This window comes from Arthrobacter sp., assembly GCF_031988865.1.
In the GTDB taxonomy this organism is placed as follows: Bacteria; Actinomycetota; Actinomycetes; order Actinomycetales; family Micrococcaceae; genus Arthrobacter_B.
The window spans coordinates 1-51,639 of the sequence record NZ_DALZXY010000010.1; the positions used below are offsets into that span (position 1 = coordinate 1).

The 51,639-nt window shown below is 66.0% G+C and carries 48 protein-coding genes and 1 tRNA gene; 27 read left to right on the forward strand and 22 right to left on the reverse strand.

The genetic code is table 11. From position 1 onward, the window contains the following. The 6 genes from RTN46_RS03270 to argS form a co-directional block, all read right to left on the reverse strand. Nucleotides 1–267 (reverse strand): Rho termination factor N-terminal domain-containing protein (locus RTN46_RS03270; RefSeq protein ID WP_312178992.1); only part of this gene is annotated, 267 nt, incomplete at its 3' end. Between the two features lie 440 nt (nucleotides 268–707). Further along, entirely contained in the window at nucleotides 708–1,685 is a 978-nt protein-coding gene (thrB, locus tag RTN46_RS03275; RefSeq protein WP_312178993.1) for a homoserine kinase, read from the reverse strand. Nucleotides 1,686–1,700: 15 nt separating this feature from the next. Further along, nucleotides 1,701–2,825 carry a threonine synthase gene (gene thrC, locus RTN46_RS03280; protein ID WP_312178994.1) on the reverse strand — a complete coding sequence of 375 codons (1,125 nt, stop codon included), beginning with the start codon at nucleotides 2,823–2,825 and terminating at the stop codon, nucleotides 1,701–1,703. Between the two features lie 4 nt (nucleotides 2,826–2,829). Next, nucleotides 2,830–4,128 carry a homoserine dehydrogenase gene (locus RTN46_RS03285; RefSeq protein ID WP_312178995.1) on the reverse strand — a complete coding sequence of 433 codons (1,299 nt, stop codon included), beginning with the start codon at nucleotides 4,126–4,128 and terminating at the stop codon, nucleotides 2,830–2,832. Between the two features lie 14 nt (nucleotides 4,129–4,142). After that, entirely contained in the window at nucleotides 4,143–5,573 is a 1,431-nt protein-coding gene (gene lysA / locus RTN46_RS03290) for a diaminopimelate decarboxylase (RefSeq protein WP_312178996.1), read from the reverse strand. A 6-nt stretch (nucleotides 5,574–5,579) separates the two neighbouring features. Further along, nucleotides 5,580–7,229: an arginine--tRNA ligase gene (gene argS, locus RTN46_RS03295; protein ID WP_312178997.1), complete on the reverse strand. Its 1,650-nt coding sequence runs from the start codon at nucleotides 7,227–7,229 to the stop codon at nucleotides 5,580–5,582. A gap of 219 nt (nucleotides 7,230–7,448) precedes the next feature. Here argS and RTN46_RS03300 point away from each other — a divergent pair, with 219 nt between their 5' ends. The 5 genes from RTN46_RS03300 (at nucleotide 7,449) to RTN46_RS03320 (ending at nucleotide 11,181) form a co-directional block, all read left to right on the forward strand. Beyond that, nucleotides 7,449–7,925, forward strand: a complete 477-nt coding sequence (locus RTN46_RS03300) for a hypothetical protein (RefSeq protein WP_312178998.1) — start codon at nucleotides 7,449–7,451, stop codon at nucleotides 7,923–7,925. A 10-nt stretch (nucleotides 7,926–7,935) separates the two neighbouring features. Then, complete coding sequence (locus RTN46_RS03305; protein ID WP_312178999.1) at nucleotides 7,936–8,811, forward strand: FAD:protein FMN transferase; 876 nt, start codon at nucleotides 7,936–7,938, stop codon at nucleotides 8,809–8,811. Beyond that, complete coding sequence (locus RTN46_RS03310; protein ID WP_312179000.1) at nucleotides 8,808–10,343, forward strand: oxidoreductase; 1,536 nt, start codon at nucleotides 8,808–8,810, stop codon at nucleotides 10,341–10,343. The genes RTN46_RS03305 and RTN46_RS03310 overlap by 4 nt, the downstream gene beginning before the upstream one ends. Before the next feature lie 121 nt (nucleotides 10,344–10,464). Next, nucleotides 10,465–10,537: transfer RNA gene (locus tag RTN46_RS03315), tRNA-Arg, on the forward strand. 227 nt (nucleotides 10,538–10,764) lie between these two features. Beyond that, entirely contained in the window at nucleotides 10,765–11,181 is a 417-nt protein-coding gene (locus RTN46_RS03320) for a hypothetical protein (RefSeq protein WP_312179001.1), read from the forward strand. A gap of 22 nt (nucleotides 11,182–11,203) precedes the next feature. On the opposite strand, the gene RTN46_RS03325 is transcribed toward RTN46_RS03320, so the two are convergent. The 3 genes from RTN46_RS03325 to RTN46_RS03335 are packed head-to-tail and all read right to left on the reverse strand — an operon-like array spanning nucleotide 11,204 to nucleotide 14,171. Continuing rightward, nucleotides 11,204–12,409 carry an FtsX-like permease family protein gene (locus RTN46_RS03325; RefSeq protein WP_312179002.1) on the reverse strand — a complete coding sequence of 402 codons (1,206 nt, stop codon included), beginning with the start codon at nucleotides 12,407–12,409 and terminating at the stop codon, nucleotides 11,204–11,206. Continuing rightward, entirely contained in the window at nucleotides 12,406–13,128 is a 723-nt protein-coding gene (locus RTN46_RS03330) for an ABC transporter ATP-binding protein (protein ID WP_312179003.1), read from the reverse strand. Before RTN46_RS03330 ends, RTN46_RS03325 begins: the two co-directional genes overlap by 4 nt. Beyond that, a complete protein-coding gene (locus RTN46_RS03335; protein ID WP_312179004.1) occupies nucleotides 13,125–14,171 on the reverse strand; it encodes a secretion protein HlyD in 1,047 nt (348 codons plus the stop codon). Before RTN46_RS03335 ends, RTN46_RS03330 begins: the two co-directional genes overlap by 4 nt. 431 nt (nucleotides 14,172–14,602) lie before the next feature. On the opposite strand from RTN46_RS03335, the gene RTN46_RS03340 reads away from it, so the two are divergent. After that, nucleotides 14,603–16,351: a pyruvate dehydrogenase gene (locus RTN46_RS03340; protein ID WP_312179005.1), complete on the forward strand. Its 1,749-nt coding sequence runs from the start codon at nucleotides 14,603–14,605 to the stop codon at nucleotides 16,349–16,351. 26 nt (nucleotides 16,352–16,377) lie between these two features. Here RTN46_RS03340 and RTN46_RS03345 read toward each other — a convergent pair whose 3' ends face one another. Beyond that, nucleotides 16,378–17,370 (reverse strand): helix-turn-helix domain-containing protein, encoded by a 993-nt coding sequence (locus RTN46_RS03345; protein ID WP_312179007.1) that lies wholly within the window; start codon nucleotides 17,368–17,370, stop codon nucleotides 16,378–16,380. Between the two features lie 81 nt (nucleotides 17,371–17,451). Here RTN46_RS03345 and RTN46_RS03350 point away from each other — a divergent pair, with 81 nt between their 5' ends. The 3 genes from RTN46_RS03350 (at nucleotide 17,452) to hrpA (ending at nucleotide 22,696) form a co-directional block, all read left to right on the forward strand. Next, nucleotides 17,452–17,652, forward strand: a complete 201-nt coding sequence (locus RTN46_RS03350; RefSeq protein ID WP_312179008.1) for a hypothetical protein — start codon at nucleotides 17,452–17,454, stop codon at nucleotides 17,650–17,652. A gap of 141 nt (nucleotides 17,653–17,793) precedes the next feature. Continuing rightward, nucleotides 17,794–18,774 carry a YafY family protein gene (locus RTN46_RS03355; RefSeq protein ID WP_312179009.1) on the forward strand — a complete coding sequence of 327 codons (981 nt, stop codon included), beginning with the start codon at nucleotides 17,794–17,796 and terminating at the stop codon, nucleotides 18,772–18,774. Between the two features lie 13 nt (nucleotides 18,775–18,787). Then, nucleotides 18,788–22,696, forward strand: coding sequence for an ATP-dependent RNA helicase HrpA (gene hrpA / locus RTN46_RS03360; protein ID WP_312179010.1), 3,909 nt, complete (start codon nucleotides 18,788–18,790; stop codon nucleotides 22,694–22,696). 21 nt (nucleotides 22,697–22,717) lie between these two features. Here hrpA and RTN46_RS03365 read toward each other — a convergent pair whose 3' ends face one another. The 3 genes from RTN46_RS03365 to RTN46_RS03375 all read right to left on the reverse strand — a co-directional run bounded on the left by RTN46_RS03365 (nucleotide 22,718) and on the right by RTN46_RS03375 (nucleotide 24,772). Next, nucleotides 22,718–23,146: an HIT family protein gene (locus RTN46_RS03365; RefSeq protein WP_312179012.1), complete on the reverse strand. Its 429-nt coding sequence runs from the start codon at nucleotides 23,144–23,146 to the stop codon at nucleotides 22,718–22,720. A 94-nt stretch (nucleotides 23,147–23,240) separates the two neighbouring features. Next, entirely contained in the window at nucleotides 23,241–24,098 is an 858-nt protein-coding gene (locus RTN46_RS03370) for a sulfurtransferase (RefSeq protein WP_312179014.1), read from the reverse strand. Between the two features lie 14 nt (nucleotides 24,099–24,112). Then, nucleotides 24,113–24,772, reverse strand: a complete 660-nt coding sequence (locus RTN46_RS03375) for an MBL fold metallo-hydrolase (RefSeq protein ID WP_312179015.1) — start codon at nucleotides 24,770–24,772, stop codon at nucleotides 24,113–24,115. 105 nt (nucleotides 24,773–24,877) lie between these two features. Here RTN46_RS03375 and RTN46_RS03380 point away from each other — a divergent pair, with 105 nt between their 5' ends. Beyond that, nucleotides 24,878–25,297: a Fur family transcriptional regulator gene (locus RTN46_RS03380; protein WP_312179016.1), complete on the forward strand. Its 420-nt coding sequence runs from the start codon at nucleotides 24,878–24,880 to the stop codon at nucleotides 25,295–25,297. Between the two features lie 18 nt (nucleotides 25,298–25,315). Here RTN46_RS03380 and RTN46_RS03385 read toward each other — a convergent pair whose 3' ends face one another. The 5 genes from RTN46_RS03385 to RTN46_RS03405 all read right to left on the reverse strand — a co-directional run bounded on the left by RTN46_RS03385 (nucleotide 25,316) and on the right by RTN46_RS03405 (nucleotide 30,616). Next, the gene (locus RTN46_RS03385; protein WP_312179057.1) at nucleotides 25,316–26,209 is read right to left on the reverse strand and encodes a metal ABC transporter permease; all 894 of its coding nucleotides are present in this window, start codon (nucleotides 26,207–26,209) and stop codon (nucleotides 25,316–25,318) included. Then, a complete protein-coding gene (locus RTN46_RS03390; protein ID WP_312179059.1) occupies nucleotides 26,196–26,975 on the reverse strand; it encodes a metal ABC transporter ATP-binding protein in 780 nt (259 codons plus the stop codon). Before RTN46_RS03390 ends, RTN46_RS03385 begins: the two co-directional genes overlap by 14 nt. A gap of 32 nt (nucleotides 26,976–27,007) precedes the next feature. Next, a complete protein-coding gene (locus RTN46_RS03395; protein ID WP_312179018.1) occupies nucleotides 27,008–27,961 on the reverse strand; it encodes a metal ABC transporter solute-binding protein, Zn/Mn family in 954 nt (317 codons plus the stop codon). A gap of 139 nt (nucleotides 27,962–28,100) precedes the next feature. Continuing rightward, nucleotides 28,101–29,171, reverse strand: coding sequence for a hemolysin family protein (locus RTN46_RS03400; RefSeq protein WP_312179019.1), 1,071 nt, complete (start codon nucleotides 29,169–29,171; stop codon nucleotides 28,101–28,103). Then, entirely contained in the window at nucleotides 29,168–30,616 is a 1,449-nt protein-coding gene (locus tag RTN46_RS03405; RefSeq protein ID WP_312179020.1) for a hemolysin family protein, read from the reverse strand. Before RTN46_RS03405 ends, RTN46_RS03400 begins: the two co-directional genes overlap by 4 nt. A 509-nt stretch (nucleotides 30,617–31,125) precedes the next feature. Here RTN46_RS03405 and RTN46_RS03410 point away from each other — a divergent pair. Then, the gene (locus RTN46_RS03410; RefSeq protein ID WP_312179021.1) at nucleotides 31,126–34,956 is read left to right on the forward strand and encodes a multifunctional oxoglutarate decarboxylase/oxoglutarate dehydrogenase thiamine pyrophosphate-binding subunit/dihydrolipoyllysine-residue succinyltransferase subunit; all 3,831 of its coding nucleotides are present in this window, start codon (nucleotides 31,126–31,128) and stop codon (nucleotides 34,954–34,956) included. A gap of 92 nt (nucleotides 34,957–35,048) precedes the next feature. After that, nucleotides 35,049–35,648 carry a GDSL-type esterase/lipase family protein gene (locus RTN46_RS03415; protein WP_312179022.1) on the forward strand — a complete coding sequence of 200 codons (600 nt, stop codon included), beginning with the start codon at nucleotides 35,049–35,051 and terminating at the stop codon, nucleotides 35,646–35,648. Nucleotides 35,649–35,736: 88 nt separating this feature from the next. Here the strand turns inward: RTN46_RS03415 and RTN46_RS03420 are convergent, their stop codons facing one another. Continuing rightward, on the reverse strand, nucleotides 35,737–36,702 hold the full coding sequence (locus tag RTN46_RS03420) for a zinc-binding dehydrogenase (protein ID WP_312179023.1): 966 nt from the start codon (nucleotides 36,700–36,702) through the stop codon (nucleotides 35,737–35,739). 153 nt (nucleotides 36,703–36,855) lie between these two features. Here RTN46_RS03420 and RTN46_RS17015 point away from each other — a divergent pair, with 153 nt between their 5' ends. Next, on the forward strand, nucleotides 36,856–36,930 hold the full coding sequence (locus RTN46_RS17015) for a 50S ribosomal protein bL37 (protein ID WP_370664980.1): 75 nt from the start codon (nucleotides 36,856–36,858) through the stop codon (nucleotides 36,928–36,930). Between the two features lie 83 nt (nucleotides 36,931–37,013). On the opposite strand, the gene rsrA is transcribed toward RTN46_RS17015, so the two are convergent. Then, entirely contained in the window at nucleotides 37,014–37,274 is a 261-nt protein-coding gene (gene rsrA, locus RTN46_RS03425; RefSeq protein ID WP_312179024.1) for a mycothiol system anti-sigma-R factor, read from the reverse strand. Beyond that, the gene (locus tag RTN46_RS03430; protein WP_312179025.1) at nucleotides 37,271–37,954 is read right to left on the reverse strand and encodes a sigma-70 family RNA polymerase sigma factor; all 684 of its coding nucleotides are present in this window, start codon (nucleotides 37,952–37,954) and stop codon (nucleotides 37,271–37,273) included. The genes rsrA and RTN46_RS03430 overlap by 4 nt, the downstream gene beginning before the upstream one ends. 363 nt (nucleotides 37,955–38,317) lie before the next feature. On the opposite strand from RTN46_RS03430, the gene RTN46_RS03435 reads away from it, so the two are divergent. From RTN46_RS03435 to RTN46_RS03485, 11 genes are all read left to right on the forward strand, one after another. Next, nucleotides 38,318–38,899: a DoxX family membrane protein gene (locus RTN46_RS03435; protein ID WP_312179026.1), complete on the forward strand. Its 582-nt coding sequence runs from the start codon at nucleotides 38,318–38,320 to the stop codon at nucleotides 38,897–38,899. Between the two features lie 5 nt (nucleotides 38,900–38,904). Then, the gene (gene aroA, locus RTN46_RS03440) at nucleotides 38,905–40,251 is read left to right on the forward strand and encodes a 3-phosphoshikimate 1-carboxyvinyltransferase (RefSeq protein WP_312179027.1); all 1,347 of its coding nucleotides are present in this window, start codon (nucleotides 38,905–38,907) and stop codon (nucleotides 40,249–40,251) included. Between the two features lie 2 nt (nucleotides 40,252–40,253). Then, nucleotides 40,254–41,369 carry a ribosome small subunit-dependent GTPase A gene (gene rsgA, locus RTN46_RS03445; protein ID WP_312179029.1) on the forward strand — a complete coding sequence of 372 codons (1,116 nt, stop codon included), beginning with the start codon at nucleotides 40,254–40,256 and terminating at the stop codon, nucleotides 41,367–41,369. Nucleotides 41,370–41,458: 89 nt separating this feature from the next. Next, nucleotides 41,459–42,268 carry a histidinol-phosphatase gene (gene hisN / locus RTN46_RS03450; protein WP_312179031.1) on the forward strand — a complete coding sequence of 270 codons (810 nt, stop codon included), beginning with the start codon at nucleotides 41,459–41,461 and terminating at the stop codon, nucleotides 42,266–42,268. A gap of 16 nt (nucleotides 42,269–42,284) precedes the next feature. Beyond that, nucleotides 42,285–43,067: a class I SAM-dependent methyltransferase gene (locus RTN46_RS03455; protein ID WP_312179033.1), complete on the forward strand. Its 783-nt coding sequence runs from the start codon at nucleotides 42,285–42,287 to the stop codon at nucleotides 43,065–43,067. Continuing rightward, nucleotides 43,064–43,519 (forward strand): CrcB family protein, encoded by a 456-nt coding sequence (locus RTN46_RS03460; RefSeq protein ID WP_312179035.1) that lies wholly within the window; start codon nucleotides 43,064–43,066, stop codon nucleotides 43,517–43,519. Before RTN46_RS03455 ends, RTN46_RS03460 begins: the two co-directional genes overlap by 4 nt. Then, the gene (locus tag RTN46_RS03465; RefSeq protein ID WP_312179036.1) at nucleotides 43,516–43,890 is read left to right on the forward strand and encodes a CrcB family protein; all 375 of its coding nucleotides are present in this window, start codon (nucleotides 43,516–43,518) and stop codon (nucleotides 43,888–43,890) included. Before RTN46_RS03460 ends, RTN46_RS03465 begins: the two co-directional genes overlap by 4 nt. A gap of 117 nt (nucleotides 43,891–44,007) precedes the next feature. Then, nucleotides 44,008–45,021, forward strand: coding sequence for a YbdK family carboxylate-amine ligase (locus RTN46_RS03470; RefSeq protein ID WP_312179037.1), 1,014 nt, complete (start codon nucleotides 44,008–44,010; stop codon nucleotides 45,019–45,021). Nucleotides 45,022–45,166: 145 nt separating this feature from the next. Beyond that, complete coding sequence (locus RTN46_RS03475) at nucleotides 45,167–46,267, forward strand: glutamate--cysteine ligase (protein ID WP_312179038.1); 1,101 nt, start codon at nucleotides 45,167–45,169, stop codon at nucleotides 46,265–46,267. 223 nt (nucleotides 46,268–46,490) lie between these two features. Then, the gene (locus tag RTN46_RS03480; RefSeq protein ID WP_312179039.1) at nucleotides 46,491–46,988 is read left to right on the forward strand and encodes a DUF1269 domain-containing protein; all 498 of its coding nucleotides are present in this window, start codon (nucleotides 46,491–46,493) and stop codon (nucleotides 46,986–46,988) included. 65 nt (nucleotides 46,989–47,053) lie between these two features. Beyond that, complete coding sequence (locus RTN46_RS03485; RefSeq protein WP_312179040.1) at nucleotides 47,054–47,425, forward strand: hypothetical protein; 372 nt, start codon at nucleotides 47,054–47,056, stop codon at nucleotides 47,423–47,425. A 59-nt stretch (nucleotides 47,426–47,484) separates the two neighbouring features. Here the strand turns inward: RTN46_RS03485 and RTN46_RS03490 are convergent, their stop codons facing one another. After that, a complete protein-coding gene (locus RTN46_RS03490; protein WP_312179042.1) occupies nucleotides 47,485–48,120 on the reverse strand; it encodes a uracil-DNA glycosylase in 636 nt (211 codons plus the stop codon). Between the two features lie 392 nt (nucleotides 48,121–48,512). Here RTN46_RS03490 and RTN46_RS03495 point away from each other — a divergent pair, with 392 nt between their 5' ends. Genes RTN46_RS03495 through RTN46_RS03505 form a run of 3 tightly spaced genes read left to right on the forward strand, consistent with a single transcriptional unit; the run spans nucleotide 48,513 to nucleotide 51,360 of the window. Continuing rightward, entirely contained in the window at nucleotides 48,513–48,881 is a 369-nt protein-coding gene (locus RTN46_RS03495) for a DUF6507 family protein (protein ID WP_312179043.1), read from the forward strand. After that, entirely contained in the window at nucleotides 48,881–50,782 is a 1,902-nt protein-coding gene (locus RTN46_RS03500; RefSeq protein ID WP_312179044.1) for a hypothetical protein, read from the forward strand. Before RTN46_RS03495 ends, RTN46_RS03500 begins: the two co-directional genes overlap by 1 nt. Then, nucleotides 50,779–51,360, forward strand: coding sequence for a hypothetical protein (locus tag RTN46_RS03505; protein ID WP_312179046.1), 582 nt, complete (start codon nucleotides 50,779–50,781; stop codon nucleotides 51,358–51,360). Before RTN46_RS03500 ends, RTN46_RS03505 begins: the two co-directional genes overlap by 4 nt. Nucleotides 51,361–51,639: the final 279 nt, after the last annotated feature.

A 51,639-nucleotide genomic window follows, 5' to 3' on the forward strand; every position in this document is an offset into this window, starting at 1 on the left:
GGCCTTCTCGCCCTGCGGGGCCTCGGACTTGGAGCCGCGGACCGGACGGTCAGCGACTGCGCCACCACGCTGGTGGTTGGAGATGGCCGTAACCAGGTCTCCCTTGCGCATCCGCGAGCCTCCGGTGATGCCCAGCTGGCCGGCCAGTGCCTGCAGCTGTGCAAGCTTCAGGCCGGCGAGCCCGGAGCTCTTGGAAGTCGCCTCACCGTTGGAACCGGCGGATGCTGATGAGTCCACACCTGCAGTCAGGTCGGTGGTATCTGTCACGAAGGATCCTTCCCCCTCGTCGGGCGGTCCGGCGCATTGCCGGCCGCGTTGAATGGCCCTGGAACCGTTGATTCGACATACGGTTCAGGGTTCACCGGTTGCAGGTAGAAATTCCGCAACGGTGAATCTGCTGGTGCCTTGTTTGGAGAGTCCATGGGAGTTTCGGCAGCTTCGCTGCCGGAAAACATCACGATCACTGCTCATGCGACTGACCGTTTCTTGGCAGTCTCCGGAAGGCTACACCGATGCTTGCGTTTCCACGGACTGACTTCACCCTGCCGTCCGAATCGTTATGAACGATGCACGGCTATCAGCTTCTGGGCTGATACCTATGCAAAACGCTCCACAATCCGGGTTAGGGAGGAGCCTCGGTGGTCCACAGAAACGGACGACCATGCCGGTGGAAGCACAAATACGGTCATACATCGAAGTACGGGTATTTACCGCTGGTGCATTACCACTCTAGCACCATCTTGGTCTACGCCAAGCCGCAGCACGCACCAATTCTCCAGGGCCTCCGCGGCAAGGTGCGCGGCAATGAAGGCTTCCGCGGCAGCAGCCTCTTCAGCGCCGGACGCAAGCGTCATAACTGTCGGCCCGGCGCCGGATATCACGGCCGCGAATCCCGCCGCGCGCAGGGCACGAACCAGCGCGGCACTGGGCTGCATTGCCGGTGCCCGGTAGGCCTGATGCAGGAAATCCTCGGTCGCGGCCAGCAGCAGCGCCGGGTCGGTGGTCAGCGCGTGCATCAGCAGGGCAGCCCGGCCGGAGTTCGCGGCTGCGTCCCGGTGCGGCACGCTCTGTGGCAGCAGTCCGCGTGCACTCTCCGTGGAAAGTTCAGTTGCCGGGATGGCCACCACGGGCACAACCTCGGGATGCACCTGTGCCTTGGCGGAGCGGAAACGGCCCGCTTCTTCCCATGAGACGGCAAGGCCGCCACCCAGGGCAGGAGCCACGTTGTCCGGATGGCCCTCCAGCGCCGAGCAGGCGTGCAGCAGGCCGGCGGCGTCGAGCTGTGCTTCCGCAGGGAGCAGGGCGTTGCCTGCCAGCACGCCGGAGACGATGGCCGACGCCGAGGAACCCAGCCCCCGCCCGTGCGGTATGACGTTCTCGCATTCGAGTTCAAAACCGTCGACGCCGTAGCCCGCACTGCGGATCGTATCCGCGATGGTCCGTGCGACGAGGTGCGTTCCATCGCTGGGAAGCGTGGCTGCACCCTCGCCGCGGACCCGGACGCTGATGCGACCGGTGTCGTTCGTCCGGACCCGCACGGTGTCGAACAGGCTCACGGCCATGCCCAGGCTGTCAAAGCCGGGACCGAGGTTCGCACTCGTGGCCGGCACGCTGACGGTGATGTCCTGGCCGGAAGCAACCTGCACGGGTGCGGCCTCGCCGGTGTCCTGGTTTACCTGTTTCACCTGCATCGGCTTCGCTTAGCGGGCGGCCGCGGGGGCGGCCTCTTCGAGGCCCAGCGCTGCAGCAACGCTAACGACGTCGAACTCCACCTTGGTCGGCTCGACGTCCGAACCGTCGGCGGTCCGAAGTGCCCACTGCGGGTCCTTCAGGCCATGGCCGGTGACGGTGATGACGATCTTCTTGCCGGTGGGCACTTCCCCCGCGGCGTGCTTTTTGAGCAGGCCTGCGACGCCGGCAGCGGAAGCCGGCTCCACGAAGACGCCTTCACGGGAGGACAGCCAGCGGTGGGCTTCAAGGATTTCGGTGTCGCTGACCGCTTCGATCAGGCCGCCGGATTCGTCGCGGGCGGCGATGGCCTGATCCCAGGACGCCGGGTTGCCGATCCGGATGGCGGTGGCGATGGTGTCTGGTTCCGTTACCGGGTGGCCCTTGACCAGCGGGGACGCGCCCTCGGCCTGGAAACCCCACATGACCGGTGTCTTGGTGGCCACGGGGGCCAGTTCAACGCCGGCGTTGTTCGTCCAGGGCTGGGCGTATTCCTGGTAGCCGCGCCAGTAGGCCGTGATATTGCCGGCGTTGCCGACGGGCAGCAGGTGGTAGTCAGGAGCGTCGCCCAGGAAGTCCACGACCTCGAAGGACGCAGTCTTCTGTCCTTCGATGCGGGCCGGGTTCACCGAGTTGACCAGGAAGACAGGGTAGGCCTCGGCGAGCTTGCGGGCGACGTCGAGGCAGTTGTCGAAGTTACCGTTGACCTGCAGCAGCTGTGCGCCGTGGGCGATTGCCTGGCTGAGCTTGCCCATGGAGATCTTGCCGTCCGGAACCAGCACGGCGCACGTGATCCCGGCCTGGGTGGCGTAGGCAGCCGCTGACGCGCTGGTGTTGCCGGTGGAGGCGCAGACAACGGCCTTCGCTCCGGCTTCCACGGCGGCGGTCATGGCCATGGTCATGCCGCGGTCCTTGAAGGACCCGGTGGGGTTCATGCCTTCGACCTTGAGGTAGACCTCGTTGCCGGTCAGCTCCGAGAGGGCCTTTGCGTAAACCAGCGGTGTGCCGCCCTCACCGAGGGTGATGACCTCGGTGTTTTCGGTTACCGGCAGACGGTCGGCGTATTCGCGGATAACGCCGCGCCATTGATGAGCCACGGTTCTAGACCCCTTCTACCCGCAGGACGGATGTGACGGAATTGATGACGTCCAGGCCCTTGATGGCCTCAACGGTGGCCGCAAGAGCGGCCTCGGGTGCCCGGTGCGTGACGAAGCGCAGTTCGGCGGACGCTCCGGCTGCATCGGTATGGCTTTTCTGCCGCATGGTTTCGATGGAGACGCCGTGCTCGGCGAAGACCCGTGCGACGGCGGCAAGGACGCCGGTGGCGTCAGCGACGTCGAGTCCGATGCTGTAGCTGGTGGTGACCGTCTCCAGCGGCAGGGCCGGAACGTGCCCGGAAGCGGCCTCAACGCCCATGTGGCCGCCGAGCACCAGGCGGCGGGCGACAGTGACGACGTCGCCCATCACGGCGGAGGAGGTGGGGGTGCCGCCGGCGCCCTGGCCGTAGAACATCAGCTCGCCGGCGTTCTCGGCCTCGACGAACACGGCGTTGAAGGCCCCGCGGACAGCGGCCAGCGGGTGCGTGCGCGGCAGCAGGGTGGGGTGCACGCGGACACTGACACCCTCGGTGCCGTCCGACTCAAACTTCTCGGCAATCGCGAGCAGCTTGATGACAAACCCGGCGTCCTTTGCCGCGGCGATGTCCTGGGCCGTGATGGCGGTGATGCCCTCGCAGGAGACGTTCTTCATCTCGAACGTGGTGTGGAACGCCAGGGACGCCAGGATGGCGCCCTTCGCGGCGGCGTCGTGGCCTCCGACGTCGGCGGTGGGATCCGCTTCGGCGTAGCCCAGGCGCTGGGCCTCGGCCAGTGCGTCAGCGAACTGCGCACCGGTTGAGTCCATCTGGTCCAGGATGTAGTTGGTGGTGCCGTTGACGATACCGAGCACACGGGTGATCCGGTCGCCGGAAAGGCTGTCACGGATCGGGCCCAGGATCGGGATGGCGCCGGCGACGGCGGCTTCGTAGGCCAGGCGGACGCCGGCGGCGTCGGCCTTCTCGTATAGGGCCGCGCCGTCGGCGGCCAGCAGTGCCTTGTTGCCGGTGACCACGGAAGCGCCGTGGCCGATGGCGTGCAGGATCAGGGTGCGGGCCGGTTCAATTCCGCCCATGAGTTCAATAACGATGTCCGCGGATTCGACGAGCGCTTCCGCGTCGGTGGTGAACAGGTCCCGGGGCAGGTCCGCGTCGCGGGGAGCATCCGGGTTACGCACCGCAATGCCGGTCAGTTCCAGGCGGGCACCTGTGCGGGCAGTGAGGTCAGCGGCATCATCAAGGAGGATTCGTGCCACCTGGGATCCCACGTTGCCGCATCCCAACAGGGCTACTTTGAGGGTCTTCATTTCTGTGCCTTCTCCTATGCCGGTTCTGAGACGTCCCGCGCCAGCAGGTCGTCTTCGGTTTCGCCGCGGATGATCAGCCGCGCAGCACCATCACGGACAGCGACGACGGGCGGGCGGGCGATGTAGTTGTAGTTGCTGGAGAGCGCCCAGCAGTAGGCGCCGGTGCCGGGAACGGCCAGCAGGTCCCCGTGGTCTACATCCGAGGGCAGGTAAACATCCCTGACTACTATGTCCCCGCTCTCGCAGTGTTTGCCAACCACGCGCGACATAACCGCGTCATGATTCGAGGTGCGGGAGGCCAGCACGGCGGTGTAATCGGCGTCGTAGAGGACCGGCCGGGCGTTGTCGCTCATTCCGCCGTCGACTGAGACGTACCGGCGGGGAGCACTCCCGCCGCCGGGGGTGTCAACGCGGACCGTCTTGATCGTCCCGGTGCGGTAGAGCGTGAAGGTGGTCGGACCCACGATCGCGCGTCCGGGTTCAATCGAAATACGTGGAACGGCCAGTTCCAGTTCGGTGCAGGTGGCTCCGACGACGGCGGCCATGGCCTTGGCGATTTCCGCCGCGGGGCGCGGGGTGTCGGCTTCCGTGTAGGCGATGCCGTAGCCGCCGCCCAGGTCAAGTTCGGGTAGTTCGACGCCGTGGACCTGCTTGATTTCCGCCATAAACGCCAGCAGGCGGCGGGCAGCAAGCTCAAAGCCGGCCGGATCGAAGATCTGCGAACCGATGTGGCTGTGCAGTCCCAGCAGACGGATCCCGGGATTCCCCAGCGCTGCCGTGACGGCCGCCGCGGCAGGTGAGGCACCCGTTTCCGGATCCGGCGCCATGGACAGGCCGAACTTCTGGTCCTCATGCGCAGTGGCGATGAACTCGTGGGTGTGTGCGTGGACACCGGGGGTCAGGCGCAGCATCACGTTGGCGCGGACACCGCGGCCCTGGGCGATGGCGCCCAGCCGGTCCAGCTCCGGCAGCGAGTCGACGACGATCCGGCCCAGGTCCATCTCCAGGGCGCGGTTCAGCTCGGCGTCGGACTTGTTGTTGCCGTGCAGTCCCAGGTTGGCGCCCGGAATACCGGCACGCTTGGCGACGGCAAGTTCGCCGCCGGAGCAGGTGTCCAGCCGGAGCCCTTCGTCAGCCACCCAGCGGGCAATTTCGGTGCAGAGGAAAGACTTGCCTGCGTAGTAGACGTCCACTCCCCCGCACAATTCGGCGAACGCCGCATCAAAGGAGTCCTTGAAGTCCCTGGCGCGGGCGCGGAAGTCCGCTTCGGAGACCACGAACAGCGGTGTGCCGAACTCGTCGGCCAGGGCCGAGACCGGGATGCCGGAAATCTCCAGTTCCCCGTTGCCGCCGCGGCTCACGTCGCACGCCCAGATGTCTTCGGAGAGTGCGTTGGCGTCTACGGGGTAGCTCAGCCAGTCAGGTGCCAGCTCGGATGCGGTCATGGCTGCCTACATCCGTTCCGGAGCGGAGACACCGAGCAGGTCCAGACCGTTGGCCAGGACCTGGCGGGCCGCGGTGTTCAGCCACAGCCGGGTGCGGTTGACGTCGGTGATTTCCTCACCGTTCTGCGGGGCGATCCGGCAGGCGTCGTACCAGCGGTGGTACGTGCCGGCGATGACTTCCAGGTGGCGGGCCACGCGGTGCGGTTCGCGGAAGGCGCTGGCCTGGGCCACGACGCCGGGGAACTGGCCGAGGGCGGCCAGCAGGGCGCTTTCGGTGGGGTGCGTGAGCAGCGCGGCATCGAAGGCGGAATCGTCCACGCCGGCGGCTTCCGCATTGCGGGCCAGGGCGTAGGTCCGGGCATGGGCGTACTGGACATAGAACACCGGGTTCTCGTTGCTGCGCTTGGTCAGCAGGTCCAGGTCGACGTCGATGTTGGAGTCAGCGGAGAAACGGGCCAGGGTGTAGCGGGCAGCGTCAACACCAACAGCGTCGACCAGGTCCTCGAGCGTGACGACGGTTCCGGCGCGCTTGGACATACGGACCGGCTTGCCATCCTTGACCAGGTTCACCATCTGGCCGATCAGCACCTCGACGCACGCCGGGTCGTGCCCCAGGGCCGCGGCGGCGGCCTTCAGGCGCGCAACGTAACCGTGGTGGTCGGCCCCCAGCATGTAGATGTTGAGGTCGAAGCCACGCTCACGCTTGTTCTGGATGTAGGCGATGTCTCCGGCGATGTAGGCAGCGTTGCCGTCCGACTTGATGACCACGCGGTCCTTGTCGTCACCGAAGTCCGTGGAGTTCAGCCACCAGGCACCGTCCTTCTCGAACAGGTTCCCGGAGCCCTTCAGCTGGTCCAGGAGCTTTTCCACGTGACCGTCCGCATGGAGCGAGTCCTCATGGAAGTAGACATCGAAGTCGACGCCGAAGTTGTGCAGCGATTCCTTGATATCGCCGAACATCAGGTCCACGCCGATGGCCCGGAAACGCTCCTGGGCCTCCGCTTCCGGCAGTTCCATGATGTCCGGTTCAACGGCGAGGACGCGTGCGGCGATGTCCTCGATGTAAGCACCGGCGTAGCCGTCTTCCGGGGCAGGCTCGCCCTTGGCCGAGGCCAGGAGGGACCGGGCAAAACGGTCGATCTGCGCACCGTGGTCGTTGAAATAGTACTCGCGGGTGACTTCGGCGCCCTGGGATTCAAAGACCCGGGCGAGGGCATCTCCGACGGCGGCCCAGCGGGTTCCGCCCAGGTGGATCGGTCCGGTGGGGTTCGCGGAGACGAACTCGAGGTTGATGCGGGTGCCGGACAGGGCATCGGAGCGGCCGTAGGCAGGGCCCGCTTCAACGATGGCCTTGGCCAGTTCACCGGCGGCACCGGCGTCGAGGGTGATGTTCAGGAAACCGGGACCGGCAATGTCCACCTTCGCGACGCCGTCGATCTTCGCCAGCCGGGAGGAGAGGATTTCCGCGAACTGGCGGGGGTTCATACCGGCCTGCTTCGAGAGCTGGAGAGCGATATTCGTGGCCCAGTCGCCATGCTCCCGGTTCTTGGGACGCTCCACACGAACCTCGGAGGGAAGCTCGATGCTGAATTCACCCGCATCGATGGCGTCTTTGAGGCAGGCAGTTACGGCGGAGGAAAGTTCTTCAGGAGTCACCGGTTAAGCATAGCGGGGACACGCACCCCACCCTTATTCCTGCCGTTTGCCGTGCTGCACCCGGGCTGCCGTGCCGGTGCTCCCAGCGCCCGGCAGGAAACCGGCAAGGTTCATGCGCTGTAATAAAGGAGGACGCATCTCCGCGTTGCGCAGCTGACCGGGCTGCGGCGCGCGGTCCGATGCCCCGAGAAGTCCAGCCAGAGACCAAGAGGAGACCCCGTGAACCCCCAGGCCAAGAAGCCCATCCTGACCGTTGTTGCAGGGCTAACCCTCCTGGGGACGGCGGGCTGCGGCTCCAACGGCGCGGCCACTGAGGAGACCAACCCAACAAACAATCCGGAGACCTCCCCTGCGTCGACGTCACCCGCCGGCAGCACGGCAGGCTCCGGGACCGTGGAATACGCGGACGGCGAATACACCGGGACCGGTACGTACATTCCGCCGTCAAACCAGCAGGAGGAAGTCACCGTCAAGATGACGCTCTCCGGCGGCACGGTGACGGCGCTGGAGGTCACTCCGTCGGGCAACAATCCGACGTCGAAGCGCTACCAGGCTGAATTCACCGGCGGGATTCAGGAACAGGTTGTGGGCAAGCCCCTCGACAGCCTGGATGTCGGCAAGGTGGCGGGTTCATCCCTCACCAGCCAGGGCTTCAACAAGGCCCTGGACATGATCAAGGGCGAAGCGGCCGGCTAGGGGCTAGGCAATGGAGTCCTACGGCTTCGAAGCGATCGGCACGCAGTGGCAAGTCAGCACTGATGTGCCGGTGGATACCGCTGCCCGGGAGGCGGTGGCCGGGCTGGTGGCCCAGTATGACGCCGCGTTCTCCCGCTTCCGGCCGGATTCCGCCCTGGCTCCTCTGGCCCGCAGCGGCGGGACCGCCGTCCTGCCCGGCTATTCCGCTGCCCTGCTGCAGCTCTTCGACCGGCTGGAAACCCTGACGCAGGGGAAGCTGAACCCGCTGGTCGGCGGGTCGCTGGAGCAGCTCGGCTACGGACCCGGGTACCGGCTGCGTCCACAGGGCTCCCCGTCCGCGGCGCCCTCCTGGGGGTCCGCTGCTTCCTGGCGGGCGGCGGGGCCTCCGGACACCGTCGCGCTTACCCTGGACCAGCCGGGCACTGTGGATGTGGGCGCCGCCGGCAAAGGACAGCTGGTGGACCTCGTCTGGCAGCTGCTCACCACCCGCGGATATGCTGCCGTAGTGGTTGACGCCGGTTCCGATATGCGCCATTCCGGGCAGATGGGCCTCCGGGTCGCACTGGAGCACCCCTACGACGCCGGAGCGGCCATCGGCGTCGTAGAGCTGAAGGATCGCGCCCTCTGCGCCTCGGCGGCCAACCGGCGGAGCTGGGGCAACGGCCTTCACCACGTCCTCGATGCGTCCACCGGCCAGCCTGTGGACGCCGTGGCTGCGACCTGGGTCCTGGCCGGCGATGCCATGACCGCCGATGGCCTGGCCACCGCACTTTTTTTGACCGATCCCGCCCTGCTTGCAGCCGAGTTCAGCTTCGACTACGTCCGGATGTTCTCCGACGGCAGGGCACAGTTTTCCGATGCTATGGCTGGAGTCCTCTTTTCATGACCGTATCCCTGAGTCCCCCCACCGCACGGCTGCAGCGCCTGCTCGGGAAAATGAGCATGTACCGGATGCTCGTGCTGGCGCTGACTGCGTTGGCCGCCTGGTCATTTGTGCTCTCGCTGACCGGGGCACTTTTCTACACGCCGGCGGAACTGGGGGCGACGCTGGCCACCGCCGTTGTTTCCACACTGGTTGCCAGCCGCGTGATGGGGCTGCTGTTCCGGACTTACCCGCAGACTGACTCGGCGCTGATCACCGGGCTCCTGCTGTTCTTCCTCTTCTGGCCCACTACCAGCGGACCCGAGCTGGGAACCGTGGTGCTGGCTGCCTTCGCGGCTACCGCGTCGAAGTACATCCTCGTCTGGCGCCGCCGGCACATCTTTAATCCGGCGGCTGTGGGCGCCGTCGTAATTGGCCTGACCGGGCTGAACACACCGGTCTGGTGGGTCGCCGCTCCCCTCATGCTGGTCGTTGTCCTGCCCGCGGCCCTGCTGGTGCTTTACCGGAGCCGGCTCCTGCCGATGGCGGGGGTTTTCGTCCTGGTCACCGTGGGAATCGTGAGCGTCCGCTTCGCTGCCTCCGGCGAGTCCGTCCTGGACGGGCTGACTACCGCGTTTACCTCCTACCCCATCCTGTTCTTCGCCGGATTTATGCTTTCGGAACCGCTGACCCTGCCACCGCTGCGCTGGCAGCGGCTGGCAGAGGCTGCCGTCGTTGGTGTCCTGTTCGCCACCCCGCTCTCCTTCGGGCCGGTGTTTATGTCCCCGGAGTTGGCCCTGCTGATCGGCAACCTGCTGGCCTTCGCTGTCGGCCAGCGCGGCGGTATCAGCCTGCGCCTGCGCGAGACGCGGGAGCTGACACCGACATCGCGGGAACTGGTGTTTGAACCGGAGCGTCCGCTGCGCTTCCGGGCGGGCCAGTACGTGGAGCTGAGCCTTCCGCATCCAAATCCGGATGGGCGGGGGCTCCGGCGGGTCTTCAGCATCACCTCGGACCCCGCCGATCCGGGCACGGTCTCCGTTGCCCTGCGGGTTTCCTCCCCCGGAAGTTCCTTCAAAACAAAGCTGCTGCGCGTAAAACCAGGCTCCCGGGTCTCCGCCACCACCGTGGGCGGGGATTTCCAGCTCCCCCGTGATCCGTCGCGGAAGGTCCTGATGGTGGCCTCTGGCATCGGAATCACTCCCTTCATCAGCCAGCTGCGCTCCCTGAGCAACGGACTTTCCGGCGGGGCCAGCGGACGGGACATTGTGCTGGTCTACGCTGCTTCATCCGTGCAGGAACTGGCCTACGCCGCGGAGCTGGCAGGCCTGGGCGTCCGGATCCTTGCGTGCACGCCCCAGGATCCGCAGCGCCCTGGCTGGACCTGGCTTGGTCCCGGCCTGCCGGATGCGCAGCGGCTGCTTGTTGCCGTGCCGGATGCCGCTGAACGCTCCGCGTTCCTGGCCGGATCGCCGTCGGCCGTTGCGTTTGCCCGGAGCGAAGTCCGCCGGGCCGGCGTGCGCCGGATCCACACGGACCCGTTCCTGGGCTATTAGCCCGGGGTTAACCCCGGGTCGGGTTTCCGGGCACCCGCCCGGACCTGCTAAGCTTCTTTAGTCCCTGCAGGACATACCGGTTCAACCACTGATTGCTGGTGGTGATGGTAACCGGTGTCCCGCCCTCGTAGCTCAGGGGATAGAGCGGTTGCCTCCGGAGCAACAGGCCGTAGGTTCGAATCCTATCGAGGGCACGCATGTGAGACGGTCAGGCCGTAACTCCACCCCAGCGGGGGAAGTTACGGCCTGACTTTTTTTGTGGAGTTTTTCCTCCTGCCTAAAAGTTTCCTCGGGCCCCGGCGGCAGGGCTGCCCCTGCCTTCCGGTTCCCACCCCCGGGGCGGAGAATGTCAGCCATAGTGGTGCAGCATTCCCGCCGCACCACGGCAGGCAGAATTCCAGAGTTGAACCAGGAGGCGCCCATGTCCCGGACCCGGCCGGCCCTTGCCGTTATGTTCGGCGCAGCGCTCGCACTGTCCGCCGCGGCCTGCGGAAGCACCACACCCGAGGAGAACACTGCCTCGGCCTGCGCTGCCTACAGCGAGTTCACCGAATCCGTCAGTCAGGCCCGCGAGTCGCTGGATTCCTCCTCCACCATTGAGGAGATCCGGGCCGAACGGGACAACATGGCCAACAAGTTCAATGACCTCGACGCGGCGCTGGAGGATGTCAACGCAGACCGCCGGGCGGCGCTCGAAGACGCCTGGAACACCTTCGACGAGAATGTTACGAACCTCGACGAGTCAATGACCATACCGGAAGCGGTCGATTCCCTGTCCGGGGAACTGGACCAGGTCCGTGATGCCCGCGCCGACCTGCAGTCCGAGCTCGGCTGCTGACGGCTTTTGGTGCGGACCCGGCCTAGTACCGGATCGCGTCGATGACCTTGACGCGTACGGCCACCAGCGCCGGGATCAGTCCAGCGAGCGTGCCGACGGCGGTGGCCGCTCCGAGGCCCAACAGGGCAGCTTCGATCGGGAACGGCGGGAGCTCGGCCACGCCGGAGGCGATCTGCTGCTGGACAATCGGCAGTTTCACGACGGCGATGGCGGCCATGACTCCCACCACTCCCGCGGCAAACGTGGCAACCACGGACTCAAGCATCACACCGAAGAAGATCCTGCCGGACGTCGCCCCGAAACTGCGTCGGATCCCGATCTCCCGGACCCGGTACTTGACCGTCACCATTGAGATGTTCAGCAGGCCAACAGCACCCAGGAGCATCACCATGGCCGCGACCCCGCCGACAACAAGCTGGATAACCGCGTAGGGGTCTCCCCAGGCGGCGTAGTCGTTCCGGTAAACGTTCGCCTGCATGTTGGGGAACTGCGCCACGAGGTCAGCGGTAATGGCCTCCTGCAGCGGTACGGCCAGTTCTTCCGGCACCCACAGCTCCATCATCGGTGTCGCTCCCATGGCGCCGCCTGCCAGTCCCAGCCGGTCAAAGGCTGGGGTCAGCATGTAGACGGCAGGGAATTCCTGCGGGTGGGAGTTTGCCCGTACCCCGGTAATAACCGCGTCCACCGGGGCACCGTTCCAGATCTGCACCACGGGTTCTGTGGACAGGTCCGGGTAGCCCATCCGGGCGTGGAAGGCTTCGTTGACGATCACTGCCGGTGCCAGACGCTGGGAATCCGCCTCGGTGAACCAGGAACCGGACTGCAGGTTTACGCGCCGCATGGTGCCGAAGTCCGCGTCCACAACATGGGTGTCGGTCGGTGCCACACCGTCGGGGAACTGGAAAGGCACCTGGGTGGGGAAATACAGCGAGCCGTATTCGACCGCGTAACGCTCCGCAGCGCCCTCATAGGCCCCGCGCAGTGCTGCGGCATCCGGCGCGGACCCGTCCATGGCGTACACGGACACGCTGAGGGTCGCCGGACGCCCGCTCTGCGACTCGGCGCCCTGGGCCATAGCCGCCCGTGCCATGTCCGCCAGCGCCACCACCGCGGTGAGAGCCGCCACGGAAAGCGCGACGCCGATCAGCGCCAGCAGGATCCTGGCCTTATGGATTCGGAGCTCTGTCCAGGCCTCCACAAGCGAGGCGGTAATTCCCGAGAGGCTCATGCTGCCACCTCCGCTCCCGCGCGCAGATGCCCGCTGTCCAGGAGGTAGTGCCGGTCGGCGAGCGCCGCCACATTGGGGTCGTGGGTGATCGTCACCAGGGCGGCACCGGACTCGGCCACCACCTCGTCCAGGAGTTCCATCACTGCCTGGCCCGTCGCGATGTCCAGCGCACCGGTGGGTTCATCGGCGAGGATCAGCTGCGGACCGCGGACCAGGGCGCGCGCAATCGCCACCCGCTGCTGCTCGCCGCCGGAGAGTTTCTGCGGTTTATCCTGCAGCCTGCCGCCCAGTCCCACCCGGTCCAGCATCTGGGCGGCGATCCGCTCACGCTGCCAGAAGGAACGCCCCCGCGCATAGAGCAGCGGGGTCATGACGTTTTCCAGGGCGGTGCGTTCGGCGAGCAGGTTGAACTGCTGGAAGATAAATCCCACCGAGCTTCCGCGCTTCACGGCCCGGGCATTGCCGCTCATCGACTCCACCGGGACACCGTCAAACTCCATGCGTCCGGTGGTGGGAACGTCCAGCATGCCGAGGATGTTCAGCAGCGTTGACTTGCCGGAACCGGAGCGGCCCACAACAGAGAGGTGGTCACCGCCGTGGATCAGGAGGTCGACGCCGTCGAGGATCCCCAGGACTGCGCCGTCGGGCAGCACCACGCTGCGCGTGACGCCTTCCAGGGATACCAGCGGGGTGCTCCGCGGGGTCAGTTCCAGGCTCATCCGCCCATCACTCCGGGCCCGTACATCATCTGCTGGTCGTCCTGGGGCGATTCGGCGCCGGGGACGAACTGCAGGATCTCCTCACCCTCACTGAGGCCTTCGGTGACTTCCACCAGCTGTCCATCCGTGAGGCCCAGGCTGACCGTCCGCTCCTCGGAGGCGCCCGGAGCCGTGACCACCCAGACGACGCCGTTCTGCACCACGCCCTGCACCGCCGTCGTTGGTACCGTCACGGCGTCAAGGGCCTGGCCGGCCGTGATGGTGATGGAAGCTCCGAGACCGGCGAAGACCGAGACGCCCTCCGGAACGGAGCAGGTCACGGTGCCGGAACCCTGCCCGCCGGGATCCCCCTGCGGCCCGGCCGGGGCCTGGGCCTGGGCCTGGGTGGTGATGCCTTCCGCTGCGGGAGCCGTCTTGCCCATGGTGACGTCGCTGCACGCAAAGGGAGCGGGCCCGCCCTTGATCGTTACTTCGGCGGTGTTCGGCCGGTCCAGGATGCGGAACTGCTGATCGGTGGTCAATCCGCCCTGGACGGAAAACGTGCCGGGGTCGATTGAGGCAATTTCTGTTCCCACGCTGACCTGCTGGTTCAGCAGCACCGGGAAGCTGCTCAGGGTTCCTGACTCCGTGGCAGTGACGTCAATGAAGGTGTAGAGCGGGGCAGCGGGTGCCGGGGCGGACTCGCCGTCGGGGACAGGCTGCGGCGCCGGCTGGTCCTCCACGAGCTTGCGGACCTGGAAGAGCCGGTCGCCCTTCTCGATCTGTTCCCCTGCCGCCGTATCAATGTAGACAACCGATCCGTCGGTGGTGCTGCGCACCGGAACGGCCGGATCCGAAACCACGGATCCCTGGACGTCGACTGTGTTGGTGATGGTCCCCCGGGCGGCCTGCACCGTAGCCGTCTGAAGCTGCGCTGACGGGGCCTCGGTTCCGGCCTGGGCGCTGAGCCCATCGAGGAAGGCCAGCTTGAACAGGGCCGCGGCTATAACCGCGAACACCACCAGCCAAAGGACGGGAAAAACGATGCGCCTGGCAACACCCATGGGGCTCTCCAATTGAGGATAGAGACCGCTGCCGGGTGGGGCCAGCCGCGTACTTTTTTACCCGGGAACCGGCACCCTGCCTGTGCAGAAACGCCTTATGTCCCGGTTTGACTGGGATGGACGCTATCACCAGATCCGGGCTGCTCCGGGGATGAAACGGTGCTTCCGGAGAATTTCCATCCTCCAGGTGGAGACATTCCATCCTCCAGGCTGAATCGGTGTGTCTGCGGCCGGGCGCACCTGCCGTCCTGGGCCCTGCGGCCCGCCGGGCAGACTTGGTGGGCGCAACAGCGGTGCGTAGCATTGGAAGTCCGGTCGGCAGCATGCTTCCCTTCGGAACGGTTGTGGCTGGCCGGAGTACGTCTTCATTCCGCCAAACCACCCACCGGGTGCCAGCCGGACGACTGGCGCCCAGTAGCCGGGAGCACCTCATGTCCAAGCAGCTCGCCACCCAACTGATCGAACAGCTTCGCTCCGCAGGAGTCGAGCGCATCTACGGAATCGTCGGGGACAGCCTGAATCCGATTGTGGACGCTGTGCGCCGCACCGGCGGATCGAAGCAGGGCGGGATCGACTGGATCCATGTCCGGCATGAGGAAGCCGCCGCGCTGGCTGCCTCCGCGGAGGCCCAGTTGACGGGAAAGCTGGCGGTCTGCGCAGGGTCCTGCGGGCCGGGGAATCTCCACCTGATCAACGGCCTCTATGACGCCAACCGCAGCGGCGCGCCGGTGCTGGCCATTGCCTCGCACATCCCCAGCGCCCAGATCGGCAGCGGATTTTTCCAGGAGACACACCCGGACCGGCTCTTCACCGAGTGTTCGGTGTATTCGGCCCTGGTCAGCACCACCGACCAGGCCCCGCGCGTTATGCACAGCGCGATCCAGCACGCCGTTGCCCTGAAGGGGGTCTCGGTGGTCACCATCCCGGGCGACATCGCCGGGATGGAAGCGACGGCTCCCACTCCAGCCGCAGCCCACTTCCAGCCGGCCGCGGTGGTTCCGGCAGCCGAGAGCGTCACCGAGCTCGCTGCGGCCGTGAATGAGGCCACCAAGGTTGCGCTCTTCGTCGGGATCGGTGCGGAGGGAGCCCACGACGCCGTGGTGGAGCTTGCAGCGAAGATCAACGCGCCGGTGGGCCATTCGCTCCGGGGCAAGGACTTCATCCAGTACGACAATCCCAACGATGTAGGCATGACCGGGCTGCTGGGCTACGGAGCGGCGGCCGAGGGAATCAAGGAAGCGGACCTGCTGATCCTGCTGGGCACCGATTTTCCGTACAACCAGTTCCTTCCAGACACCAAGACCGCCCAGGTGGACCGTGCCGCCGAGCGGCTGGGCCGGCGCACCGACGTCGATATTGCAGTCCATGGCGATGTCCTGGCCACACTGGAGGCACTGCTGCCCCTGGTGGAGAAGAAGAAGGAGCACCGGTTCCTGGATGACATGCTGAAAAAGCACGACCGGCTCATGAACAAAGCCGTGGGCGCGTATACGCAGAAGGCGGAAAAGCTGCGGCCCATCCACCCCGAATACGCTGCCTCCCTCCTGGACGAGGCAGCGGCGCGGGACGCCGTTTTCACCGCTGACACCGGTATGTGCAACGTCTGGACTGCCAGGTACATCAATCCCCTCGGGACCCGCCGCCTCCTGGGCTCCTACCTGCACGGCACCATGGCCAACGCGCTCCCCCATGCCATGGGCGCCCAGGTCTCACATCCCGACCGCCAGGTGGTGGCGGTCTGCGGCGACGGCGGACTGTCAATGCTGCTCGGCGAACTGCTCACCGTCCGGATGTACAACCTGCCCCTGAACGTGGTGCTGTTCAACAACTCCACCCTGGGCATGGTCAAGCTGGAAATGCTGGTGGACGGGCTGCCCGACTACGCAGTGGACGTCCCGGATACCAACTACGCGGCCATTGCCTCCGCCATGGGTTTCCACTCCGTGCGGGTAACCGACCCCGCGGAGATCATGAACGCCTACCGCGCGGCGTTCGCGCACCCGGGACCGTCCTTCGTGGAGCTGATCACCGACCCCAACGCCCTGTCCATCCCGCCGAAGATCACCACCGAGCAGGTGCGCGGGTTCGCCACCGCCATGTCCAAGGTGGTGCTGAACAAGGGTGCCGGCCAGGCCGTCAGCATGGCGCGCAGCAACCTGCGCAACATTCCGCGGGGGTAGGCAGGTTTCCGGGGGCTAAAGGAGCTTCAGCTGGCGGACCTGGACCGGATGCTGACCGGAGCTCCGCCCCGGAACGCCCGGCGGTACGCAGCCGGGCTGATGCCGACGTCGCGGTTAAAGTGGTGCCGCAGCAGCACGGCCTGCCCGAATCCGACGGCGCGGGCCACTTCCTCAATGGTCAGCTCGGATTCCTCCAGGAGTTCCTGTGCCTGGAGGACCCGCTGCGCGTTGATCCAGGCGGACGGGGTGGTGCCGGTTTCCGCCTTGAACCGCCGCGCGAAAGTCCGTTCGGACATATGCGCCCGTTCTGCGAGCGCAGCCACGGAATGCTCTTCCTCCAGATTGGTGTTGATCCAGACCAGCACGTCTTCCAGGGTGTCGCAGCCGGTGATCGAGAGGGGACGGTCCACATACTGCGCCTGCCCGCCGTCCCGGTGGGGTGGCACCACCATGTCCCGGGCGATCGCGGCTGCCGGCTTGGCGCCCACTTCCTGGCGCACCAGATGCAGGGCTGCATCGATTCCCGCCGCTGTTCCGGCGCTGGTAATGACGGTGCCGTCCTGCACGTAGAGGACGTTCTCGTCAACCAGCACGCGCGGATAGGCGGCAGCCAGTTCATCCGAGTACCGCCAATGGGTGGTGGCCTTGCGGCCGTCCAGAATGCCGGCTTCAGCCAGGGCGAAGGATCCCGTGCAGACAGACATCACCCAGGCACCGCGCTCCTGGGATTCGCGAAGCAAGTCCAGCACTGCTTCCGGCATACCGGCGGCGTCCACCCTGCCAAACGGTGCCATGACCACCAGGTCAGCGCTCCGGGCGGCGTCCAGGCCCTTGGGGACGTCGATGCTGAACCCTGCCCCGGTCCGCACGGTGCCCGGCTCAGCGGTCACGATGGTGAAGTCGAAGCGGGGAATTCCGGATCCGCGGGCAGACCGGTCGATTCCGAAGATCTCCCCGAGCAGGCCCAGCTCGAAGATTCCCACGTTGTCCAGGGCAATAACGGCTACGGATTTGAGCATGTCCAAAGTATGGCAGTTTATTATTGGTCATGGTCATTTCTGCCACTTATTTTTTTCGACAGACAGGACGAGCCTTAAGTCATGGACCTCTTTCTGATCACCCTCCTAGCCGTTCTCCTCATCAGCAGCATCGTCTCCGTAGCCATCAGCATCCGCCGAGACGGCCGCGGCCACCTTCCACCGGTCCCGTCCGGGCGCCCGTGGAACGGCAGCGAGCTCGCGGATGTCAGTGCCCTGCGCGAGATGTACAACGACCAGCAGTACCAGCCCCGGTTCCGTTAGGCCTCTTCACTGCAGGCCTGCCGTACCTGTCCCCCGGGCGCCGCTTCTTCCAGGCGCCCGGGGGCTCTTCTCTCTAACGGCCCGGGTTCACTGATTTAGATCAGGACAGCTTCTGTCCGCATACCGGAGTAGCTTGGTCCCATGCTCGAGACATCCGCCAGGCTGCTGCACCTGCTCTCCCTGCTTCAGCTGCGCAGGGAATGGACCGGAGCGGCGCTCGCGGACCGCATGGCGGTCACCGAACGGACGGTGCGGCGGGACATCGGCAAGCTCCGGACCCTTGGGTACCCCATTTCCGCGTCCCCCGGCATCGCGGGCGGCTACCAGCTGGGCGCCGGCGCGCAGCTGCCGCCTCTGCTGCTCGACGACGAGGAAGCCCTCGCCGTTGCCCTGGGCCTGACCGCCGTCGCCTCCGGGCCGGTGTCCGGCATTGGCGAGGCCTCGATCCGGGCGCTGGCAAAGCTGGAGCAGGTTCTGCCCGCGCGCCTGCGGCCAAAATTCTCCTCCCTGCGCCAGTCCGTCAGCGTGCTCGCCGGCCCGGCGGCCACCGCCTCGGCAGTGAATCCGGATATCCTCACCGCGTTCTCCACCGCTATTTCGGAACGGCGGGTCACCGCATTCCGGTACCAGGGCCTTGAGGCAGCCGAAGGGCGGCGGATGGTGGAGCCCTACAAGCTGGTCAGCACGGGCCGGCGGTGGTATTTGGTTGCCTGGGATGCGGACCGCCAGGATTGGCGCACATTCCGGGTCGACCGCTGCCAGTCCATTCCCGTCCCCCGAGAACGGTTCGTGCCGCGGCCGCTGCCGGCCCGGGACCTGGCCGCCTACGTCCAGGCTGCCATCACGCGCAGCCCCTACCGGTACGACGTCGTCCTCCGGATCGCGGCACCGCTGGGCGCCGTTGCCGAACAGGTTCCTGCCGAGGTGGCCGTCCTGGAAGCCGATGGCCCCGGCCACACTCTGCTGCGGAGCGGCTGGGATTCCCTGGAGCTGCCGCTGATCCGGATTGCCGGGCTGGGCATTGAGTTCGAGATCCTGGCACCCGAGGAGATGCGAGTGCAGGCCCGGGAGGTAGCCGGGCGGCTGGCCAGGGCAGCCGGGCCGGCACCGCGCACGCACTAGACTGGTGCCAACTATGGCACTGACAATTTCCTACCCCGAACAGCTTCCCGTCTCGGAACGCCGCGAAGACATCATGGCGGCCATCGCGGCCAACCAGGTGACCGTGATCGCCGGTGCCACCGGCTCCGGCAAGACCACCCAGATCCCCAAGATGTGCCTGGAACTGGGGCTCGCGGAGAACGGGCTGATCGGACATACGCAGCCGCGCCGGCTCGCGGCGCGCACCGTTGCCGAGCGCATCGCCGAGGAACTCGACGTCGAAATCGGCGCCGAGGTCGGTTTCCAGGTCCGGTTCACCGGTGAAGTCAGCCGTGATACCAAGGTCAAGCTCATGACCGACGGCATCCTGCTCGCGGAAATCCAGCACGACCGCAAGCTGAAGAAGTACAGCACCATCATCATTGACGAGGCCCATGAGCGCAGCCTCAATATCGACTTCATCATGGGCTACCTCAAGCGGCTGCTGCCCGAGCGACCCGACCTGAAAATTATCATCACCTCGGCGACCATCGACCCGGAGCGCTTTGCCCGGCATTTTGCCGGACCGGACGGCGCCCCGGCGCCTGTTATCGAAGTTTCCGGGCGCACGTTCCCGGTGGAAATCCGTTACCGTCCCCTGAACCAGCCCGCCCTCGGGGCGCTGGAGGAGAACGAAGATGAACTCGAGGAGGACCGCGATCCGCTCGACGCCGTCTGCGACGCGGTTGACGAGCTGTCCCGGGAGTCTCCCGGCGACATCCTGATCTTCTTCTCCGGTGAACGGGAGATCCGCGACGCCGCCGATGCCCTGCGGGGAACCCTGGCGCGCAATCCGCGGCTGGCCAATGCCGAAATCCTGCCCCTGTATGCCCGGCTGTCCCTGAGCGAGCAGCACCGGGTGTTCACCCCCGGCAAGCAGCGCCGGATCGTGCTGGCCACCAACGTCGCCGAAACCTCCCTCACGGTGCCCGGGATCAAGTACGTGATCGACACCGGCACCGCGCGCATCTCACGGTACTCACACCGCACCAAGGTCCAGCGCCTGCCCATCGAGAGGATCTCCCAGGCCTCAGCCAGCCAGCGCTCCGGACGCTGCGGCCGCGTCTCGGACGGCATCGCCATCCGCCTGTATTCCGAGGAGGATTTCGAGGCACGCCCGGAGTTCACCGATCCGGAAATCCTGCGGACAAACCTTGCGGCCGTGATCCTGCAGATGGCATCGATGGGCGTGGCCCAGGGGCCCAAGGACGTGGCGGATTTCCCGTTCGTCCAGCCTCCGGACTCCAAGGCAGTGAACGACGGCGCGCTGCTGCTGCGCGAGCTCGGCGCCCTGGCGCCCAAGGGCGGGATCACCGCCGTCGGCCGCAAACTGGCCCAGCTGCCGGTTGATCCGCGGCTCGGCCGGATGATCGTGGAGGCCGGCGCCCGGAACTGCACCCGCGAAGTCATGGTCCTGGCCGCCGCGCTGAGCATCCAGGATCCGCGCGAACGGCCGTCGAAGGACGATCCGGCGCGGGCCCAGAAGGCCGCCGAACTGCACAAGCGTTTTGTGGATGAGAACTCGGACTTCACCGGCTTCCTCAACCTCTGGCGCTACGTCCAGGAAAAGCAGAAGGAACTCTCCTCCTCCCAGTTCCGCAAACTGTGCAAAAACGAGTTCCTGAACTTTATGCGCATCCGCGAATGGCAGGACCTCTTCGCCCAGCTCCGCCAGCTGGCGAAACCGCTGGGCATCACGCTCTCCCCCGGCGAGGTGGACCCGGTGGGACGCGAGAAGGACGTGCACATTTCCCTGCTCTCCGGGCTGCTGAGCCACATCGGCCTGTATGACCAGCGCAAGCGCGAATACGCCGGCGCCCGCGGCACGCGGTTCGCGGTGTTCCCGGGCTCTGCCCTGTTCAAGAAGTCGCCGGACTGGGTCATGGCCGCCGAACTCGTAGAGACTTCACGGCTTTGGGCGCGGATTGCCGCCCGCTTCGATCCGCTCTGGGTCGAGGAAGTCGCGCCGGACCTGATCAAGCGCACGTACAGCGAGCCGCACTGGTCCAAGAAAAACGGCTCGGTCATGGCGTACGAAAAGGTCACGCTCTACGGCGTTCCCGTTATTCCGCGCCGCAGCGTGAACTACGGCCGGATCGATCCGGTGCTCTCCCGCGAGATGTTTATCCGGCATGCCCTGGTGGAGGGCGACTGGCGCACGCACCACAAGTTCTTCCACCGCAACCGGGCCCTGCTGGCCGAAGTGGAGGAACTGGAAACCCGGGTCCGCCGCCGCGGCCTGCGGGTCGACGACGAGACCCTCTTCGAGTTCTACGACGAACGCGTGGGCCAGGACGTGGTCTCCGAACGGCACTTCGACAAGTGGTGGAAGCATGCCCGCCAGGAAAATCCGGGGCTGCTGGACTTCGACCCGGATGCCCTGCGGACGGACGACGCCGCAGGCCTGGACGAGAACGACTTCCCGAAGGTCTTTAGGTACGGCAGTTTCGTGCTGCCGCTCTCCTACGAATTCACCCCCGGGGTCCCGGGGGCGCACGACGGCGTGAGCGTCGAGGTTCCGGTCCTGTTCCTGAACCAGCTGGACGCCGAACCGTTCCGCTGGCAGATTCCGGGCCTGCGGGCCGAACTCATCACCGCGCTGATCAAGTCCCTGCCCAAGGCGGTGCGGAAGAACTTCATTCCGGCGCCGGACGTGGCGCGGGCGGCGGCCTCCGCCCTCGCGGCGGACTTCGATCCGGCGTCGGATCCATTGGAACCATCCCTGGAACTGGCACTTCGCCGGCTCAAGGGGCACATTATTCCGCCCGGTTCCTGGAACTGGGATGCCGTGCCCGAACACCTGCGGATGAGCTTTACGGTGGTGGACTCCGCCGGCCGTGTCCTGGATGAGGGCAAGGACCTTGCCGCCCTGCAGGAGTCCCTGGCACCTGCCAACCGGCGGGCGATCGCGGAGTCCCTTGGCGCCACGCCGGGAACCGTCAAACCCGCGGACAAACCTGCGCGGGGGAAACCCGGCCGGCCCCTCCGGGCCACCGCCGCCCCTGCGGCCAACGGCCAGGGCGCGCCGTCGTTCCGGGAACAGACCGGCCTGACCGAGTGGAGCGTCGGCACCATTGAGCGGCAGGTCGCCCGCGAGGTGGCAGGCCACACGGTCACGGGTTATCCCGCCCTGGTTGATGAAGGCAGCACCGTTGGCCTGCGCGTGTTCCAGAACGTCCCCGAGCAGGAAGCAGCCATGCGGGCCGGCGTTATCCGCCTGCTGGCACTGCGGGTCCCCAGCCCGGCGAAGTACGTCCTGGAACACCTGAGCAACGCGGAGAAGCTGACCTTCAGCCAGAACCCGCACGGCAGCGTGGCAGCACTGATCCAGGACTGCACGCTGGCGGCCATCGATAAGCTCACTCCGGAGAAACTGCCCTTCTCACGCGTTGAGTTCGATGCCCTGTACGAGAAAGTGCGGGCAGAGCTGATTGACACCGTGTTCACGGTGACGGCGATCGTGGAGAAGGTGCTCTCCAGCACGCGGCGCATCCAGAAGCAGCTCAAGGGCACCACGTCCCTGGCGTTGATCTCCGCCCTGAATGACGTCCGGGCCCAGCTCGAGCGGCTGGTTTACCCGGGCTTTGTGGCGCGCACGGGCTACGCCCAGCTGGCCCAGCTGCCGCGCTACCTGGCCGGGATTGAGCGGCGGCTGGAAAAGCTGCCGACGAACGTCCAGCGGGATTCGCTGAACATGGCGGTGGTGCAGGGGCTTGAGGACGATTATGACGACGCCGTGGCGGCCCTGCTGCCCGGTGCCGGCATGCCGCCGGCCCTGACCGAAGTGCGCTGGATGATCGAAGAGCTGCGGATTAGTTTCTTTGCCCAGGAACTGGGAACGGCCCGGTCCGTTTCAGAGAAACGGATCCGGACCGCAATGAACCAGGCGCTGGCTCCCGCTTAGGCGGGTCCTGCGGGGAACCGGTTACGCGTCGGGTACGTTGGCGCCGTGCCCGGCGGCGCGCAGGCCGTCGCGCAGCTTCTGGGCGCTTTCTTCCATCCGCTCCTGGTCGGGATTGGTGTCGGCGCGGCTGAAATCGAAGTCCTGGAGCGAGTTCGCCGGCCAGACGTGCATGTGCAGGTGATCGATTTCAAAACCGGCAATGGTCAGCCCGGCACGCTCCGCACCGAAGACCTCCACCTGGACCTTGCCGATCGCCTGCGCGACCGCGGTCATCTTTTCCAGCAGATCTGCGGGAGCGTCCGTCCACTTATCCACCTCCTGGCGCGGAACCACCAGGGTGTGCCCGTCGGCGAGGGGCCCGATGCTGAGAAAGGCAACGACGTCGTCGTCCTTCCAAACAAAGCGGCCCGGGATCTCACCCTCGATGATCTTGGTGAATAGTGTGCTCATGCGCTCTCCTTGACTCAAGCTGGGGGCGGCCCCGCCGGGAAGCTGCGCACGCAGCGGGGGCGGAACGGGACGGCCGGTAAACATGGCTTTGACGCTACCCGTCCGCGGCGCCGGTTGCCACCGGCCGGCCGGGGGTGGATGACCATTCGGACCACGAGCCCGGGTACAGTGCGGCGTCGAACCCGGCGATCTGCAGGGCTGCCACTTCGGCGGCGGCGAACACCCCCGATCCGCAGTAGGCAGCAGTTTCCCTGATGCCGTCCACACCGGCTGCCTCGAAACGGGAGCGGAGCACCGCCGGATCGGCGAAGCGTCCGCGCTCGTCCAGGTTTCCCGCTGCCGGGACGTTCACGGCTCCGGGAATGTGCCCGGCCCGGGGATCGATGGGTTCAGTCTCCCCGCGGAAACGCTCCGGTGCGCGGGCGTCGAGCAGTACGCCCTCCGCAGCCAGTTTCCCGGCACTGTCCATGTCGGCCACCGGCATGTGCCCCCATGCGAGGTCAGCGTTGCCCGGGGCCGGAGTCTCTTCGCCGGCCGCGAGCTCTCCGCCGGCCTCCTGCCAGGCGCGCAGTCCGCCGTCGAGCAGGCGGACGTTCGGAAAACCGGCATGCCGCAGCAGCCACCAGGCACGGGCGGCGGCGCTGGATCCGGCGGCATCGTACGCCACCACCAAGTCTCCGTCGTTGATTCCCCAGCGCCGGGCCGCGGCACTCAAATCCTCCGGTGCCGGCAGCGGATGCCGTCCTCCGGTGCCGGGCGGGGCAGAGAGTTCGGCGTCCAAATCCACGAAAACCGCGCCAGGCAGGTGGCCCTCCAGGTATTGCCGGTGTCCGTCCGTTCGGCCCAGTTCCCACCGCACGTCCAGCAGGCGCACTGAGGGATCCTTAGCCAGGGCCGTCTGCAGCTCCGCTGCGCTGATCAGTACTTCGTTTGCCGTTCCGCTCCCGCTCATGGTTCCAGCCCCGTTCACAGTTCCACCGTGTCTCCGGGAGCCAGGTGCACATACCGGGTGCCGTACATTCCGCCGAAGCGTTCCAAGTGTTTTTCCACGAGCCCGCGGCCGTTGCCGTTCAGCAGTGCGTCGTGGATCGGGTAGGCCGTCCGGGCACCGCACGCGATCAGGAAGTCGATCACTTCGCCGATCTTCGACCAGGGCGCGTGGATCGGCAGCAGCAGGGTGGTGGCGGTTAAACCGTTCGGAACGATGAAGGAATCCCCTGGATGGTAGATGCTCTCCTCAATCAGGTACGCCAGGTTTCCGACCACGGGGATCAGGGGATGAATCAGGGCGTGCTGCCCGCCGAAGGACCGGATGGCGAAGCCGGCAATCTCGACGGTGCGCTCCGGTGCGACCTCGTGGATGCGTGCGCGGACGTCCTCCCCCACTGCTTCCCGCAGGGACCCGGCCAGGGGCTCCGGGGCGTACAGGTGCAGGCCGGCCCGTGCGGCCAGGATCGGGAGCACCCGCTCCCGGTCAATGTGGTCCGCGTGTTCATGCGTCACCAGGATGGCATCCGCGCCGTCGAGTGCCTCCTCCACTTCCGAGAAGTTGCCCGGGTCGAGAACCAGGACGGACCCGCCCTTTTCGAAACGGACACAGGAGTGGCTGTATTTGGTCATTTTCATAGGCCCACGATACTCCGGCAGCGCACCGGGCAGGCGGGCCCGGCGGCGGTATCGCTGGTAATCTGGGGGCAGCCCAATCCCCACCCCAGCCGCAGGAGGCTCACCATGTCAGCGCAGCCATCGCCGTCGAGGCGAACGGTCGAGCCGCGGGTCACCCGCCAGCGCGTAGCTGTGGGCCGCACCCTGGATTCGCTGGATGACTTCGTGAGCACCCAGGACCTCCACCGGCTGCTCCAGGACCGCGGCGAGCAGGTTTCCCTGGCCACGACCTACCGGATCCTGCAGTCCATGGCGGACGAGGAAGAGGTGGACGTGCTGCGCGGCGCCGACGGCGAGATCCTCTACCGCCGCTGCGAGGCGGCCCACCACCACCATCATCTGGTCTGCCGGGAGTGCGGCAAAGCCGTGGAGGTCGAAGCTCCGGCTGTCGAAAGCTGGGCGGCACGGCTCGGCAAGGAACACGGTTTCAGCGACGTTGGGCACACCGTCGAGGTCTTCGGGCTCTGCCCGGACTGCTCCCGCTAATCCGCCCCGGGCTGCTGCCTAGGCCGGTGTCCGGGCGGAAGCCGTGGGAGTGTTGGCGCTGAACCGCCTGCTGCGCCCGCGCACCCTCATGATGATGCGGCAGACCACGTAGATCCCGAACGAAATGGTCGTCACGTACGGACTGATCGGAATCCGCCCGCCCAAGGCCAGCAGGATCCCGCCCACGGCCGAGACCAGGGCAAAGACCACGCTCAGCGCCACCACCAGCCGCGGCGACGAGGTAACCAGCAGGGCCGCAGCCGCTGGAGTGATGAGCAGCGAGAGCACCAGCAGGGCACCGACAACCTGGATGGACAAGGCCACGGAAAGTCCCAGCAGGAACATAAAGATGATCGACAGAGCCCCCACGGGCACGCCGCGGGCCTCAGCCAGGTCAGGATCCGCGCTGGCAAAGGTCAGGGGCCGCCACACCACGACCAGGCCGATGACCACCACCGCCGCGCAGATGGCCAGCAGGTTCAGCTGCACGCTGTCCACGGCGACGATCTGACCGGTCAGGAGGCCGAACTTATTGGCTGAGCGGCCTTCGTAGAGGGCCAGGAAAAGGATGCCCAGGCCGAGCCCGAACGGCATGATCACGCCGGTGATCGAGTTCCGGTCCCTGGCGCGCAGTCCCAGGACAGCGAGGAGCAGCGCCGCGATGATGGACCCGACCAGCGACCCGACGACGACGTTGGCGCCAATGAGCAGGGCCAGGGCCGCACCGGCAAAGGACAGTTCGGCAATACCGTGCACGGCGAAGGCAAGGTCCCGCATCATCACGAAGATGCCGATCAGCCCGCCGACCAGACCGAGGATGGCCGCTGCCCACAGCGAATTGGTCACCAGGGGAAGCAGTTCGCCGTAGTCGCTGAAGTCGAAGACGGCGGAAAAGAAATCAGAGAGGTCCATGCTCGCCTTCGCTTTCACCATGATGGTGTGTTGTGGCATCAGGGACGCCTAGCACTACGATCCGGCCGTGGCTGCGCAGTACTTCCACATGGGAACCGTACATGTCCGAGAGCACCTCGGAGCGCAGGACTTCGGCGGGCGTCCCGGTCCGGAACTGCCCGCCCGCGAGGTAGAGGACGCGGTCCACATAGTCGATGACCGGGTTGATCTCATGCGTCACGAACACCACTGCGGTGTCCTGCACATGGCAGCGGGCATCAATGAGCGCACTGATGGCTTTTTGATGATGCAGGTCCAGGGACAGGAGCGGTTCGTCACAGAGCAGCAGATCGGGATCCGTTGCCAGCGCCTGTGCGGCCCTCAGCCGCTGCAGTTCACCGCCGGAGAGCTTGCCGACCGGCTGGTCCGCGTAGCTGGTGGCGCCCACCATGGCGAGCAGTTCATCCACCCGCCTCCGGACCGGAGCCTGGCGCAGGAGCAGCCCCCACTTGTCGCCGTCGACTCCCATGCCCACCAGGTCGCGGGCCCGCAGCGGAGTCCCTGGGCTGAAGGATTTCTGCTGGGGAATGTAGCCGATGTCGCTGCTGCCGCGCTCGACTTTGCGTCCGTTGACAATCACGGAGCCGGAGCTGAGCGGCTGCAGGCCCAGGAGCACCTTGAGCAGGGTGGTTTTGCCGGTGCCGTTAGGCCCCAGCACAGCCAGGAACTCCCCGGCATTGATGTCGAGGTCGAGCCCCTGCCAGAGGGTGCGGTCGCCGAAAGCCATCGAGGCCCCGCGCAGCTGGACGACGGCGCGGCTCACTGCAGGACGCTTTCCACGGCGCTGACATTGCGGTCCATCCAGCTGAGATAGTCCTCGCCTTCGGGGAGGGTTTCGGAGAAATCAACCACCGGGATGTCCGCTGCTTCGGCGGCTTTTCGGATTGCCTCGGTCTGGGGTGTGGAGGTCTGCTCGTTATAGGCCAGGAACGCGATATCTGCGGAGGTCATCAGGCCCTGCATTTCCTTCAGGACGGCAGGCGGAACATCCGCACCCTCTTCCACTGCCTCGGTGAAGTCGCCGGGGGTGACGTTGCGCAGCCCCGCGTCTTCCAGGAGGTAAGCCGGAACGGGCTCGGTCATCGCGACTGCCCGGTCTTCGGCTGCGGGGCGGAGGCTTTCCAGCCGGGATTCCAGTTCTGCGATTCCGGCGCTGAACTCCGCGGCGTTGTTCCGGAAGAGTTCCTCGCTGGCCGGCTCGATTTCGGCCAGCCGCTGTGCGGCTGTTTCGGCCAGCCGGGCCATGGCTGCAGGGTCATACCAGACGTGCTCGTTGAATTCCCCGTGCTGGTGTCCCGCATGGTTATGGCCGTCGCCGGCAGGTGCCTCTTCTGCACCGTGCGTGTCCCCGGCTGCCTCTTCGAGGCCGGAGGTCTCCACCGCGTTTAGTACATCCTGGGACGGAATATCTTCGGAGTGCACCAGGTTCTCCATAAAGCTGTCATATCCGCCGCCGTTGAGAACCACCAGGCTTGCCTTGGATACTGCGAGCTTGTCCCGGGCCGTGGCCTCATAGGAGTGCGGGTCCTGGGAGGGCCGGTTGATAATCGACTCGACGCTGATCCGCTCCCCGCCCACGGCCTCAAGGATGCTGCCATAAACGTTGGTCGAGGCAACGACGTGGATCGTGCCGTCGCCGGCATCCCCGCCATCGCCGCTGCCTGCAGAGCAGGCAGTCAGCGCCAGGCCCGCCGCGATGAGGGTTCCAGCCACTCGAAATGGCACTCCGCGCATAGAATCAGTATCCCCGTTTCAGGTTTCGGTGCTGTTCCGGGAAAACCGGCGAACCCCAGCATAACGCAAACGCGAATCATTCGCATCTGCACCTGTCCGGGGCCGCCGGGACCAGGCGTTAACCGGTGAAGCTCTCTCCTGAGCGGCGGAATCCCTGGGCCTGGGTCGCATCGCGGATCTCGCCGATGAGCTGCTCGATGATGTCTTCCAGGAAGAGCACCCCGCGGGTCTGCGAATCCGGGCCGAGGACCCGGGCAACGTGGGAGCCCGTGCGCTGCATGACCGCCAGGGCGTCCTCAATCCCGTCGTCCAGGCGCAGGTTCGCCAGCGTGCGCACCTTGTTCTCCGTGATCGGCCGCTCGAAGGCTTCCTGCGGAATGGCCATAACGTCCTTCAGGTGCATGTAGCCGGTGAAGTTGCCGGCGTCGTCCATCAGCACGAACCGGGAAAAGCCTGTCCGGCCAACGGCCTTCTCGAATTCCGCCGGGGTGCAGTCGGTGCGAAGCGTGACCAGCTCGTCCAGCGGAATCATCACCTCGCCCGCGGTCTGGCCGGAGAACTCCAGCGCACCGGAGATGACACCGGAGTCGTCTGCCACCAGTCCGTGGCGGGTGGACTCCTGCACGATCGACTGCACTTCCTGCAGCGTGAAGGAGGAAGTGACCTCATCCTTGGGCGTAATCCCCACCAGCCGCAGGGCATGGTTGGCGATCCAGTTCAGGCTGGCCGTGATTGGACGCACGACCCGGGAGATCATCACCAGCGGCGGCGCCAGCACCAGCGCCGCCCGGTCTGCGACCGACACCGAGATGTTCTTGGGCACCATTTCCCCGATAGTCACATGCAGGAAGGTCACGAAGAGCAGCGCCACCAGGAAACCGACCAGGTCTGCCACTTCCATTGGCACACCAACGGCTGCCAGCGGCGTGGCCAGGAGATGGTGGATGGCCGGTTCCGCGACGTACAGGATCAGCAGCGAGCACACAGTGATCCCCAGCTGCGCGCAGGCCAGCATGAGGGACACATGCTCCATGGCCCAAAGCGTCGTCTTGGCCCGCTTGGAGCCGGCTTCGGCCAGCGGTTCGATCTGACTGCGGCGGGCGGACATCACGGCGAACTCGGCGCCGACGAAGAACGCGTTGCCCAGCAGCAGTACGACCAGCCAGAAAATACCTGCCAGGTCACTCATCGGGCACCTTCCTTCCGCAGCGGCGCCGCCGTCGAACCGTGGGCCGGTTGTGCTGGCTGGGCAGACTGCGGCTGTTTCCGGACCGGAGCCGCTGTCCCGGCCGCGGGCTCTCCGGCGCGGCCGGACTCCCCATCCGGGCCAGGTTCGTCATCTTCGGCGGGAATGAAACAGACCCGGTCGATCCGGCGCCCATCCATCCGTTCCACTTCCAGCGTGCCGCCGGGCACCGGCACGGTATCGCCCACTTCGGCTATCCGCCCCAGGCCGTCCATGATGTAACCGCCAACCGTTTCGTAGCTGGAATCGTCCGGGACGTGGAGCGACGGGATCAATTCGCTGACCTCGTCGGGACGCATTATGCCCGGGAAATACCAGTAGCCCGATGCGCTTTGCAGGACCCCCGGCTTCAACTTGTCGTGTTCATCGGAAACCTCGCCGACGATTTCCTCGACCAGGTCCTCCAGCGTCGCGACACCCGCGGTGCCGCCGTATTCATCCAGTACAACCGCGAGCTGCAGGTTCGCGCCCCGCAGTTCCGAGAGCAGCGAGTCCAGATGCACTGTTTCGGGCACGCGGAGGATGTCGCTCATGATGGCGGCTACCTGCAGACCGTCGCGCTTGCGCCGCGGAACGGCCACCGCCTTCTTCACATGGACCACGCCACGGATGTCATCGGGTGAATCGCCCAGCACGGGAAACCGGGAATATCCGGTGCGGCGGGCTGCTTCGATCACGTCGGAGACCGGCTGCTCAGAGTCGATGGTCTCCAGACGGATCCGGGGAGTCATGACGTCTGCCGCAGTGCGTTCGGAGAAAGAGAGGGTGCGGGCCAGGAAGGTTGCAGTGCCCCGGTCAAGGGTGCCCATCTCAGCCGAGCGGCGGACCATCGACGAGAGCTCTGCCGGGGTCCGCGCCCCGGAGACCTCTTCCTTAGCCTCGAGGCCGAACAGGTGAAGGACTTTGTTGGAGAATCCGTTGAGCAACAGGATCGCCGGCTTGAAGACAAAGGTGAACGCAAGCTGGGGGCGGGCCAGCGCCCTGCCGATCTTAAAGGGCAGGGCGATGGACATGTTCTTGGGAATCAGTTCGCCCAGCAGCATGGAGAGCAGGGTGGCCAGCACCATCGCGGCGACCACCGAAACGGACAGCGCCGCTGCCGGCGAGAAGCCCAGGGCTGCCAGCGGCCCCTGCAGCAGCCGTCCGACTGACGGTTCCATGACAAACCCGGTGAGGAGCGTTGTCATGGTGATGCCGAGCTGGCAGCTGGAGAGCTGGGTGGACAAGGTGGTCAGGCAGCGCAGCAGCGGCACGGCCTTCTGGTCGCCGTCGTCGACTGCGCGGCGGACCGTGGGCTGGTCCAGTGCCACAAGGGCAAACTCAACGGCGACGAAGAATCCGGTGCCGCAGATAAGCAGCATGCCGGCAAGGAGGAATAACCACTCCATATCAGGAAGCCACCCCCGCGCTGAGGCAGGGCGTTACGGTTGCCCGGAAGCGGGAGGGCGCTTTACCGCCCGGTGGAGGATGGTCGGCGGAAGCCGGACTGGAAGGCTCCGATGACTCTGCCGGAGAATGCGGGGAACGGGTGCGGGCGTTGCCGGCTCTGTGCGTCTTCGCCGCGGTGACCGCGGACGTGGAGGCAGGCCGGCGCCTAGAATTGCTGTCCATAGAAGTTTCAGTTTACAGCTTTCGATTCGCCGCACCATAGGCAGATGACCCGGCTTCCCCGCGGTTCCCGGGCCCGGCCCCGGCGAGGACACCACCTCCGCCAATAAGTGGCGCATCCCACAACCGCACGCCAACGAGATTGGCCACTTCCATCGATCTGTTACTAGACTTGCAACCAAGTCTCGGTCACTGCGCACCGGGCCGCACCAGCCAGTCTTGAGGCGGAAGCGCCCAGAACATGGTGCCATCAGGGCAAACGGCAACTCATGGAAGAGGCGTATATCTAGTGCCAGACCAACCCAACCACCGCCTGCCGGAGGAATTCGGCGGGAACGAATGGCTTGTCGACGAATTGTACGAGCAGTTCCTGAAGGACAAGGACTCTGTCGACAAGAAATGGTGGAGCATTTTCGACTCCTTTAAAGCGGAGGACGCCAAGCAGGCTTCCGGCAGCCCGGTGTCGGGCAACGGTTCGACTCCTCCAAGCGAACTCGGCGCCAATCCGGCAACCCGGCAGCTGCCCGTTGTGAATACCGAAACGCCTGCACCGAAGGCGTCCGGGGAATCCCCCGCGGCTACCCAGCAGTCCGGCAAGCCTCCCGTGGCCAAGGAAGCCGCTTCGGCCAAGGACGAGCCGAAGTCCGCTGCTGACTCTGTTAAATCCGAAAACAAGCCGGAAACAAAGTCTGCCCCCATTCCCGCACAGCTGCCCAAGACGAAGCCCAGTGTCGACACCGAAGATGACACCGTCACCGTCCTTCGCGGCCCCGCCAAGGCCATCGCCACGAACATGGACCTCAGCCTGAGCGTCCCGACCGCGACCACCGTCCGGGCAGTCCCGGCGAAGCTGCTGATCGACAACCGCATCGTCATCAACAGCCACTTGGAACGTGCCCGCGGCGGCAAGATCTCCTTCACGCACCTGCTCGGCTACGCAATTATCCGCGCGGCCGCCCAGTTCCCGTCCCAGAACGTGTACTACGACGAGGTGGATGGCAAGCCCGTTGCTGTCCAGCCCGCGCATGTGAACTTCGGCCTGGCCATCGACATGCCCAAGCCGGATGGAACGCGCCTGCTGGTGGTCCCGAACATCAAGAAGGCGGAAACGCTTAACTTCTCCGAGTTCTGGCACGCCTATGAAGACCTGGTCAAGCGCACCCGTAACGGCAAGCTGACGGCGGATGACCACAAGGGCACCACGATCTCCCTGACAAACCCCGGCGGCATCGGCACGGTCCACTCCGTTCCGCGCCTGTCCAAGGGCCAGGCCTGCATCATCGGCGCCGGCGCGCTCGAGTACCCGGCCGAGTTCCAGGGCGCGAACGAGAAGATCCTCGCCCGCAACGCGATCTCCAAGGTCATTACGCTGACCTCCACCTATGACCACCGAGTCATCCAGGGCGCCGGCAGCGGCGAGTTCCTGCGCATCATCCACCAGTTGCTGCTGGGTGAGCAGAACTTCTACGATGACGTCTTCGAATCCCTGCGCATCCCCTATGAGCCCGTGCGCTGGAGCCCTGACATCCAGGTCAACCCGGATGAACAGATCAACAAGGTCGCCCGCATCCAGCAGCTGATCCACGCTTACCGTGTCCGCGGCCACCTGATGGCGGACACCAACCCCCTGGAATACGTCCAGCGCCGCCATGCGGACCTGGATGTGCTGACCCACGGCCTGACCCTCTGGGACCTGGACCGTGAGTGGCCCACCGGAGGCTTCGGCGGCAAGCCGATGCTGAAGCTGCGGAAGATCCTCGGCGTGCTTCGCGACGCATACTGCCGCACGGCAGGCATCGAGTACATGCACATCCAGGATCCTGAAGAGCGTGTCTGGTTCCAGGACCGCCTCGAGGCTCCGTACAGCAAGCCTTCCCGCGAGGAGCAGCTGCGCATCCTCAGCAAGCTCAACGCGGCTGAGGCATTCGAAACGTTCCTGCAGACCAAGTTCGTTGGCCAGAAGCGCTTCTCCCTTGAAGGCGGCGAATCCCTGATTCCGCTGCTCGACACCATCATTTCGGGTGCCGCCGACGAAGGCATGGAAGAAGTCGGCATTGGCATGGCCCACCGCGGCCGCCTGAACGTCCTGACGAACATCGCCGGCAAGACCTATGCCCAGGTCTTCCGCGAATTCGAGGGCACACAGGACCCGCGCTCCGTCCAGGGCTCCGGCGATGTGAAGTACCACCTCGGCACCGAGGGAACCTTCACGTCGGACAACGGCAACCAGACGAAGGTCTACCTGGCAGCCAACCCGTCGCACCTGGAGGCCGGGGACTCCGTCCTCGAAGGCATCGTCCGCGCCAAGCAGGACCGCCTGGACCGGGGCGACGAATTCCCCGTCCTGCCGATCCTGATCCACGGTGACGCGGCATTTGCCGGGCAGGGCGTGGTGGCGGAAACGCTCAACCTCTCCCAGCTGCGCGGCTACCGCACCGGCGGAACCATCCACGTGATCGTGAACAACCAGGTCGGCTTCACCACCGCTCCGACGTCGTCGCGTTCCTCCGTTTACGCAACCGACGTTGCCAAGATGGTCCAGGCACCGATCTTCCACGTAAACGGTGATGACCCGGAGCAGGTCGTCCGTATTGCGCAGCTGGCCTTCGACTACCGCCAGCGGTTCAACAAGGACGTCGTCATCGACATGGTCTGCTACCGCCGCCGCGGCCACAACGAGGGCGACGATCCCTCGATGACCCAGCCGATGATGTACTCGCTGATCGAAGCCAAGCGTTCGGTCCGCAAGCTCTACACCGAGTCCCTGATCGGACGCGGCGACATCAGCCAGGACGAGGCCGAGCAGGCGCTCCGGGACTACCAGAGCCGCCTGGAGCGGGTCTTCGCCGAAACGCACGCCGCCCAGACGTCCCCGATCCCGGTCATCACCAAGGATTCGGAAGCCGTCTCGGACCTGGAGCGTCCGGCAGCCCAGCAGGAAGGCTCGACCGTCGTCGCGCCGTCCAGCACGGCAATCTCCGCGGACACCCTGGCCCGAATCGGCAAGGCGCATGTCACCGTGCCCGAAGGCTTCACCGTGCACCCGAAGCTGAAGTCGCTGCTTGAGAAGCGCGAGCAGATGTCCCGCGAGGGCAACATCGACTGGGGCTTCGCGGAAATCGCGGCCTTCGGTTCGCTGCTGATGGAAGGCGTCCCCGTACGCCTGGCCGGACAGGACTCCCGGCGCGGCACGTTCACCCAGCGCCACGCTGTGTTCCACGACCGCGCCACCGGCACCGAGTGGACGCCGCTGGCCGATCTGGACCCCAACCAGGCCAAGCTGTGGATCTACGATTCCCTGCTGTCCGAATTCGCTGCCCTGGGCTTCGAATACGGCTACTCCGTGGAACGTCCGGACGCACTGGTGCTCTGGGAAGCCCAGTTCGGCGACTTCGTCAACGGCGCCCAGACGATCATCGACGAGTTCATCTCCTCCGCCGAGCAGAAGTGGGGCCAGCGCTCCTCGCTGGTCATGATGCTTCCGCACGGCTACGAGGGACAGGGCCCGGACCACTCCTCAGCCCGCATTGAGCGCTTCCTGCAGATGTGCGCCGAGGACAACATGATCGTGGCGAACCCGACCACCGGTGCCTCGCACTTCCACCTGCTGCGCCGGCAGGCATACAGCCGGCCGCGCAAGCCCCTGGTGATCTTCACCCCGAAGCAGCTGCTGCGCTTGAAGGCCGCTGCCACCCCGGTGGAGGACTTCACCCAGGGCTCGTTCCAGCCGGTTATCGGCGAGCATGCGGAACTGGATGCGAACGCCGTCGAGAAGGTGCTGCTGGTCTCCGGCCGGCTTTACTACGATCTGCTGGCCCACCGCCAGAAGACCGACGACGAGAAGACAGCCATCATCCGGGTGGAGCAGCTGTACCCGCTGCCCGTCAACGAAATCAATGATGCCGTTGCGAAGTACCCGAACGCTGAGCTGGTCTGGGCGCAGGATGAACCGGCGAACCAGGGTCCGTGGCCGTTCATCGGCTTGAACCTGCCGCCGGAGCTGGACCGTCCGCTCAAGCTGGCTTCGCGTCCGGCATCGGCGTCGACCGCTACCGGCTCGGCCAAGCGTCATGCCGTTGAGCAGGACATTCTGGTCAAGAAGGCTTTCGAGCGCCGATAGTAGGCTAGGTTTGGGTGGGGCACCAGCGGTGCCCCACCCGGCTTTTAACGCACCCCTTCATCTGGACTTTCGGCTATTGGAAAAGGGAACTCGTGGAACAACGCAGAATCAGGCTTGCTGCGGTCGGTGACGAACTGCTCGCCGGCCACGGTGATCCCCGCGCGCTCGGCTGGCTGGGACGTGTGCTGGCGCGCACAACCCCGGAGCACGCAATACTTGAGGCCTACAGCCTCGCCGCCCCCGGTGAGGGCACTGAAGCACTCGCCAACCGCTGGCTGATGGAGGCCGGCCGCAGGTTCGACGAGAGCTGCGAAAACCGCCTGGTTATCGGGCTCTCCGACCGGGACCTGGACCTGGAACTCTCCACCGCGCGCAGCCGCCTGAACCTGGCCAACATCCTGGACGGCGCGGCACAGATGAGCATCAAGGTCCTGGTAGTGGGTCCGCCTCCCGGGCTTGACCCGGAGCGGAACCGAAAGCTGGCCGATCTCTCTGCCGCATTCGGGGACGTAACGACCCGGAGGAAGCACGTTTACGTCGACACACTGACTCCACTGCTCAACCACGAACAATGGCGGACCGACCTCGCCTCCAATGGTGGGGCACCCGGCCAGGCAGGCTACGGCCTGATCGCCTGGCTCGTCCTGCACCGCGGCTGGTTCCGCTGGCTGGACCTGCCGGACATGAACTGACTTCCGGCACTGTTCATCAATGCAGAAGGCGCCCACGGCAAGCCGTGGGCGCCTTCTGCATCCCCAGGGAGGACCTGCCCGGCCCGGCTTAGTGCCGGAAGACGATCTTCCCGGTGGCCGCGCCGTCGTGCAGGCGGCGGAAGCCCTTGGCCGCGTCCTCCAGCGGCAGGACGGAATCGATTTCGGGGCGCACCCCCGTGGCCAACAGGAACTGGACCAGGCGCGCCAACTCCGCCTTTGTCCCCATCGTGGAGCCCAGGACCTTGAGCTGCAGGAAGAAGACGCGGTTCAGGTCCGCCGGAGGGTTCGGCCCGCTCGTGGCGCCGCAGGTCACCAGGGCCCCGCCGGGTTTTAGTGCCTTCAGGGAATGCGCCCAGGTCGCTTCGCCCACCGAGTCGAAGACTGTGTCCACGCGCTCGGGCAGCCGTGACCCGGCGGCGAACACTGCGTCCGCGCCAAGCCGGCGGGCATGTTCGAGCTTTTCCGGGCTCCGCCCGGTGACCCAGACCCGGAACCCGGCGGCGGATGCCAGGGACACCAGCGCAGTGGAGACCCCTCCCCCGGCACCCTGGACCAACACCGTTGAACCCGGTGCTGCAGGGGACACCGTGAAGATCATCCGGTACGCCGTAAGCCAGGCGGTGGGAAGACAGGCCGCTTCCTCGAAGGTTAGCTGAGCCGGCTTGGGCACCAGGTTCCGTTCCGGCACCCAGACCTCGTCCGCCATGGTCCCGGCATACCGTTCGGAGAGCAGGGTACGGAGCGGGTCAAGGGTTTCGTCGCCCTCCCAGCCCGGGGTGGAGATCACCGAGTGGACAATGACGTCATTGCCGTCGTCGTCAATGCCTGCCGCATCGCAGCCCAGGACCATGGGCAGGCTGCCGGCGGAGAGCCCAACACCTTGCAGGGACCACAGGTCATGCCGGTTCAGCGCAGAAGCCCGGACCCTGACCCGGCGGAACCCCGGTCCAGCTTCCTGGCGGGGAAGCTCTCCGACCACCAGGCCGCTGAGCGGGTCTTCCTGGGACTGGGACTGGGCATAAACAGCTCGCATGCGGAACTCCTTTGTCGCTGGTGGGTCCATCCTAGGCGACACGGTCCGGACACTGCCGGGGACCGCCCGCAAAGGCAGCTGCGCATTTATGCCATCGGTTCACTGTGTGGGAGACTGAAGGGCAAAACGTGTTATTAAACGAAGGAGGCAGCCATGAGCAAGCGAGCACGCAAGCGCAAGGATCGCAAGCGCGGCGGCGCAAACCACGGCAAGCGTCCCAACACTTAAGTCAGGGCGCTTGTGCGGACAGGCCGCACCAAAACAGAAACCCCCGCAGCCTCACGGCGGCGGGGGTTTCTGTGTGTAAGGCTCTAGTGCTCCACGGACTGGATCTGGCTGATCCGTTCCAGGATGCTGGCTTTCAGGGTTGCGGGGGCCGCCTCGGTGCAGGACCGCTTAACCACAGAACGGATGACACACTCCAGGTCATGTTCCTCTGCGCACGCGGGACAACCTTGCAGATGCTCCTGGATCTCAGCCAGGTCGTCATGTGAAAGAGCCCCGTCAAGGTACTCGTACAGCCTTTCGATGCGTGCGTCCTCGCAATCGCCCAGGCTCTGGCAATCGCTCATAGTGTGTTCCCCTGATTCTTCTTATCACCGGCACCGGCGGCTGCCGGCCGTACCTTGGCTTTGATGCCCCGCTCATGGGCGTATTCGGCCAGCAGCTCACGGAGCATCTTGCGTCCGCGGTGCAGCCTGGACATCACCGTGCCGATGGGCGTGTTCATGATTTCCGAGATTTCCTTGTATGCGAAACCTTCGACGTCGGAGAAGTAGACCGCCAGCCGGAACTCCTCCGGGATGGCCTGCAGTGCTCTCTTGACATCGGAATCGGGCAGGTGGTCCAGCGCTTCGGCCTCAGCCGACCGCAGGCCGGAGGAGCTGTGTTCCGCCGCACGCGCCAGCTGCCAGTCCTCCACTCCTTCGGAGTTTGACTGCAGCGGCTCCCGCTGGCGCTTCCGGTAGAGATTGATATACGTGTTGGTCAGAATCCGGTAGAGCCAGGCCTTGAGGTTGGTCCCGGGCTTGTACTGGTGGAACGCCGAGAAGGCCTTGGTATAGGCCTCCTGGACAAGGTCCTCCGCGTCAGCGGGGTTCCGGGCCATGCGCATGGCAGCGGAGTAGAGCTGGTCCACATACTGCATGGCGTCCCTCTCGAACCGCTGCTTACGCGCCTGCTCGGACTCTGCCGCGACGTCCAAGCCAGGGTCTTCCACCTGGGGGCTGCCTTCCGGCACATCAGTTCTCATCAAGTTCAAGTCTAAGGGGCGCGTGCGCACCAGCAAGCTGGGCTGGTCCGTGGGAGCGGGCGCCCCGGCATCCAGCAGAGAGTTCGCCATTCCTTGTACTGCCCCTTCCGTGGTGTTTTCCCGGCCGGTTCCGCATTCGCCGTGTAATTCCAGAAGTGTTGGTTCCCTGTTATTTACCAACCCCGCCGGTGCACAACATAACCACTGCCGGCAGCCCGTTATTCCTGCCCCGGCGTCGGTGGACAGTGTGTAAGGGTGCCAAAGGTGCCAGACTAGGGATATCCGTTTGCATACGGCACGCCCGGCGCCGCCGTATCATCCATTACTGCACGCCTACTGCACGGCGTATCCCAGGAGGAACGTATGACGATTGTCCGAACCCTAGCCCGCCCGCTCCTCGCCGCAGGCTTTGTCGCAGCCGGTGTGGAAAGGCTGCGGAATGTGGAGCAGACCGCGCAGCAGCTCTCCCCCACGCTCGGACGCCTGGGCAAGGTGGTGCCGTCGGCAGCTGGACTCGCGGACAATCCCGTCGCCGTCGCCCGTGTCCTTGGCGCCACCCAGCTTGGTGCCGCTGCGATGCTCGGGGTTGGCAAGTTCTCCCGGCTGGCCGGCATTGTCCTGGCCGCGACCGCTGGAGTGAACACCTTCGTGGAATACCGCAACGCCGACGCCACCACGCGTGAAGGGCGCAAGGACCGGCGCACCCAGCTGCTCAAGAACCTTTCCCTGATCGGCGGAGTCCTGCTGGCTGCCGTGGACACCAACGGACGTCCCGGGCTGGCCTGGCGCGCCGAGCACCTCGCCGCCGATACCGGACGAAACGTGCGCGCTGTTGGCAAGGATGCCAGCCGCCGAACCCGGAAAGTCAGCAAGCAGACCAAGAAGCAGCTGGCCAAGGCGGACCGCGCCGTCCGCAGCGCCGCCACAGACATCGTAGGTTCCTAGGCACCATGACTTCCCCCTCCGCACTGCAGCCTGTTGCCGACGGCTGGCCGGCACCCACGCCGGACCAGCCCGTCAACGCCGAAGTACAGGTTCCCGGCTCCAAATCACTCACCAACAGGTACCTCGTCCTGGCCGCGCTGGCCGACGGCCCCTCCCGGCTCCGGGCACCGCTGCATTCACGCGACTCGGCTCTGATGATCACCGCGCTGCGGTCCCTCGGTGCACAGATCACGGAAGTGCCGGGATCCGGGCCCTTCGGCCCGGACCTGCTGGTCGAGCCGCTGGGCACCGGAAGTGACTCGGAGGCAGAGGTTGACTGCGGCCTGGCCGGAACGGTCATGCGGTTCGTTCCGCCGGTCGCGGCACTGCGGAAAGGCACCACCTCCTTCGACGGTGATCCGCATGCCAGGCTGCGCCCCATGGGCGCGACCATTGAGGCACTGCGGGGGCTGGGAATTTCGGTCGACGACGGCGGCAGCGGCTCGCTGCCGTTCCGGGTCACCGGCACCGGCGGGGTCGAGGGAGGCCGCCTGGAGATCGACGCCGGCGCCTCGAGCCAGTTCGTCTCAGCCCTGCTGATGACCGGCGCCCGCTTCGCGAACGGCCTGCACCTGGTGCACCGCGGCGAGTCGGTGCCGAGCCTTGACCACATTGCCATGACGGTCCGGGTCCTGCGGGAAACAGGCGTTGAGGTGGACGATTCCGTGCCGAACGAATGGAAGGTCTCCCCCGGGGCCATCCGCGCGTTCGACGTCCGGATTGAACCCGACCTTTCCAACGCGGGTCCCTTCCTGGCGGCGGCCCTGGCCACCGGCGGCACGGTCCGGATACCGGGCTGGCCGGCGGAAACCACCCAGGTGGGCGACAAGTGGCGGCAGATCCTTCCCCAAATGGGAGCGGATGCGGAACTGGCCGACGGCGTGCTCACCATCACCGGCCGCGGCCGGATCCGCGGCGGGGTCTTCGCTGACACCAGCGAACTGGCCCCCACCGTGGCGGCACTCTGTGCCCTGGCGGATTCGCCGTCGGTCCTCACCGGCATCGCGCACCTGCGCGGTCATGAGACGGACCGGCTCGCAGCACTGAGCACCGAAATCAACCGGCTGGGCGGCTCTGTCACCGAAACCAAGGACGGCCTGCGGATCGATCCGGTGCCGCTGCACGGCGGTACGTTCGGCACCTACGCCGACCACCGGATGGCAACGGCGGGAGCGATCATCGGACTGGCTGTACCCGGCGTCGTCGTCGAAGACATCAGTGCAACCGCCAAGACGATGCCGGAATTCGCCCAGCTTTGGACGGACCTGGTTTCAGGCGCCGGACAGCGCTCCGGCAAAGCTCAGGAAGGCTAGCGGTGGCACGAGGCACCGGCGGCTGGGACGAATCCGATGTCCGGGTCCGGCCCAATAAAAAGGGATCGCGTCCCCGCACCAAGGACCGGCCTGCCCACGAGGACGCCGTGACCGGACGGATCATCACGGTGGACCGCGGCCGCTACACCGCGATCGTGGACGAAGACACTGCCCAGGAGCGGATCGTCACGGCTGCCCGGGCCCGCGAGCTGCGCCGCACACCGGTGGTCGCCGGCGACCTGGTTGGGCTCGTCGGAGACGTCAGCGGTGCCCCGGATACCCTTGCCCGGCTGGTCCGGGTCAATGAGCGCGACACCGTCCTGCGCCGCTCCGCGGATGACACGGATCCGGTGGAGCGCGTTGTCGTGGCGAACGCGGACCAGCTGGTGATCGTTGTGGCGGCGGCGAACCCGGAACCACGCACCGGGTTCATCGACCGGGCGCTGGTCGCGGCGTACGACGCCGGCATTTCCCCGCTGCTGTGCGTCACCAAAGCAGACCTCAAGGATCCCGCTGAGCTGCTGGCAAATTATGACCACCTCGATCTTGAGGTCATCATCAGCCGGACCGCTCAGGAAGAAGACTCCGGAATCGACTCGGAGTCGGACGACGGCCTCTCGGCCCGGCTGGCAGGTAACGCCGTCTCCGCGCTCCACGAGCATCTGCTCGGCAAGGTCAGCGTCCTGGTGGGCCACTCCGGCGTCGGCAAGTCCACCCTGGTGAACGCACTGACCGGCTCCCGCCGTGCCACTGGCGGCGTCAACGCAGTCACCGGACGCGGACGCCACACGTCCTCCTCGGCACTGGCACTGAAGGTTAACGATGCCCCCGCCGGCAGCTGGATCATCGACACTCCCGGCATCCGCTCCTTCGGGCTGGCACACGTGGATCCCGACCGGATCCTCAGCGCCTTCCCCGATCTGGAACCGGGCACCGAAGCCTGCGAACGCGGCTGCCGCCACGACGGCGATGCCGTCAACTGCGGGCTCGATCCGTGGGTGGAGTCCGGACAGGCCGGCTCGGCGGGAGCTGCCCGCCTGGCGTCACTGCGCCGCCTGCTCGGCTCCGGCATGCGCACGGAGAACCGGGCCCATGCCAAGGAGCTCGGAAGCCAGTAGACGGGGCGCAACCGGGACAAACGCGCGGGCACACGCCGCGCACCAGCGTAAACGTGGGCACTGCCTGCCTAATAGCGATAAGTTGAAGTATGCCGTTCGCTCAGAACTACAACGATGATCTGCGTCTCGCCCATGTCATGGCCGACTCCGTGGACGACCAGACCATGTCCAGGTTCAAGGCCCAGGACCTCCGCGTCGAGACGAAACCGGACCTGACTCCGGTCACCGATGCGGACAAAGCGGCAGAGGAGGCCATCCGCGGGCAGCTCTCCCGTGCCCGCCCGCGCGATGCCGTCCTCGGTGAGGAATTCGGTTCTACCGGGTCCGGTCCGCGGCGCTGGATCATCGATCCCATCGACGGCACCAAGAACTTCGTCCGCGGCGTCCCGGTCTGGGCCACCCTGATCTCGCTGGTCGACGACGGCGTCCCCGTTGTCGGCGTCGTCAGCGCGCCCGCCCTGGGCAAGCGCTGGTGGGCTGCCACCGGAACCGGCGCCTATATGGGCCGCTCGCTCGCCGCCGCTACCCGCCTGCGGGTCTCGGACGTCTCCCGCCTGGATGACGCCTCGCTCTCCTACTCCAGCCTGACCGGCTGGAAGCAGCGCGGGAGCCTCGATGAGTTCCTCGGGCTGACCGAGTCCGTCTGGCGCACGCGCGCCTACGGCGACTTCTGGTCCTACTGCATGGTGGCCGAAGGCGCTGTGGACATTGCCTGCGAGCCGGAACTGAACCTTTACGACATGGCTGCCCTGGTCCCGATCATCACCGAAGCCGGTGGACGGTTCAGCTCGCTCGAGGGCGAAGACGGCCCGTTCGGGGGCAATGCCCTCGCGACCAACGGAGTGCTTCACAACGAAGTGCTGCAGAGGCTGAACCCCGGCCTCGACGACCTGTTCTAGGCCCAGGCGGGAACCAGTGGCATCCAGCGGACCCCGGCTTCACGCCCTGCGCCGGCGTGAGCTGGCACAGAGTTACCGCAGCGGCGGAGAGCACTACGACCGGGTCCGCCCCGGCTACCCCGAAGACGCCGTCCGCTGGCTCTTCGACACCCCGGAGCTCGCCACCCGTCCGCCGTCGTCCGTAACCGTTGCCGACGTCGGTGCGGGCACCGGCAAGTACACACGCACCCTGGTCTCAGCCGGGTTCAGCGTCCATGCCGTAGACCCCTCCGAAGACATGCTCGGCCAACTGAGGAGTTCCCTGCCGTCCGTTCCGGCGTCGACCGGTACGGCTGAGGAGACGGGCCTTCCCGCGGCTTCCTTCGACGCCGTCACCGTAGCCCAGGCGTGGCACTGGTGCGACCCGGCGGCGTCGGCGGTCGAGTTCGACCGGATCCTGGGCCCCGGTGGCATTCTCGGCCTGGTCTGGAACCAGCTCGATGTGAGTGTGCCGTGGGTGCACCGCTTCTCCCGCATCATCCATGCCGGAGACGTCCTGCGGCCCGGGTTCCGCCCGGAGCTTGGGGCCCCGTTCCGGCTGCAGGAATCCCACACCAGCACCTGGGTGCAGTCGATGACGCCGGCCGACCTGGCGGATCTGGCCAAGTCCCGTGCCTACTATCTCTCGGCGTCCGAAGCCACCCGGGCCAAGGTCCTGGCGAACCTGGCCTGGTTCATCCACGAGCACCTCGGCCATGGCGCCGACGAGGTTCTGGAGCTGCCCTACCTCACCCTGACCTGGCGGGCCATACGGCAATGAACCGTTCCGGGCCAGGAAGCGTCCGGCGTGCCCTGCCGGGATGGCAGGCCTGGGCAGCCGTAGCTGTGGGCGGGCTGGCCGGCTCCGAAGCCCGCTATCTGCTGACCCGGCTCTTTCCCACCGATCCCGTCTCCTTTGACACGACTATCTTCGCCATCAACGTCACAGCCAGCGCGGCGCTGGGCTTTTTCACCTCCTGGTGGCTGTTCCGTCCGGCGGTGCCGTTCTGGCTCAGGGCCGGACTGGGGCCGGGACTGCTGGGGTCTTTTAGCACCTTCTCGGCCTTCGCTCTCAGCATCGGAACCCTGCTCGAAGCCGGCCGGCACGGAACCTGGCTGCTTTACGCCGGCCTGAGTACCGCCGCCGGGCTGGCGGCCGCCGGAACCGGTCTCGCTGCAGGGTCGGCCGTGATGCGCCGCCGGGGCCTCCAGCAGCGTGGCGAGCAGCCATGACGGCCCTGTTCGTTGCCCTGGGCGGGATGGCCGGCACCTTGCTCCGGTTCGGCCTGGACACCGCCTTCACGGCTGCGCAGCACCCGGAACGCCCGAGGTTCCCGGCTGCGACGCTGCTCGTCAACGTGGCCGGGTCGTTCCTCATTGGTGCCGCTTTCGGGCTGCTGCAGGGCGGCGGCATCGATGGCCTGGCCTATAACGCCGCTGCAGCAGGCCTGGCTGGCGGCCTGACGACGTTCAGCTCCTGGAGCACGGCCACGGTGGTTCTCTGGCTCAACGGCAGCCGCCGGCTCGCCGTGGCCAATATTTTCCTGAACCTGGTGTTGTCCGTCGGCGCCGTCGCACTGGGCCATTTGACGGTGGCCGGCTAGCTCAACACGGACACCCGCAAACAGTTCCGCCCCTCCCCTGCCTTCGGCACCGGACACTGCCCTAAACTGGTCCAACCGGTAGGGCCCTCCGCCAGCGCAGCGAACAGGGGATTATGCATGGTGACGTTCGGCATTGAGGAGGAGTTCCTCCTCATCGATCCGCTTAGCGGACTTCCATCCGCCCGGGCAGCCGAGCTCTCCGGCAAGCTCGCCCCCTCCTCCGGCCCTGCGGTCGCCAGCTCCGCCGAGTTCCTCGCCTGCCAGCTGGAAATTGCCACGAACATCTGCGAGACCCTGGACGAGGCAACGGAGTCGCTCCTGGCCTCGCGGTCGCTGATTGCCGATGCTGCTTCCCTAGCCGGGGTGGGGGTTGCACTCACCGGGGCAGCACCACGCATCCCCGAACCGCCTGCAGAGATCAGCCCGACGGGACGGTACATGCTGATGGGCGAAGTGACCGGGGCCGTGGCCGGCGAGCATTACCTGAACGGAACGCATATCCACGTTGGGATTCCCGACCGGGAGGCCGGTGTGGCTGCCCTTAACCGCATCCGCCCCTGGCTGGCCACGCTGGCCGCCTTGTCCGCCAATTCCCCCTTCTGGCGGGGACGTGAGTCCAATTTCTCCAGCTGGCGGCTCATCCATTACCGGCGCTGGTCCGTGCAGGGCTGCCCGCCGCACTTCGCCGACGCCGAGGACTATGACAGGAGGCTCGCGAACCTGCTCGAAACCGACGTCGTGCTCGATGCCGGCCATATCGGGTGGGCGGCACGATTGTCCCAGCACTACCCCACCCTTGAGGTACGGGTAAGCGATGCGCAGCTGGAGGCGCGGGATTCTGTCCTGCTGGCGGCACTGGTGCGCGGACTGGTGACGACAGTCCTTGCGGACGCAGACCGGCCGGAGCAGGATCCGGAAATGCTCGACGCTGCGCTGTGGCAGGCGGCCAGGTCCAGGTTGGCGCGCTCCTGGCGTACATCCGGCCGGCGCTTGAGAACAGCGGCGACCTTCCCTACGTTCTCCAAGGACTGGAGCGGCTGTACGGTTCCGGAACCGGCGCAGGACGCCAGCGCGCGGCAGTGGCCAACGCGGGCTGGGGCGGGCTGGCGGGACTCTTTCGGCAGTCGCTGATCGCTGGTTAGTAAAAGAACCACCACCATCGGAGAAAAGTCAGGTTACTTCTGATTTGGCCTCAGGGACCGTTTTGGCCCTAGTCTTCTAGACAGGCACCGTGCTGGCAGCCCCCACGGGCTGGGACACAATCTTGGAGGGATGCATGGCGACACTGGGCATCGAGGAAGAGTATCTGCTGCTTGACCCGTCCACCGGTTTCCCGGTGCATAAGGCGGACGAGGTAGCCGGCTACCTGCACCAGTCACCGCGGGTAACCGAAGGCGAGATCCAGCGCGAACTGCTCAGCTGCCAGCTCGAAACCGCCACTCCGGTTTCGTCCACTTTGACGGAGGCCGAAGAGTACCTGCTCAACTTCCGTTCCCAGCTCGAGGCTGCGGCGCGTAAGGCCTCCGTGCTGGCTGCGGGAACGGCGTCGGCCCCGTTTACCGAGGACCACTATCCGGAACTCACTGACAAGGAACGTTACCGGGACCTGCGGGCCAGCGCACCGGGGATCGTTGGTGACCAGTTCGTCAACGGGCTGCACGTCCATGTTTCGATTCCCGGCCGCGAGGCCGGCGTCCAGGCCCTGAACCGAATCCGTGAATGGCTGCCGGCCGTTGTGGCCCTGAGCGCCAATTCGCCTTACTGGCTGGGCCGGGACAGCGGCTTCGGCAGCTGGCGGGTGGTGCACTACCGGCGCTGGCCGGTCCAGGGGTGCCCGCCGGTCTTTACGGACGCGGCTGATTACGAACGCCGCGTGAAGCAGCTCGTGGCTACCGGCGCGATCATCGACCGCGGAGTCCTGACCTGGATGGCCCGCCTGTCCGACTCCTACCCCACCCTGGAGGTCCGCGCCGGCGACGCTCAGCTCCAGGCACGGGACTCCGTTCTCCTGGCCGCCATTATCCGCGGCCTGGTCAGCACCGCGGTGGAGGAAGCCGAGCGGGATATACCGCGTCCGGTCCCGGAAGCCGAACTGCTCGATGCGGCCATGTGGCAGGCCGCCCGGGAAGGGATCACCAGCACGCTGGTGGACCCGGTGAGCGCCGAGCTGGTCCCCGCCAAGGACCGTATCCGGGCGCTGCTCGACTTCGCAGGTCCTGCACTCGACGCGGAGAGCGACACCGACTGGGTCCAGGCGGGGCTGGCCAACCTCTGGGACTCGGGCACCGGCGCCGAACGCCAGCGCCGGGCAATGGAAAGCGGCGGGACCCCCGCACTGCTGCAGCTGTACCGCTCAAGCCTCACGGGTGAAGGCTAGCGGACGCAGGCAGCCACGACTCCGGGCATAATCCGGCAGTCAGTCTACGACCGCCAGCGCAGGTTAGACAGTGTCCGCCGCCGGTCTTGGGCGGGCCGGGCCAGGTCCGGAGGATTGCTTGATCCGGGAGTGATCCGCTGGCTAACGTGGCGTCTACTCTGCCCGTTTGGTGTCCTTGGCACACAGGGCGGTACCTGGATCCCAACCGTTTGGAGCATCTGCCATGGCAACACTGACCGTATGGAAATTCCCGGAAGCGGATGCCGCTGAACGGGCAACGCAAACCCTCGCCAGCCTCCAGGCCCAGAACCTGATCACCGTGCAGGACGAGGCGATCATCACCTGGCCGCAGGACAAGAAGAAGCCCAAGACGGTCCAGGAACACAACCTGGTTGGTACGGGCGCATTGGGCGGCGGTTTCTGGGGGCTGCTGTTTGGCCTGATCTTCTTTGTTCCGCTGATCGGGGCCGCGGTGGGCGCCGCGATCGGTGCGCTGTCAGGCTCGATGGTCGACGTCGGCATTGACGACGACTTCATCAAGCAGGTCCGCCAGGAAGTCACCCCGGGAACCTCCGCCCTGTTCGTGCTGTCCTCGGACGCCGTGGAGGACCGGGTCCTTGAAGCCTTCAAGGAGGGAAACCCCGGAGCCACGCTGATCGCAACGAACCTTTCCAAGGAGCAGGAAGCGAACCTCCGGAAGGCCTTCTCCGAAGCGGACTAAGTAACCGGCACATTCCGGCAGGGCACGACGGCGGCCAACCCCCCCCTGCCGTATCGTTTAAAGCGATGATTACCAGACGCCTTGCAGCACAGATCCTTGATATTCCGCTCGAAATGGCCTCCCGCCACGGCATTCCTCCGCGGATGGAACGCTCAGAGCTCGATGCGCTCAATGCCAATCCGCCGCAGTGGCTCGCGCAGTCGCGGGCAAACCGGACCGGGAAACGGCCGGTCTGGGTATCGCTGGAGTGCTCGGTCTGCGGCTACCGCGAGATGGCGCGCCCGAAGAAATGGTGGCCTGAGTTCACTCATGTGGTGTGCTTCGACCACTCGGCCCGCGAACTTCCGCCCGTTCCCGCCGGCCGTGTGCGCAGCGAGTATGAGGGCATTGGCACCCGCTTCACCGGAATCGTCGATGTTCCGGTGGAAGCAGACTAGGCCTACCAGTTTGCCGGCTGGCCGCCGGCGGATTGTCTTCGCCGGATATCCGCCGACGGCTAGCGTCCGGTTAAGGCCAGCCCGGTCCGCGCCATGGCGTCCTTGTAGGCCAGCCGCATTTCGGCGAGCGATTCTTCCTGGCGCTCCTCGGTGGCACCGAAGGAACGGCCTTCAGCCGAACGCGCCTTGTAGATCTTGAAGCTGCGCCGGTAAATCATCCGGTTCTCGGTCTTCAGGAAGGCCGCAGCCAGCCGCTGGGCCTCGGTGCCGTGCGCGACGATCACTGAAGCCCGCGGTACCAGTGCCAGGAAGCGAAGCAGCGGCTTGAGGCCCTCAGCCACCTCTTCCTTGGTCAGCTTCGTGTGGGGCTCCCCCGGCGTATACCAGGGATGGACGTTCCACGGCATAACGTACTGGGGCTTCAGGCCCACCTGCCAGTGCACGCCGAGCAGGCGGGTCATGGCCTCGTCACTCCCTGCTGTAACGAATCCGGAGGGATGCGCCGCACCGTTGTTGGAGAACAGGCTGACAATCCGGGCTTCCTCCACATCATGCTGCGGGTCGATGTAGGGGACTTCGCTGCCCGGTTTGAGCTGCATCAGGGAGTCACAGAGTTGGTTTACTTCGGCAATGTTGGGATCGTAGCGGCGGTTCCAAAGGACTTCTTGGTGCGGGGCGGCGGGGGCAGACTGCATGGGGGTGGCGCTTCTCCTACGGTATTGCGGTACTTTCCGCCGCCGGGCTTTGGGGCACAACCCGTCGCTCCGGGTGGCACGGCACCTGGAACAGGCGCGTGGTGGGCGGAGCAAAAAGTCTGTGGTGGGTGCGGTGGAAAGGAGCACCTTCGCACCAAGGCCGGACACTGCAGAGCGCAGGACGGTTGGCGAAGGGCTTCAGACAAGCTTACCAAGGGCTGACAGGACCCCGGTGCCAACTCCTGCCGGAGAATCTGCACAGAGTTCTGAGGGCAGGAACCCTCACCACAGCCGTATGGGTACTTCTCCCCATCGACGCCGGTCAAGATAGACCGCAGACTCATGGTTAGCGGGACCGTCCGCGCGTCCAGGGGCCATATCAGGGGGGAAGAGTGCAGTACGAAATCCAGCCGGCAGCCATTCATGCCGTTGTGGTGGATGTCGCAGCCGACGGCCAGGCCCTGCATCAGGCGGGTGCTGCCGCCGCGGACACCGCTGGCGAGCTCGCCGGCAGTTTCGGCAGTGCCGACGCCGTCGCCGGTGCTTTTTCCTCCTTCTGGGCTCCCCGGCAGGACGTTGCCCAGCGGATCTCCAGTCTGGTTTTCCGGAAGGCCACGGCCCTCACCGAAGCAGCCCAGGCCTTTGTCGACGCCGACGGCGAGATGAGCGCAGCAGCGAAGTCTGCACTCTCAACCCTTCCCACGGCCTACCTATCCGCTCCCCCGCCCCAGACCGGGCGCCTACGGTTCCTGACGGAATAATGCGAATTTCGACGCTTCCCGACATCAGCGGCGACTGGGCCGCCCTCGATGCTCTGGCCCAGGACCTCCAGATACGCGCAGGAGTGACCGAGGGTTACCTGGGCGACGCAACAACCGCATGGCGGCGGGTCGGAACTGCTTACCGGGAACCTTCCACCCAGGAGCTGGTGCATGCCGCCATGGATTCCTTGGCCGAGCCGATGGCACAGTGGCGGGCATCCCTTGTCTCCGCCGCCGGGGTCATCCAGGACTTCGCTGCCGGTGCGCGGTCACTTGCCGAGGAACTTAGCCGGCTGGCGGCTGAACAACCCCGTGAGGCTGCCGAGGGCGATGATCCGGTGGCCCACGGGAACATTGTTGAGACATTCAATACCCGTGCGGAAGCCCTTTCGACCCAGTGGAGCACACTGCAACAGGAATCCGCAGCCAGCTTGGCAGCGATTTCCGGGGGTACCGGAGACGGACTGCCCATGACAGCTTTCCTTGGCAGCCGGACGCTGCCGGAGGTGACCTGGGCGTCCCTGACCACCACGCTTGACGAACGGCTGGGCGCCGTGACTCCGGGCGCGCTCCTTCCCTCCCTCCAGGGACTGGATACCGAAGAGCTCCGTGCGTGGGCCGCGGCCAATCCGGAGGCTGCAGCCCTGCTTGCGGCGAACCGGCTGCCCGGGTATCTCCTACCCGGAAGCGCCGAAGCGGTTATGGCCGAAGCGATGAAGGACAGCGCGTCCAAGGCCGGGATCGCGGCGGTACGCGCCGCATGGCTCGGCCTGCCGCCCGGAGACCAGGAAAAGCTCCTCCTGCTCTACCCGGCAATCTTCGGCGCCCTCAACGGGGTGCCGTTTGCCTCCCGCGTGCACGCCAACACCGTCACGGCTGCGGGGTACCGGCACACTGCCTGCCAGGACCTGGCCGGGCTCAAGGAACCGGTATTCGCCGATTACGGACAGAACAGGTCCGGCGCGGCGCTTTGGAGCCATGACCATGCCCAATGGAAGAGCGAGCAGGCGCGCCTGCAGACGCTGCTTAAGGGGTTGGACTACGCCGTGGAACAAGGCACACAGGTCGTGATGGTCAGCACGGACGGGGACGGCCGCATCGTCACGATGCAGGGCACCCCGTCGGACACAGTGACCAGGACCGCCGTCCTGGTTCCGGGCACGGGTGCGGACCTCGGCACGCTGAAAAGCTATCTGGACCGCCTCGAGGCTGTGGAAGGGAAACCTGAGCAGCAGAAGGTCTCCTTCTACTGGCAGGGCACGGATCTGCCGAACGAGCTGCACCACAACCTCACCAGCAGCTACAACGAAAACGGCGGGCCACTGCTGGCCGCGTTCGACCACGCCCTGGACCTGGAGGTCCCGCAGGATACGCGCAGCACCTACATTGGCTACAGCGCCGGAGGTTCACTGCTCGGGACCGGCGAGCGGGAGGGTCTGACGGCGTCGAACATACTTTATGTCGCCCCGGCCGGCACCGGCCACGAAGTCTCCGGTCCCAGCGACACGGCCAACCCGGACGCCAACCGGTACTGGATCCAGACCAGGGACGATCCGATTTCCGTGGCACAGATAGGCGGCGGCGGCTACCACAGCGGTTCGTTCTGGACCGGCGGCGACCCAAAGACCCAGATGGACGCCGTGCGGCTGGAATCCGGTTTCGTGGAGCCGAAGAAACCAGATTCACTCATGCACGGGCACACGGACTATTTCGCCAAGGGGTCGACCTCGGCAGCCAACATCCAGGCGGTGATCCAGGGAGGCCGTGTGAGCCTGTACGTTGAGGAGATATTCCACTACGGATTCGGCTACTCCTATTCGGAAAGCCCCATTGAAGAACGACCGGAAGACTACGCCAATATGAAGCTGCAGACCGTGACCACCGAGAGCCTCGAAAAATGACGCCCCGACGTTCAGCTGCCACCTTGGCCGGAGCCTTGATCCTGACCGCATCCCTGGGAGGCTGTGCCTTGAACGCCGAAACATCCCCTGATTCTGCAGCTGCGCAGGAGACACCGGACTATCTGACTCAGTTTGAGGAGCTGCTTCCCACACTGATGGAGCAGGCCGATGCCGGACTCCAGCTTGAGGACCTGCGGGAAGAATCCTGCCTGCGGCCGGAGATTGAGGAACAGCAGCTCGAGACCCGATGGCTGGGTGTGGCATCCAGCCCGGTAGCCGACACCGCAGCAGCCAACGCCGCGCTTGACCGAATCGGCGGCTGGCTCGATGCTGAAGGCTGGGAACGCCAGAACGAGGTCTCCTATCCGCCGGAAGAAGGCGGGGACGTGCGGGTCCTGATGTATCTCAAGGACGACATCGGAGTCACTGCGACCTATAGCCAGAGCGAGCGTGCGTGGGTGGAAATCCTGCTTACGTCCAGCTGCCGGGAGAACCCGAAGGAGCACCGCATGGTCCGCTCCGAGCTGGACCCGGATTACGGTCTGTCCAGCGAGTACTACAGAGACAGTCCCTCCTAACAGGGCGGGGTGCTTTCAGGGCTATTCCAATAGTGGGGGTCCCTTCGGTGACCACTGAAAGCCTCGAAAAGTGAATCTACGTCCCGCCGCAGCAATTGCCGGAGCCTTAATCCTGACCGCAGCCTTGGGAAGCTGTGCCTTGAACTCCGAACCGTCCCCCCGATGCTCCTGCCGCAGGGGCGACACCGGACCATCTGGCGCAGTTCGAAGCGCTCCTGCCTGCACTGATGGAGCAGGCCGACGCTGGCCTCCGTATTGCGGGCCTGCGGGAGGAATCCT

Bases quoted from the DNA above. Each gene is read 5' to 3' on its own strand.
- RTN46_RS03285 (WP_312178995.1), bottom strand. From the start codon at position 4,128: ATGAAGACCCTCAAAGTAGCCCTGTTGGGATGCGGCAACGTGGGATCC.
- lysA (WP_312178996.1), bottom strand. From the start codon at position 5,573: ATGACCGCATCCGAGCTGGCACCTGACTGGCTGAGCTACCCCGTAGAC.
- RTN46_RS03305 (WP_312178999.1), top strand. From the start codon at position 7,936: ATGGAGTCCTACGGCTTCGAAGCGATCGGCACGCAGTGGCAAGTCAGC.
- RTN46_RS03310 (WP_312179000.1), top strand. From the start codon at position 8,808: ATGACCGTATCCCTGAGTCCCCCCACCGCACGGCTGCAGCGCCTGCTC.
- RTN46_RS03320 (WP_312179001.1), top strand. From the start codon at position 10,765: ATGTCCCGGACCCGGCCGGCCCTTGCCGTTATGTTCGGCGCAGCGCTC.
- RTN46_RS03325 (WP_312179002.1), bottom strand. From the start codon at position 12,409: ATGAGCCTCTCGGGAATTACCGCCTCGCTTGTGGAGGCCTGGACAGAG.
- RTN46_RS03330 (WP_312179003.1), bottom strand. From the start codon at position 13,128: ATGAGCCTGGAACTGACCCCGCGGAGCACCCCGCTGGTATCCCTGGAA.
- RTN46_RS03335 (WP_312179004.1), bottom strand. From the start codon at position 14,171: ATGGGTGTTGCCAGGCGCATCGTTTTTCCCGTCCTTTGGCTGGTGGTG.
- RTN46_RS03340 (WP_312179005.1), top strand. From the start codon at position 14,603: ATGTCCAAGCAGCTCGCCACCCAACTGATCGAACAGCTTCGCTCCGCA.
- RTN46_RS03345 (WP_312179007.1), bottom strand. From the start codon at position 17,370: ATGCTCAAATCCGTAGCCGTTATTGCCCTGGACAACGTGGGAATCTTC.
- RTN46_RS03350 (WP_312179008.1), top strand. From the start codon at position 17,452: ATGGACCTCTTTCTGATCACCCTCCTAGCCGTTCTCCTCATCAGCAGC.
- RTN46_RS03355 (WP_312179009.1), top strand. From the start codon at position 17,794: ATGCTCGAGACATCCGCCAGGCTGCTGCACCTGCTCTCCCTGCTTCAG.
- hrpA (WP_312179010.1), top strand. From the start codon at position 18,788: ATGGCACTGACAATTTCCTACCCCGAACAGCTTCCCGTCTCGGAACGC.
- RTN46_RS03365 (WP_312179012.1), bottom strand. From the start codon at position 23,146: ATGAGCACACTATTCACCAAGATCATCGAGGGTGAGATCCCGGGCCGC.
- RTN46_RS03370 (WP_312179014.1), bottom strand. From the start codon at position 24,098: ATGAGCGGGAGCGGAACGGCAAACGAAGTACTGATCAGCGCAGCGGAG.
- RTN46_RS03375 (WP_312179015.1), bottom strand. From the start codon at position 24,772: ATGAAAATGACCAAATACAGCCACTCCTGTGTCCGTTTCGAAAAGGGC.
- RTN46_RS03380 (WP_312179016.1), top strand. From the start codon at position 24,878: ATGTCAGCGCAGCCATCGCCGTCGAGGCGAACGGTCGAGCCGCGGGTC.
- RTN46_RS03385 (WP_312179057.1), bottom strand. From the start codon at position 26,209: ATGGACCTCTCTGATTTCTTTTCCGCCGTCTTCGACTTCAGCGACTAC.
- RTN46_RS03390 (WP_312179059.1), bottom strand. From the start codon at position 26,975: ATGGCTTTCGGCGACCGCACCCTCTGGCAGGGGCTCGACCTCGACATC.
- RTN46_RS03400 (WP_312179019.1), bottom strand. From the start codon at position 29,171: ATGAGTGACCTGGCAGGTATTTTCTGGCTGGTCGTACTGCTGCTGGGC.
- RTN46_RS03405 (WP_312179020.1), bottom strand. From the start codon at position 30,616: ATGGAGTGGTTATTCCTCCTTGCCGGCATGCTGCTTATCTGCGGCACC.
- RTN46_RS03420 (WP_312179023.1), bottom strand. From the start codon at position 36,702: ATGCGAGCTGTTTATGCCCAGTCCCAGTCCCAGGAAGACCCGCTCAGC.
- rsrA (WP_312179024.1), bottom strand. From the start codon at position 37,274: ATGAGCGATTGCCAGAGCCTGGGCGATTGCGAGGACGCACGCATCGAA.
- RTN46_RS03430 (WP_312179025.1), bottom strand. From the start codon at position 37,954: ATGAGAACTGATGTGCCGGAAGGCAGCCCCCAGGTGGAAGACCCTGGC.
- RTN46_RS03435 (WP_312179026.1), top strand. From the start codon at position 38,318: ATGACGATTGTCCGAACCCTAGCCCGCCCGCTCCTCGCCGCAGGCTTT.
- aroA (WP_312179027.1), top strand. From the start codon at position 38,905: ATGACTTCCCCCTCCGCACTGCAGCCTGTTGCCGACGGCTGGCCGGCA.
- hisN (WP_312179031.1), top strand. From the start codon at position 41,459: ATGCCGTTCGCTCAGAACTACAACGATGATCTGCGTCTCGCCCATGTC.
- RTN46_RS03460 (WP_312179035.1), top strand. From the start codon at position 43,064: ATGAACCGTTCCGGGCCAGGAAGCGTCCGGCGTGCCCTGCCGGGATGG.
- RTN46_RS03465 (WP_312179036.1), top strand. From the start codon at position 43,516: ATGACGGCCCTGTTCGTTGCCCTGGGCGGGATGGCCGGCACCTTGCTC.
- RTN46_RS03470 (WP_312179037.1), top strand. From the start codon at position 44,008: ATGGTGACGTTCGGCATTGAGGAGGAGTTCCTCCTCATCGATCCGCTT.
- RTN46_RS03475 (WP_312179038.1), top strand. From the start codon at position 45,167: ATGGCGACACTGGGCATCGAGGAAGAGTATCTGCTGCTTGACCCGTCC.
- RTN46_RS03480 (WP_312179039.1), top strand. From the start codon at position 46,491: ATGGCAACACTGACCGTATGGAAATTCCCGGAAGCGGATGCCGCTGAA.
- RTN46_RS03485 (WP_312179040.1), top strand. From the start codon at position 47,054: ATGATTACCAGACGCCTTGCAGCACAGATCCTTGATATTCCGCTCGAA.
- RTN46_RS03490 (WP_312179042.1), bottom strand. From the start codon at position 48,120: ATGCAGTCTGCCCCCGCCGCCCCGCACCAAGAAGTCCTTTGGAACCGC.
- RTN46_RS03500 (WP_312179044.1), top strand. From the start codon at position 48,881: ATGCGAATTTCGACGCTTCCCGACATCAGCGGCGACTGGGCCGCCCTC.
- RTN46_RS03505 (WP_312179046.1), top strand. From the start codon at position 50,779: ATGACGCCCCGACGTTCAGCTGCCACCTTGGCCGGAGCCTTGATCCTG.